39 protein-coding genes and 1 tRNA gene (1 of these 40 running past the window's edge) are annotated in these 57,671 nt (G+C 31.2%); 19 read left to right on the forward strand and 21 right to left on the reverse strand.

Translation table 11 applies throughout. From position 1 onward, the window contains the following. Positions 1-237: 237 nt before the first annotated feature. The 8 genes from AC4FQX_RS05905 to AC4FQX_RS05940 form a co-directional block, all read right to left on the reverse strand. Positions 238-825, reverse strand: a complete 588-nt coding sequence (locus AC4FQX_RS05905) for an OmpH/Skp family outer membrane protein (RefSeq protein WP_491166755.1) — start codon at positions 823-825, stop codon at positions 238-240. A 173-nt stretch (positions 826-998) separates the two neighbouring features. Continuing rightward, positions 999-5,378 carry a type I polyketide synthase gene (locus AC4FQX_RS05910; RefSeq protein WP_491166756.1) on the reverse strand — a complete coding sequence of 1,460 codons (4,380 nt, stop codon included), beginning with the start codon at positions 5,376-5,378 and terminating at the stop codon, positions 999-1,001. A gap of 39 nt (positions 5,379-5,417) precedes the next feature. Beyond that, positions 5,418-12,215 (reverse strand): SDR family NAD(P)-dependent oxidoreductase, encoded by a 6,798-nt coding sequence (locus AC4FQX_RS05915; RefSeq protein WP_491166757.1) that lies wholly within the window; start codon positions 12,213-12,215, stop codon positions 5,418-5,420. Between the two features lie 1,553 nt (positions 12,216-13,768). Continuing rightward, positions 13,769-14,623 carry a class I SAM-dependent methyltransferase gene (locus AC4FQX_RS05920; RefSeq protein ID WP_491166758.1) on the reverse strand — a complete coding sequence of 285 codons (855 nt, stop codon included), beginning with the start codon at positions 14,621-14,623 and terminating at the stop codon, positions 13,769-13,771. After that, positions 14,623-15,135 (reverse strand): hypothetical protein, encoded by a 513-nt coding sequence (locus AC4FQX_RS05925; RefSeq protein WP_491166759.1) that lies wholly within the window; start codon positions 15,133-15,135, stop codon positions 14,623-14,625. Before AC4FQX_RS05925 ends, AC4FQX_RS05920 begins: the two co-directional genes overlap by 1 nt. Before the next feature lie 10 nt (positions 15,136-15,145). Continuing rightward, positions 15,146-17,023 (reverse strand): tRNA uridine-5-carboxymethylaminomethyl(34) synthesis enzyme MnmG, encoded by a 1,878-nt coding sequence (mnmG, locus tag AC4FQX_RS05930; protein WP_491166760.1) that lies wholly within the window; start codon positions 17,021-17,023, stop codon positions 15,146-15,148. A gap of 43 nt (positions 17,024-17,066) precedes the next feature. Continuing rightward, positions 17,067-17,486 carry an rRNA maturation RNase YbeY gene (gene ybeY, locus AC4FQX_RS05935; protein WP_491166761.1) on the reverse strand — a complete coding sequence of 140 codons (420 nt, stop codon included), beginning with the start codon at positions 17,484-17,486 and terminating at the stop codon, positions 17,067-17,069. Beyond that, on the reverse strand, positions 17,479-20,694 hold the full coding sequence (locus tag AC4FQX_RS05940; RefSeq protein ID WP_491166762.1) for a hypothetical protein: 3,216 nt from the start codon (positions 20,692-20,694) through the stop codon (positions 17,479-17,481). The genes ybeY and AC4FQX_RS05940 overlap by 8 nt, the downstream gene beginning before the upstream one ends. Before the next feature lie 1,244 nt (positions 20,695-21,938). On the opposite strand from AC4FQX_RS05940, the gene gltX reads away from it, so the two are divergent. Beyond that, positions 21,939-23,453 (forward strand): glutamate--tRNA ligase, encoded by a 1,515-nt coding sequence (gene gltX, locus AC4FQX_RS05945; protein WP_491166763.1) that lies wholly within the window; start codon positions 21,939-21,941, stop codon positions 23,451-23,453. 128 nt (positions 23,454-23,581) lie between these two features. After that, positions 23,582-24,568 (forward strand): SPFH domain-containing protein, encoded by a 987-nt coding sequence (locus tag AC4FQX_RS05950; RefSeq protein ID WP_491166764.1) that lies wholly within the window; start codon positions 23,582-23,584, stop codon positions 24,566-24,568. Positions 24,569-24,647: 79 nt separating this feature from the next. Here the strand turns inward: AC4FQX_RS05950 and pafA are convergent, their stop codons facing one another. From pafA to AC4FQX_RS05975, 5 genes are all read right to left on the reverse strand, one after another. Further along, on the reverse strand, positions 24,648-26,276 hold the full coding sequence (pafA, locus tag AC4FQX_RS05955; RefSeq protein WP_491166765.1) for an alkaline phosphatase PafA: 1,629 nt from the start codon (positions 26,274-26,276) through the stop codon (positions 24,648-24,650). Positions 26,277-26,415: 139 nt separating this feature from the next. Continuing rightward, positions 26,416-26,655 (reverse strand): DUF6327 family protein, encoded by a 240-nt coding sequence (locus AC4FQX_RS05960; RefSeq protein WP_491166766.1) that lies wholly within the window; start codon positions 26,653-26,655, stop codon positions 26,416-26,418. A gap of 4 nt (positions 26,656-26,659) precedes the next feature. Beyond that, positions 26,660-27,010 (reverse strand): phage holin family protein, encoded by a 351-nt coding sequence (locus tag AC4FQX_RS05965; protein ID WP_491166767.1) that lies wholly within the window; start codon positions 27,008-27,010, stop codon positions 26,660-26,662. A 15-nt stretch (positions 27,011-27,025) separates the two neighbouring features. Continuing rightward, positions 27,026-27,352, reverse strand: coding sequence for a YtxH domain-containing protein (locus tag AC4FQX_RS05970; RefSeq protein WP_491166768.1), 327 nt, complete (start codon positions 27,350-27,352; stop codon positions 27,026-27,028). A gap of 277 nt (positions 27,353-27,629) precedes the next feature. Continuing rightward, on the reverse strand, positions 27,630-29,315 hold the full coding sequence (locus AC4FQX_RS05975; protein WP_491166769.1) for a glutamine--tRNA ligase/YqeY domain fusion protein: 1,686 nt from the start codon (positions 29,313-29,315) through the stop codon (positions 27,630-27,632). A 326-nt stretch (positions 29,316-29,641) separates the two neighbouring features. On the opposite strand from AC4FQX_RS05975, the gene AC4FQX_RS05980 reads away from it, so the two are divergent. Both AC4FQX_RS05980 and folB read left to right on the forward strand, forming a co-directional pair. Continuing rightward, complete coding sequence (locus AC4FQX_RS05980; RefSeq protein WP_491166770.1) at positions 29,642-30,427, forward strand: hypothetical protein; 786 nt, start codon at positions 29,642-29,644, stop codon at positions 30,425-30,427. Positions 30,428-30,566: 139 nt separating this feature from the next. Then, positions 30,567-30,926, forward strand: coding sequence for a dihydroneopterin aldolase (gene folB, locus AC4FQX_RS05985; RefSeq protein ID WP_491166771.1), 360 nt, complete (start codon positions 30,567-30,569; stop codon positions 30,924-30,926). 112 nt (positions 30,927-31,038) lie between these two features. Here the strand turns inward: folB and AC4FQX_RS05990 are convergent, their stop codons facing one another. Continuing rightward, entirely contained in the window at positions 31,039-32,973 is a 1,935-nt protein-coding gene (locus AC4FQX_RS05990) for an LTA synthase family protein (protein ID WP_491166772.1), read from the reverse strand. 138 nt (positions 32,974-33,111) lie between these two features. On the opposite strand from AC4FQX_RS05990, the gene AC4FQX_RS05995 reads away from it, so the two are divergent. Continuing rightward, positions 33,112-33,182 (forward strand) — tRNA-Cys (locus tag AC4FQX_RS05995). A gap of 59 nt (positions 33,183-33,241) precedes the next feature. Here the strand turns inward: AC4FQX_RS05995 and AC4FQX_RS06000 are convergent. The 3 genes from AC4FQX_RS06000 to rnr all read right to left on the reverse strand — a co-directional run bounded on the left by AC4FQX_RS06000 (position 33,242) and on the right by rnr (position 36,875). Next, positions 33,242-33,925: a LysE family translocator gene (locus AC4FQX_RS06000; RefSeq protein WP_491166773.1), complete on the reverse strand. Its 684-nt coding sequence runs from the start codon at positions 33,923-33,925 to the stop codon at positions 33,242-33,244. 77 nt (positions 33,926-34,002) lie between these two features. Continuing rightward, a complete protein-coding gene (locus AC4FQX_RS06005) occupies positions 34,003-34,677 on the reverse strand; it encodes a head GIN domain-containing protein (protein ID WP_491166774.1) in 675 nt (224 codons plus the stop codon). A gap of 20 nt (positions 34,678-34,697) precedes the next feature. After that, a complete protein-coding gene (rnr, locus tag AC4FQX_RS06010) occupies positions 34,698-36,875 on the reverse strand; it encodes a ribonuclease R (protein ID WP_491166775.1) in 2,178 nt (725 codons plus the stop codon). A gap of 288 nt (positions 36,876-37,163) precedes the next feature. Here rnr and AC4FQX_RS06015 point away from each other — a divergent pair, with 288 nt between their 5' ends. From AC4FQX_RS06015 to AC4FQX_RS06025, 3 genes are all read left to right on the forward strand, one after another. Further along, positions 37,164-37,403, forward strand: a complete 240-nt coding sequence (locus AC4FQX_RS06015; RefSeq protein WP_491166776.1) for a putative signal transducing protein — start codon at positions 37,164-37,166, stop codon at positions 37,401-37,403. A 101-nt stretch (positions 37,404-37,504) separates the two neighbouring features. Then, positions 37,505-37,939 (forward strand): ribose 5-phosphate isomerase B, encoded by a 435-nt coding sequence (gene rpiB, locus AC4FQX_RS06020; protein WP_491166777.1) that lies wholly within the window; start codon positions 37,505-37,507, stop codon positions 37,937-37,939. A 119-nt stretch (positions 37,940-38,058) separates the two neighbouring features. Next, positions 38,059-40,182: a Tex family protein gene (locus AC4FQX_RS06025; RefSeq protein WP_491166778.1), complete on the forward strand. Its 2,124-nt coding sequence runs from the start codon at positions 38,059-38,061 to the stop codon at positions 40,180-40,182. A gap of 151 nt (positions 40,183-40,333) precedes the next feature. Here the strand turns inward: AC4FQX_RS06025 and tatA are convergent, their stop codons facing one another. Further along, complete coding sequence (tatA, locus tag AC4FQX_RS06030; protein WP_491166779.1) at positions 40,334-40,534, reverse strand: twin-arginine translocase TatA/TatE family subunit; 201 nt, start codon at positions 40,532-40,534, stop codon at positions 40,334-40,336. Between the two features lie 257 nt (positions 40,535-40,791). Between tatA and AC4FQX_RS06035 the strand changes: the two genes are divergently transcribed. From AC4FQX_RS06035 to purD, 5 genes are all read left to right on the forward strand, one after another. Next, a complete protein-coding gene (locus AC4FQX_RS06035) occupies positions 40,792-41,643 on the forward strand; it encodes a M23 family metallopeptidase (protein WP_491166780.1) in 852 nt (283 codons plus the stop codon). A 6-nt stretch (positions 41,644-41,649) separates the two neighbouring features. Next, on the forward strand, positions 41,650-43,137 hold the full coding sequence (locus tag AC4FQX_RS06040; protein ID WP_491166781.1) for a GH3 family acyl-acid amido synthetase: 1,488 nt from the start codon (positions 41,650-41,652) through the stop codon (positions 43,135-43,137). A 118-nt stretch (positions 43,138-43,255) separates the two neighbouring features. Beyond that, positions 43,256-44,938, forward strand: a complete 1,683-nt coding sequence (locus tag AC4FQX_RS06045; RefSeq protein WP_491166782.1) for a DUF6909 family protein — start codon at positions 43,256-43,258, stop codon at positions 44,936-44,938. A 26-nt stretch (positions 44,939-44,964) separates the two neighbouring features. Continuing rightward, a complete protein-coding gene (locus tag AC4FQX_RS06050) occupies positions 44,965-45,948 on the forward strand; it encodes a UDP-glucuronic acid decarboxylase family protein (protein WP_491166783.1) in 984 nt (327 codons plus the stop codon). A 79-nt stretch (positions 45,949-46,027) separates the two neighbouring features. Continuing rightward, positions 46,028-47,299: a phosphoribosylamine--glycine ligase gene (gene purD, locus AC4FQX_RS06055; protein ID WP_491166784.1), complete on the forward strand. Its 1,272-nt coding sequence runs from the start codon at positions 46,028-46,030 to the stop codon at positions 47,297-47,299. On the opposite strand, the gene AC4FQX_RS06060 is transcribed toward purD, so the two are convergent. Continuing rightward, positions 47,294-47,521, reverse strand: coding sequence for a DUF6341 family protein (locus AC4FQX_RS06060; protein ID WP_491166785.1), 228 nt, complete (start codon positions 47,519-47,521; stop codon positions 47,294-47,296). The genes purD and AC4FQX_RS06060 overlap by 6 nt on opposite strands. Before the next feature lie 48 nt (positions 47,522-47,569). On the opposite strand from AC4FQX_RS06060, the gene AC4FQX_RS06065 reads away from it, so the two are divergent. Further along, positions 47,570-48,517, forward strand: a complete 948-nt coding sequence (locus tag AC4FQX_RS06065) for a DUF6427 family protein (protein ID WP_491166786.1) — start codon at positions 47,570-47,572, stop codon at positions 48,515-48,517. Here the strand turns inward: AC4FQX_RS06065 and upp are convergent. Beyond that, a complete protein-coding gene (upp, locus tag AC4FQX_RS06070; protein WP_491166787.1) occupies positions 48,499-49,152 on the reverse strand; it encodes a uracil phosphoribosyltransferase in 654 nt (217 codons plus the stop codon). The genes AC4FQX_RS06065 and upp overlap by 19 nt on opposite strands. Positions 49,153-49,222: 70 nt before the next feature. Between upp and AC4FQX_RS06075 the strand changes: the two genes are divergently transcribed. After that, on the forward strand, positions 49,223-49,825 hold the full coding sequence (locus AC4FQX_RS06075) for a DUF4254 domain-containing protein (RefSeq protein ID WP_491166788.1): 603 nt from the start codon (positions 49,223-49,225) through the stop codon (positions 49,823-49,825). Between the two features lie 119 nt (positions 49,826-49,944). Further along, complete coding sequence (locus AC4FQX_RS06080) at positions 49,945-50,979, forward strand: glycosyltransferase family 9 protein (protein ID WP_491166789.1); 1,035 nt, start codon at positions 49,945-49,947, stop codon at positions 50,977-50,979. A gap of 82 nt (positions 50,980-51,061) precedes the next feature. On the opposite strand, the gene AC4FQX_RS06085 is transcribed toward AC4FQX_RS06080, so the two are convergent. Next, positions 51,062-52,114, reverse strand: coding sequence for a 2Fe-2S iron-sulfur cluster-binding protein (locus tag AC4FQX_RS06085; RefSeq protein WP_491166790.1), 1,053 nt, complete (start codon positions 52,112-52,114; stop codon positions 51,062-51,064). Positions 52,115-52,346: 232 nt separating this feature from the next. On the opposite strand from AC4FQX_RS06085, the gene AC4FQX_RS06090 reads away from it, so the two are divergent. The 3 genes from AC4FQX_RS06090 to AC4FQX_RS06100 all read left to right on the forward strand — a co-directional run. Further along, positions 52,347-55,112, forward strand: coding sequence for an alpha/beta hydrolase family protein (locus AC4FQX_RS06090; protein WP_491166791.1), 2,766 nt, complete (start codon positions 52,347-52,349; stop codon positions 55,110-55,112). 196 nt (positions 55,113-55,308) lie between these two features. Further along, positions 55,309-56,664 carry a hypothetical protein gene (locus tag AC4FQX_RS06095; protein ID WP_491166792.1) on the forward strand — a complete coding sequence of 452 codons (1,356 nt, stop codon included), beginning with the start codon at positions 55,309-55,311 and terminating at the stop codon, positions 56,662-56,664. Positions 56,665-56,666: 2 nt separating this feature from the next. After that, positions 56,667-57,671 carry the 5' portion of a hypothetical protein gene (locus tag AC4FQX_RS06100; protein WP_491166793.1) on the forward strand. The gene runs 33 nt beyond the window's last position, so only the first 1,005 of its 1,038 coding nucleotides appear in the window; its start codon is at positions 56,667-56,669; its stop codon lies beyond the right edge, outside the window.

Below are 57,671 nucleotides of genomic sequence, written 5' to 3' on the forward strand. Positions count from 1 at the left end.
GGTTGTTGGTTGTTGGTTGTTGGTTGTTGGTTGTTGGTTGTTGGTTGTTGGTTGTTGGTTGTTGGTTGTTGGTTGTTAATTACCGGATATTAATGGTTTGTTACTGAATACTAATTTACTGAATACTGATTACTGATATACTGATTACTAATATACTGAAAACTAAATATACTGAATACTGATGGAAACAAAAATGCCTCCGAATCGGGAGGCATTTTTTATAATATATACAATAAACTATTTCTTCTCTTCTACTGGAGTAGCAGGAGTAATAGTTGGCGTTTCTGTTTTTGAACCTGATTTGTATTTATCATTAAGTGCTTTAACGATTTCTTCTGTAATATTATACTCGTCTTTTGCATACAAAATATTAGCAGATTCACCGGTACCATAGATATAAGAATACCCTTTTTGTTTACCGTAATCTTTAATAAATGATTTTACACTACTTACTAAACTATCCATTTCAACACCACTTTCTTGTTGTAACGTTTGCATTAAAGACTGTTGCTTGTATTGTAATTCCTGTTCTCTTCTTTGTAATTCAGTTCCTCTTTGTTGTGCCCACGCCTGACCTTTTGATTGTGCATTCTTTTGAAAATCAGCAACGTCAGCCTGAAATTTTGCTACTTGAGACTGTAATTCTTTACCCATTTCGTCAGATTTAGTTTTATACTTATTTTCTAAATCTTTTGCTTTAGTATATTCTTTTAAAAGCTTAGCTGTATCGATATAAGCAGTTTTAGATTCTGTTACAGTAGCATTATCTTTATTACATGATAACATTGCAAAAGCAAGTCCGATAACTAAAAATGATTTTTTCATTTGATAAATTGAGTTTTTAATTTTTGGTAAAAATATAAAATTATTACTTGTTTATGTCTTTTTTTTAGAAGACTTAAAAAATAGGAATAAAGCCTGTTTATTAAAATAATAAAACAGGCTCTAAAAATTCTAACTTTTATAAGTATCACAAATTAGGTATCTCATAATAGTATTTAATTTGTCCATCCTACAATATGGTTGGAATCATACTTAATAGTCTTAATTTCAGTATCTGCTATAAATAAACTTTCATTCTCTATACGTTCAACTTCATATTTTTTAGGATTTCCTTTTAATCCGATACCTGTCATTTTACTATACGCTTCTTTAGCAACCCAAAAACGGGTACTCCATTCTGCTGCATCTTTGTCTTTTAACAGATTCAATTCTTTTTCTGTAAAGGATAACTTCCAAAAACTATCATCTCTATCTTCGATTATTTCAATATCTATACCTACGGGTTTGTGAGACGCTATGGCTACTGATTTTAATCCTTTGTGAGACAATGAAACTTCTACCTCATCTAATTTGTCTAATCCATACACACTCGGTTTTCCGTTAGAATCATGATCAATAAAAATTTCAATTGGAAAAATATAATCTTCGTCTTCTTTTCTGATAAAAGTTCTAACTGCATCTTTAAGGACTACACGACTAATCAGGAACTCCTTTTGATGTTCTGGAGACAATGTTTCTAAATACTGTTTTTCCGAATAATTCAGATATCTTTTATTTAAAAATAGTGAAGTAACTATTTTATTATTAGAATCATCATGAAAAAAATATATATTTGGTGCTATTTCTGTAGCCATTTTGTATTTATTCGGTTTTAAGATTATATTCCACATTGTTTTATCCAATTCAAATCGCTGACCTATCCATCCTTTTGCTACAGCCCAAAGTTTCCCGTCGCGTTTTAATACAACATCTCCTTTTTCAAAAATGTCTGAAAGACTTTTTATAATAGTGGTCTGATCAAATATCCCTTCTTGATCGTACATATCCTGATAAAAACAAATTTCTTTAACTCTTACAGGGAAAGATATTGTATTTTTTGTTTCTGTTAAATGTAAAAACAAACCTAATGACTGACCAATATTATCTAATAAAGAGCCTGTTCCTTCCATCTTCTTTACATCGCATAATATACCTCTTTCTGCCACCTTCTTCATACATACATTTGATTGATAGGCTGGTCCGTGGAAGGCATATTTATCGTATACTTCTTCTCTTGTAGGCGTAGGCATAATTTGCTCTCCAATGTCAATACTTCCTTGATATTCTTCCGGAGGAGAAGGGTATTCATCAGCAAATGTAACTTCAACTGTAGCATATCCTTTTATTTCCATAACGACCGTATCTTCTGTTTTCCATGTACCGATAAGCTTTTCATCAAAAGGTTTTTCGACAGACATCCATTTCATAACCATTGCGGGTCCTATTTTCACTATTTTCCTTGAGGGAACCTGACGATGGGCTATTTCTGCAAATAATTCTAACGTCATTGTCATGGGTATAATTGGATTTAAATCCTCTTTGTATTTACAGTTTTCAGGCTGTCCTATTACTGAATGATCTAATAAATAAAGATGATCTTCTAATTTGATATAGAATTGTTCTTCAAATGTGGTTCCTTTTCTTTTTAAAAGAACATTTTGTTCTTGCTTCTTTACTACAACTTCTGTGTTAGTCGCTAAAGACCCCTTTTCTCTAAATAATTTAGTCATTTCGTTCTGAACGGACACCATATCCCTTAAACTTTTATTCATATCTAAAAAATTTCCGTTCATTGCCTGAACTAATGAATTCTCATTATCTCTGACTGACATAATAGATAGCGTTCCTGAATTACAATATTTTTTTACGGCTTCTTTTAGCAAAGGAAATTCTTTAACAATTGAAGATGCTGATGGTAATGTATAGATATTTTTTACTAATTGATTTTCTATTTTAATACCTAAAGCATTTAAAAAATTATAATCGGGTTCTTTTCCATTGATAAACAACAAAGCCAGTACTCTCCTAATTTGTTCAATTCCGGAACGTGTATCACTTGATGAGGAAATCGCTGCATAGTTCTCCCCGTTAAGAATATCATCAACAAACTCGGTCAATCCACCTGCTCCTATCTGAATAAAGATACGTCCACTTTCTTTTTCATATAATTTTTTTACTAAATCATTAAAATAGAGTGGTTTTGTAATGTTATCTATCACTAATTGTTTAAATCCTTCTTTGTCATTTGGATAAAGGTCTAATGAATTAGCAGACCATATAGGAATATTATTTTCTAACATTTCAATATACTCAAAGGATTCATGAATAGAATCTAATGTGTTTTCAAGAAATGGGGTATGAAACCCTGATTTAAAAGGTAATATTCGATAAGTAATCATCCTTTGTTCCAGATGCTCTGCTAAAATATCTCTGGTTTCTGTTGTTCCACATAATAGTACATTATTTGGACAACAATCAATGGCAAGATAAAGTTGATCGATACTATCACAGAATGATTTTATATTTTCATAACTTGTAAATACAGAAATAAAATAGGTGTCTTTTATATATTCTCCTCTGTCCCTGTCTATGTCTATGAATTCCCTCATTCGAAGGATTGAAGCGTCTGTAATAAGTCCGGCAGCTCTAACAGCATACCACTCACCTATACTGAAACCGGCATACATATCAGGAGATACTCCTAACTCTTTTAATGCAACATCATTTAACAGAGAACTATAAAATTGTTTTATTGCTCTGGTTTCCTGTTCTAAAGCTCTGGTGTCTGATTTAGTGCTTTTATTAAATTCTTCATCTATTTGTTGGTAATCTACTTTGGGGAAATTTAAAAATTCACTAATTGAATCTGTTTCTAATTTTGCATCCGGATTAAATCCCGGAAATAAAAACACAACTTTTCCTCCTTTACTTAGTAATGGATCATTTGAAAACCAAATATCCTTAATTCCTCTACAGCTTTTATCTTGTCTGACAATAGATTTAGCTAAATTTATTGTTTCGTCTGTAGGATTAAAAATTATCAAACGGTAATCTCCTTCTGAAATTGTAAAATCATTGGTTTCTATTTTTTGAATCATCTCTTCTTTGGAGGCTGCTGCAAAAACCAGTGTTTTATCTGTATTCAAACTATTTTCAGCAATAGTTTTTTTTTGATTCTCACCTTCATACGCTACCAGAATAGCATGGGAGTTTATTCCTCCAAATCCAAAAGCATTTACTCCGGCAATAAGCGGATATTTACTTTTATCCCAATCAATCAATTCTTGTGCGGGTCGAAATCGAGATTTAAACATCGCTTCCAGAGGCTTTTCACAATGTAATGTAGGCGGGATTTTTCTATGATACAGGGACAAAGCGGTTTTAATTAGTCCTATCATTCCTGCTGCAGGCATAGTATGACCAATATTAGATTTAACGGAGCCTAAAAATGCTCTTGAACAGGAATCATCTCCAAAAAATTCAGTCAGGGTAGAAATTTCTGTTTTATCTCCTATGGGAGTAGCTGTACCATGTGTTTCTATATAACCGATATTTTTAGGATCCATTCCTGCATTTTTCCAGGCCAAATCTAATGCTCTTTTTTGTCCTTGAACGGAAGTTACCATTACATGTGATCCTCCTCCGTCACTACAAACACCTGTACCTTTTATAACGGCATATATTCTGTCGTCATCGGCAATTGCTTTATCTAATGTTTTCAAGACAACCATACCACCACCTTGTCCAATTAACAAACCGTCTGCATCTTCACTAAAAGGTGAAATTTTCTGTTTTCTGGATAAAGCACCCATCATATTAAAAGCACTCCAAAACATAGGACTCTGCCCTGAATGCATCCCTCCTGCAATAGCAATATCACATTCTCCGCTTCTCAATAAATTAATAGAGTGATCTACTGCCAGTAATCCACTTGCACAAGCAGCATCTACGGTATAGGCAGGTCCTTGTAAATCAAACTTATTAGCAACCATTGATGCCACCAAATTAGGCATAGTACCAATAGCGGTATCAGACTGATACCGTCCCAACTGAGCTTGATATTCTTTTTTTATTTTTTGTATTTCCTCTTCCGGTACATCTGGAAGTGCATTTCTTATCAATTGGGATATTTGTGCGGCTGTTCTAATAATTTCGGCAGAACGCAGGGCTATTAACCCTGCAAAATTACCTTTTCCTATAATGACAGATCCTTTCTTTAATGATATATTCTTTTGAAAAACCTGAGCATCAAATAAGGCTCGTTCAACACCTCCTAATGTAAATAAATGTTCGGGGTCCATTCCTTCTGCGGCAATGGGTAAAATACCATATCGTAAAGGGTCTATTTTGACTGTATTTGTAAATCCTCCTCTTCGGCAATAAAACTTATCAATAGATCCATCCGGATTATCAAAATAGGAATGATCTATTACATCGTTAGGTGCATCGATTATTGAATCTACTCCATTGGATAAATTATGCCAAAACTCATTTATATCGTTAGCTCCTGGGCAAAATATAGACATCCCAACTATAGCAATATCTGGTTTTTTCATCTGTTTATACGTATGTTTTTATTATTTGTAGACTCATTATTAATTCTTTATAAGTTGGAGAAAGTTTTGAATACCTGATTCTTCACCACCCATAACTAATACAGATGCTTCTTTTCCATATTTTAACTCATCAACAAAATATTTACCTCCTTCTTTCAACGGAATCATAGCTACTCCTCTTTTGTTAAATTCATTTTCAAGTGAATCTGAAACCATTCCGGCGCCTTTCCATGGTCCCCAGTTAAAAGATAATACTCTTAAATCATCTCTTTTCTGATTAAGTACTAAGGAAGTTAAATCAAATACACTATTAGCAGCTGCATAATCCGCTTGTCCTTTATTACCAAAAGCAGAAGATACACTACTGAAAAGAACCAGAAGCTTAAGGTCGGGAAGTAATTTATCAATAATAACTTGTAATGAATCTGCTTTTGTAGAATAAACCGACTCAAATGATTTCCATGTTTTTTGGTCAAATAACTTATCTTCCAGTATTCCTGCAGCATGTATTACTCCGTCTATTTTACCATGTGTGCTGTTTACTTCCTGAATCCAGGATTCAAAGTCTTCAGTATTTTGAATATCAATTGATTTATAGATTACTTTTCCTCCTGTAGATTCTATTTTAGCTATAGATTCGGCAATTTGGTTCGATTTGAAAATGACCTGTGTTTTTTGTTCAATTTCTGAAGGTTTTTTCATTTCTTCAATACTAATCAGGTACTTACGAATTTCATCTTTTGTTTTTAGCAAACTATATTTACCTTCCTCATCTGCAATTTGAGAAGAACGTCCTGCTAAAATATAATTACATGGATATTCACTTGCCAATTGTGAAACAAGTTCCGGCGTGATTCCCTGCGCACCTCCTAATACCAGAATAACACTTTCTTTATCTAAATCTAATGTTGACATTTCCTGGTTATGCTGAATATCCAATTTTTCTAATCTGGCTTCAAAATGTAAACGTTCTGCATCTCTGTAAATAATCTCAGGTAAAAGTTCTTTTACAGATAATTCATCTGATACTATTTTTGGCAAAGTATCCATTGTAAATTCAGTATGAGATTTTACAATTCTAAAATTAATATCAGAATATTCATGCGCCAGCGTTTTAATTAATCCCGGAAATCCTTCTATATCGTTTAATTTCTCTATGCCTTCATTGTTTAAAATATGACCTATAACATCACTAAATATATAAATCGATTTGAATTGTTTCATATTGGCACTTTTCATCAAATGAAACAAATCTTTCATTGTATAACTATTGGAAGAAGAAGAAATGTTTAAAAGAATTAATCCGTCATATTCTGCTAAATCATCTGTCCCGGAAATAATAGTAACAATAGATCCTTTTGATTCTAATTCTTTTTTTATAGCTATTGAATACTCTCCTCCGTCATCAGTTATTGCTAAACGTTGTCCTTCAATAGAAATAACTTTTTCCAGGTTAACAGAGTGTGGAACAAGATCTAAACACATTCTTGATAATTCGACAACCTGACTAGATTTTGCATCATTTTTTACAGTCACTTTACTTTCTGCTTTTTCTTCTTTGACAGACTCAGAATCTCCTATTTCTTTAATCCACTGAGTAAGAGAATTAAGGGTTTTAATAGAAGCCATTTTTTCAAATAATTCTTCTGATATATCTATATCTAATGAGAAGTTCATCTTTTCTTTTAATCCGGCTATAATCTCCATACGTTTAATAGAATCTATACTTAAATCTGCTTCTAAATCAAGTTCCATTCCCAACATATCGATAGGATAACCAGTTTTATCACTTACAATACTTAAAATAATTGCGGATATATCTTCTGGAGATAAAGAGGCTACATCTGGAAGGTTTGATGATGATAATGATGCTGTTGTTTCTTCTACGGATTGTACCTCCTGAATATCAAGAATTTCAGATTTTTGAACAGCGGGTATAATCCTATTTTGCATTGGAATTCTGGGTGCTATCTCAAATTGTCCAAGGTAACCTAACATTACATCCCGTTCATTTTGAATTAACTCTTGTTGATTTTGAATCAATAGTTTCATGTTATCAAAATATTCTAACATGATTCTTTCTGTGTCTACACTACCGTTATTCGTAATTTTATTATTCATATTTTTAATTAAAATTATAGGATTTAGTATTGGTAAGGCTCCGTCTTTAGGCAATTCTCCTACTACAGGAACAGCATTATGCCCATTGATATGCCAGATCGTTGCACTTTTTTTATATTTTTCAGGAGTATCAATAGCAATCAGGGAAACATTCCTTTCTTCAAATAATTTTTTGAAATTTATAGTTCTTCCTGTAGCAACATATTTTGCTATTGCATGCAGTATAAAGCTGATTCCGTCAGGTATTGTTCCCTCAGTTTGTATAGCTGTTATTTCAGTTCCTAAAGTTGTTTTTACAAGATTAGCTAAAACACTTCCCGGTCCTGTTTCAATAAATATTCGGGCACCATCGGCATACATATTTTCGACTTGTTTCTTAAATAATACCGGTTGTATAAGCTGTTCTGCTAAACGTTCTTTTATTTCTGTAGTATTGTCAGGATAAACGATTGCTGTAGTATTTGACCATACCTGTATTTTTGGTGTATGAAAAACAATATCTTTTAATGTGTTTGCATAGAGTTCTTTTGCTTTATGAAGTAAAGGGCTATGAAAAGCACATGCTACATTTAGTTCTTTACAAGCAATGCCTCTTTCATTCATCTTCTCTAAAAAAGAAACTATTCCAACGGATGTTCCTGCCAGAACTATTTGTTTTGCCGAATTGAAATTTACAGCCCAAACTTCTGTTTCATCCTTAAGCAATTCTTTCAGATCATCTTCTGAAACATTACTTATAGCAACCATTTTACCTTTATCGTTTTCTATTGCCTCTAGTATAGATAGTGCTCTGCTATGGCTCAGAGAAGTTAAATTTTCTGGAGAAAAAACGCCTGAAAAACATAAAGCAACTACTTCTCCATAACTATGACCTGCAACCATATCCGGAACAATATCAAGTGAACGCAGAAAATCAGCTATAGCAAAATCTACCATTCCTAATAATGGTTGAGCATTACGCGTATCCGTAATTGCTTCTTTTTGTCTATTTTTTGATTCTTCATCAAAGACAGCTTCCGGAAAAATGATTTTTTGGTATTCATTATTCTGATGCAATAAATATCTCATGGATGGAAATCCAACAAACAGATCTCTAGCCATATTAACCCGTTGGCTGCCTTGTCCTGAAAATAAAAAGGCAACTTTACCTTCTTTCTTATCAGTATAATAAATTCCTGTTTCATTTTTACCTAATAAAACAAGGTCTAATTTCGTTTTTAGCTGTTCGATGTTTTGAACAACTATAGAAACATAAACCTCTTTAGTACTGTAAACAGCCAAAGTATAAGCAATATCTTTTAATGAAATGGCATCATTAATCTCTAATAAATCTTTTACTTTTTTAATCTGTTCATTAGCTTCATCTATAGAACTTCCCCTGAAAATTAATAACTCAGAAGGCAATGCTTCTAAACCTGTCGTTTGAGGAATGACCGCCTTATAGTTTTCAATTACCGCATGAAAATTAGTACCTCCAAATCCAAAAGCACTAATTCCGGCAATTCGTTTTTCAGCATTCCATAAACTTGCTTTTGCATTGAATAAAAACGGACTTGTTTTAGAGTCATATATACCAAGAGGTTTATCTAAATGGATAGTAGCAGGAAGAACTCCATGATATACTGAAAGAGCTGCTTTTATAATTCCTGCTAATCCTGCAGCACATTTTGTGTGACCTATTTGTGTTTTAACAGAACCCAGATATGTCTGACGAACTATTGCTCCAGACTCTAAAAATAAATCTGTTAAAGCCGCAAGTTCAGCTCTGTCCCCGACGGATGTTCCTGTTCCATGAGCTTCAATTAAACCTACATCTAAAGGCGTAACTCCTGCATTTTGATAAGCTCTTTCTAATGCTTTAAACTGCCCTTTGCGACTGGGAGCTGTCATTCCTAAATTTTTACCATCGCTGCTCCCCCCTATACCTTTAATCACAGCATATATTTTGTTTCCATCACGTTCTGCATCATCTAATCTTTTAAGTACAAGTACTCCAATACCTTCACCAAGTGCTATACCATCTGAATCTGAATCAAAAGTGGCACAATATCCTTTTTTAGATAAAGCATACGTACTACCAAACATTAAAAAATCATTGAGTCCATTATGAAAATCAGCTCCTCCTAAAACCACCATATCCGAACGATTAGTTACTAATTCCTGACAACCAATATCTAAGGCAGCAATAGATGAAGCACAAGCTGCATCCACTGAAAAATTGCGTCCGCCTAAATTTAAACGGTTTGTAATTCTTCCGGCAATAACATTTGAAAGCACACCGGCAAATGAATGTGAATTGAAACGAGGCAATGCTTCTTTCACATTATCCGGTAATTCACCAAATAATTGTTTTATTCCTGATCTAAGATTATAAGATGTTGCCAGTTCAGTAGCACCTTGAGCACCAAAAATTACTGAAGTATAATCACTTTCTATTTCTGAAAGATCCGAATAACCGGCATCCTCTAATGCCCGTTTAGCAACTAAAAGACTTAATAATTGTACAGGTTCAATAGACGCTATTGATTGTGGAGTCATACCAAATTCCAACGGATCAAAATCTATATCAGGTATAAATCCACCCCATTTTGAGACAATGTCATCAGAATCCTGAGATTCTGGTTTATAGAATAAATTCTTATTCCATCTTGAATCAGGAACTTCTGAAATACAATCCTTATTTAATAAAATATTTCTCCAGTATTCATCCAGATTTTTTGCACCAGGAAAAACGCATTCCATACCTACAATAGCTATATCTATAGGTTTTACAGAAGACACCGGTTTTGGTAAATTATTAAGTTTATCTATTAATTCATTCGAATCAACTGCAACTTCCATATGAAGTTTATCTAAAGTAGTGACTTTATTCTTTAATGCAGTTACTGCACCTGCTTGAAAACAACCTTTATTTAATTGTCCTTCTACACCTATTTGAACTAATTTATCCTCTTGTCTTTCAATACCTTTTGCAGCAATTCTTAATCGACCGACATTCAAACTCTCCAGCTTCATTAATACTTCTGTAGTATCTAATCCGAGAGATAATAATCGTTCTTTTTCTTCTGCAAAATATTGGGTAAAAGGAGATTTTAAAGAACGTGTTACTTGTCCGGGCGCAGACTCTAATAGTACCGTTCCTTTTTGTTCCAATAATTGCTTCTGATATTCTTCCTGTATTGATCGGGTTTTTATAGCCTCTTCAGTATATAAATAAGACGTTCCCATCAAAACGCCAATCTTAACTCCTTTTGCAGCTAATGAAACACTCATTATGGATACAAAAGCAGAAGAAATAGCATCATGAATTCCACCTGCAAAAAAGACACTTTGTGAACATTTATCTTCTTCTAGTAATCTGACAATTTGTTTTTCCCAAAGAACTAAACTTGAAAGTGGTCCCACATGACCTCCACTTTCACGACCTTCAAATATAAAATTTTCACATCCTTCTTTCAAAAATACATCCAATAAAGAAGTAGAAGGAACATGTAAGAATACTTTTATACCCTCTTTTTCAAAAGGTTTTGCTAATCTCGGACTTCCTCCGGCAATTAATACTATCGGTGGTTTTACTTTTAATATATATTCTGTCTGTACTTCACGCAATTTAGAAGGAACAAATCCAAGTATACCAATACCCCAGGATTTATTTTCCAGAAGCTTAGAAGTTTCATTCAGAAGATCTTCAGCAGATTTACCTAACATAACACTTAAAGCAAAAAAAGGTAATGCTCCAGAATCAGCTACATTATTTATAAATTCAGGAACATCACTAACCCGAGCCATAGGACCCTGAGCAATTGGATACTTAATACCCAAATCTTTTGCTAAGCTACTTTCCGGCGAAATTACATGCAGTTTCTTAGCCTGCAACAAATGTCCATAAACCGTTTCGTAAAAATAATTTACCAGATTACTTATTTTTTTATACCTCTCCACTAAATCTATTGCCAATGCAATATCCTGTCCCATAGGGAGATAATTTTCAGATAAGTCATAACCATCTAAATAAGGTAATAAATCAGCATACTTTGCATTATGAGGTAAATCAGGAGAATTTTTTCGGCGTAATACTCTAAAATCATCAATTACAACCGTCTCACTTCCACTAAGTTTCCTGCAGGTATCTTTGACTATTTTAGGTACGCTACACTCAGAAAATAATACTACCTGAGAGTCAAAAATAATACCCTTAGCTCCTAACCCAAGAAATGCAGATGAAGAATGAAGACCGGCACCTCCCTGTATAAATATATTCGTATCACAATTAGGATATTTTTTTATTATTCCCTGAAAAAGAATAAAAGAAGATTCTTTAGCAACTTTACCTGCTCCTTCATTACCTTTTATAACAATTGAATATAATTTATTTTTTATAATATGTTCAGCTTCTTCAAAAGAATGTACCTGATATAAAATTTCTATATTTTTTTTGCTCAAAGATTCATTATTAGAAATATCTATTCCAAAAGGCAACAAAACTTTTGTTACATTCTCTGGAAAAATTAAATCTTTCATCGTCTCAGAAGTAATACATACTCCAAAAAACTGATCGGTCTTCGAACTAAGATTTACTAATTCTTTTTTTGCTAATTCTATATCTCTGCCTAGATGAAGTATAGGAAAAGCCCCTGCTTTAATAGTTTCTAAAGCTAATTTTACATCTGTCCTTTCTAAAGGAGAAAGGATTAATAATTCTTTTTTTTGTTTCATGCGCTTAATAAATTATATAATTATTGAAATATCATTTCTTTATAAAAATCAATACTTCTCTAATATTCTATTACTATAAAGACTATAAGGGTCTTTTATTCTTATTATTAAAAAGAAAATAGATGATTTTTAATTAAAATAGCATGTTAATAAATATAGAATATCTATAGAAATTACCAATATTTATAAAAAGAAAATAACTGTTTTTGTAATTACAATTACCTGAAAAAGAAGTAAATAAATACTCAATTTAAAATTATAAAAGTCTATTTAACTAAATTTTATCTATGTATATATCTTAATTTAGATAAAAATAAACTTAGAATATCTAGAAAACGCTAAAATAGTAGTAATTATTTAAAAACAAAATAATAGTATAAAAAATAATATAATATATTACTTTTATTATATTATTTACAATAATTAGAGAGTTTTATTGATATTTTATCTATAAATATTATACTATTTTATTTTATTTTTAATTATAGAAATACAAAAAAGTTCTTGTTAAACGATTATCATATAATCAAAATTATCATAAAAAATCAAGTAAGTTATCTGTTTTCTTATACTGCAAATCAGGTTAAAATGTAGTATAAAATATAATTTTAATATTTAAAAATATAGATATAAAATATAGATAAAAGGATACTACTAAAAGTAAAATAAAGATTTCACATATTTTAAAATGTATGAGATCTCATTTTCTTCTTAATAAGAATAAATTATTAAAATTCTATTTTTAATAGTTAATTACTATAAAAACAAGTCCTTTTAATTTCATTTTAAAAGGACTTTTATTTTATTTGATGGAATTATATATTCAGATCTATAAAAGACGTTTAAAGCGCTTTATTTTAAGTTTTACTGTTATTTATTGTATAGATGAAAGGAAATAATATTTATTTTCTAATTAAAATACATCCAATAGCAAAAATTTAAATTTTTATGTAATAAAATTTATTTCAAATTATAATAGATTTACGATCACTTTACTTTTATTATTTTTATAAAAACAAAAATCCCACAGATTATAAAACCTGCAGGATTAAATTTTATCCATCTATAATACATAATTACTGTTACTATAAACTCATTTAATTACACTTTAAAATACTTCTCTTTTCTTTAATAAACTTTATATTTTTAATATACAACAAGCTTTAAAAAAATATTTAGTTTTAATAATACTATTTAGTTTATTTTTTATACGACCTTCTGAATCTACAGTACTTAACAAACTTCGTTCCACGTGAAACGTTTTATTTATTTATTTATATTTTTAAAATACTGTTCTAATAAAAATAGTATTAAATTAATATTATCCTAAAAAAATATAAATGACTATTTTTATAAAAAAACAAAAATCTCACAGGTTTTAAAAACCTGTGAGATTACATTCTGTCTATCATAATAAAATTTTATAATAATACTATTATCAATAGCTAATTACTATAAAAACAGGGTCTTTTAGATCCTTTTTAAAGGAGTTTTTTCTTTCTTTTATATCTATTTATATTAATACATACAAAAGTCTTTTAAAACGCTTTATTTTAAGTTTTACTGTTATTTATCACGTAAATATGGGAAGAATACTCTTTATTTCTCTTTGCCTTTCGATTTGAGGTCCATCCAATATAAAAAGCTTTATAATAATTCATTTTTCCTGTTTTATATTTTTCAGAAAGTAAACTCACATAAAATGAATCCCACTTCATAGGAAGTACTTTTATCACATTTAAACTTTCTCTAGAAAAAAGAACTTTAATTGCTTTTTTAGAAAAATGCCATAGATGTCTGGGTACGTCAAAAGCTGCCCAGAATTTTCCATAATAATCAGCATCAAAAGAATTAAAATTAGGAACAGCAATAATAATTGTTCCGGAAGGTTTTAGTATTCTTTTTAATTCTGTTATCTGCTCTTCTAAATTAGGAATATGTTCCAGAACATGCCACATCGTAATCACATCAAAAGAATGATCTTCCAGTTCTTTTATAGAGGAAACAAAATGAACTCCTTTATCAATTGCAATTTGTTTTGCTTTTTCACTGGGTTCAATTCCAATTGTATTCCAGTTATTCTTTTTTGCTAAAACCAGAAAATCACCTGTTCCTGCTCCAATATCTAAAAGCCTACCCTGCTTAGGTTGTTCCTTATTTATTAATTTCAGTTTGTTTTTTAAAGCTATATTTTTAACAAAATGATATGCTTTTTCAAATAAAGATCTTTTTCCATCTGTATGAGAAATATAATCTTCGCTTTCATAATAACGAGGCAGATCTTTTTCTTCTGGTTTTGGAGTAGTAATTAATAAATCAATTTGTTCATCAATACACAATTCAAAAGTTTCACCAGATACAGAATAATCTTTTACTGTAATAAAATGTTTAGTTTTAGAAATATCCATTAGTAATTATAATATTCGTCTTTTAATTTTTTTAAATAATTTATGACTATATTCTGATAAAGAGAATCATCTGCCAGGCAATCTTCGTTATAAGCATCAATAACAGATATTGCAATAAATTCACTTTGTCCTTCTATTCGTACTGTATCTGGTTCAATATTTTTTAAACTGAAAGCAGATAAATCAAAATATTTTTCTGTTTCATTTTTATCATACACCATGATAAAAAATTTAGTTCCTTCTATAGTTACCCAAAACTCTCTGGTCTTATAATTATCAAATTTATATTTTTCATTTAAAAACTGTTCAATAGAAAGATTCTTTAGATTGTTTTCAAAAAGAAATGCAGTAAGATTTTCACGTCCTATTACATTCTTACCATTTGAAGGAATCAAAATATAATCTGAAATAACAGTTGTTACTCTACTTATTCCACAACCATAAATAACAAAAAAAAGAAACAATATAGTTATTGTTCCTTTTATACTGTGCTTTCGCAAACTTCGTTCCACGTGAAACATTTTATCTTCCCATATAAATTAATAATACTGAAACATCACTTGGAGATACTCCGCTTATTCTTGAAGCTTGTGAAATAGTAACCGGTCTGATCTTTTTAAATTTTTCTTTAGCCTCATAGGACAAAGATTTTATTTTATCATAATCGAAATTCTCAGGAATTTTAATATCCTCTAATCTATTCAGTTTATCTGCATTATTTTTCTCCTTCTCAATATAGCCTGAATATTTAACTTCAATTTCAGCTTGCTCTACTACTTCCATATCTAATTCGTTTTCTGAAATGTAATTAGCTACTTTTTCAAATTTTAAAATATCTTCAATTTCAATCTGAGGTCTTGAAAATATTTTAAACATTTTATCCGGTTGATTAATTGGAGATGAACCTTTTTCTTCTAATATAGGATTCGTTTCAGAAACTGTTACACTTGTTTCTTTAAAAAATTTTACAAACAATTCAGATTCAGTTTTCTTTTTTTCCATCTTTCTCAAGCGTTCTTCAGAAGCTAATCCTATTTCATGGGACATTGGTGTCAATCTAAAATCAGCATTATCCTGTCTAAGCAAAGTTCTGTATTCCGCTCTTGAAGTAAACATCCTATAAGGTTCCTCTGTTCCTTTTGTAATCAAATCATCAATAAGTACTCCAATATAAGCTTCGTTTCTTTTTAATATAAATGGTGCTTTATCATGTACTTTTAAATGCGCATTAATTCCTGCCATCAAACCTTGTGAAGCTGCTTCTTCATATCCGGTTGTTCCATTAATCTGACCAGCAAAATATAATCCTTCCACCAATTTTGTTTCCAGAGTATGTTTTAACTGAGTAGGCGGAAAATAATCATATTCGATTGCATAACCAGGACGAAAGAATTTTACCTTTTCAAATCCTACTACAGAACGTAATGCTTTCATTTGAATATCTTCTGGAAGAGAAGTAGAAAATCCATTTACATAAACCTCCACAGTATTCCATCCTTCCGGTTCTATAAATAACTGATGTCTTTCTTTATCTGCAAAACGATTTATTTTATCTTCAATAGACGGACAATATCTTGGTCCTATACTCTTTATTGTTCCATTAAACATTGGTGAACGATCAAAACCTTCTCTCAATATACTGTGAACTTCTAATGAAGTATATGACATCCAACATGATTTTTGAACTTCTAAAGGTTTTGTCAGATCTGAATAAGAAAATTTACCCGGAACTAAATCACCCGGTTGTTCTAACATTTTAGAATAATCTAAAGAACGCCCATCCACTCTTGGAGGCGTTCCTGTTTTCATTCTTCCGGAATCAAAGCCTAATTGTACTAAATCTTCGGTAATTCCAAATGCAGCACTTTCTCCTGCTCTTCCTCCTCCAAATTGTTTTTCACCAATATGAATTAGTCCATTCAGAAAAGTACCATTTGTAAGAACAACTGATTTTGCTTTAATCTCTATTCCTAGTGCAGTTCGTATTCCTGTTATTTTACCATTCTCTGTAAGTATACCTTTTACCATTTCCTGATAAAAATCTACATTCGGAGTACGCTCTAACATTAGTCTCCATTCTTCTGCAAAACGCATACGGTCACTCTGAACACGAGGACTCCACATTGCAGGTCCTTTTGATTTATTCAACATCTTAAACTGAATAGCAGTTCTATCCGAAATGATTCCAGAATATCCTCCCAGTGCATCAATCTCTCTTACAATTTGTCCTTTTGCAATTCCTCCCATAGCGGGGTTACAGGACATTTGTGCAATGTTTTGCAAACTCATGGTTACCAACAGAACTTTCGATCCCATATTGGCAGCAGCAGCAGCAGCTTCGGAACCGGCATGACCGGCTCCAACTACGATTACATCGTATGTGTCTTGAAATAAACTCATTGTTTCACGTGGAACATTTAATTAAAATAGTAATGAAAGATAATTATTGTTTCACGTGGAACATATTTATCTTCTCATCTTCTTTACTTCTCATCAATAGAGAATCTTCTTCTGACTTATCTTTATATCCACAATAATGTAAGATACCATGAGCCAGAACACGTTTCAATTCTTCATCAAAGGAAACCTCAAAATCCTTAGCATTATCCTCTACCCTTTCAACGGATACAAAAATATCACCATGTAATTCATTTCCTACTGAATAATCAAAACTAATAATATCAGTTAAAGTATCATGATCTAGATATTCTACATTAATAGTATGTAAATAATCATCATCACAAAAGATATAATTGATATCTCCTTCTTTCTTATTTTCTGATAAAATAACTGAAGACAACCAGTCAGTATATACTGATTCATTGTCTAATATAAAATCGGTTTCGTAATTAAAACTAATCATCCTTTTTAAAATACTGTTGAACTTTCTGATTGAAATTAGGGCGCAAAGGTAAGCTTTGTCTATTTAATATTTCTATACTGTTTAAATATTCTTGTAATTCAATCGGTAAAGTTTTGTTAAGATTATTGTATTCTTTATCATTTGTTTTAGACTGACGCTTACGATCTTCTCCCTGTTCACGCATCGCATTATCCAGTTTCAAAAGCTCATGATTTAGATTAATCATCTTCTGAATGGTTTCATTTTTAAATCCTTTGTTAAGCAGATCCTTTTCAATTTCTTTCATCTTATCCAAAGCCTGCTTTCCATTCCTTCCTAAACCTTCCTTTTCTAAAGCCTTTTGTAATGCCTCTTTTAAACGCTGTTGCTCTTTATAAATTTCAAATAAAGCCTTAGCCTCTCCTTCTCCTTTCTCACCATCTTTACCATCTTTACCTTTTCCTTCAGACTGACCATCCCCTTTTTCTTTACCTTTCTGCATTTGATCCTTCATTTTTTCACCCAGTCCCTGTTGTTTTTTAATAATATCTGGTAATTGCATTCCTTCCTTATCACCAGGTTTAGGATTCATTTGCATCTGCATCTGATCCTGCATATTACTAAGTATAGAACTTAAAAAATCAGCAAGTTTATTTGCTGATGAAGTTGTATATTGCTGATGTGATACTCCTTTTAAAATCATTGCATCTGCTAAAGTTTCAATCGATTTATCCAGATTATAATGTACATCACCCACTTCTTTAGTAATCATTTCATCAATAGAAGGATTACGTAATGACATTGCAAAAAGACTATCATCGACATGTTTAAACTGTTGTTTTAGATTTTGCTGTACTTTTAAATTCTTATTATAAGAAGGTGAACCTCTCTTCATCCCTTTAAACTGAACCATAAGATCCTCCTGAGAGAAAGAAAATGCTAAAAGATTATCCAATATCTGACGTAACATTTTTACATCTTCTTCTAATTTTTCACTTTCAGCTGCTTCCATTTCCTCTTTCATTTCCTTTCCTAACTCCTTCATTTTTTTAGCAGCACTTTTCTGCTTCGGTTTAGCAGCTTCCTTTTTATCTTCTTTTAAATTATCCAATGCTTTCTGAACATCATCTTCAATACTTTTTTCCTTATTTTTATCAGAAGAAATATCCATTGGTTTCTTTAATCCTTCATTTTCTTTTTTCAGATCTTTCAGATCTTCCTGAAGTTTATTGAATTCTTTATTAATCTCCTCCTGCTTCTGAGCCGTATTTTCCTTTTCACTATTCGATAATTCTTCCTGTTTCTTTGCTAAATTATCAAATTTATTAGCCAGTTGTTCTGCTTTTTTCTGAACATAATAACGCTTCGTCAGTTCTACTAACTGCTCTAAATTTTTAGTCTGGTTCTTACTGTTCTGCTTAAACTTTTCTATTTTATCAAATAATTCTTCTTCTTTAATCTTATTCGTCAGATCCTGCAACTCATCTAAAAGCTTATTATTTTTCTCAATTTCTTTATCTGCATTCTTTAAACGATCTTTTAATTTTTCTTTCAGTTCATCCTTTTCTTCTGATTTGAATTGATCCAGATTTTCTTCCATCTTTTTTGAAAAAGATTTCATCATTTCGTCCTGTATCTTCTGACGTTTTATAAACTCATTGATCTTTTGCTGATCCTTAAATTCAAGATTATTTTTCTCTTTCCCTAACTTTTGTAGTTTATCAAGATCATTCAACTGCTTGTCCTGCTCTTTAATAGATTGTGATAAGCTATTAATGTTATTATTTTGATCCTGTAATATTTGGTCTTCACGCTCCTCATCTGTCGCTTCGCGATGTGAAAAAATAGAAGACTTTGTACTTTTAAAATTATGAAGTGCATCATTATCAAAAACTTCAAAATAATAATCATAAGAAACACCCTGCTCTACTTTAAGATCACCTGGAAACACATAATAAAATTGGTCAAAAACAGAAGTTTTTATAGGTATTATACCTTTCATAATTACTTCAGGTCTATTCTTAGCATAATAAACTACCTGAAGTTTCGTCAATCCATAATCATCAGAAACCTGTCCTAGTACAATGTTTCTATTAAGACTCAAACTATCAGGTGCATCAGCCACCGTAATAGAAGGAAACTGATCTTTTATAATATTGATCTGATAGTTTAATTTTTCATAATTTTTTACTTCATTATTAGAAGTAAGTATTTGATAATCCGTATTTTGAAAGATATTTTTAGTAAAAGAAAAAATAGTATTCTCTTTAATAAAAGGTACATTTTTAGTATAATCAGACCATTCTACTTGTTTTGTAGCAATCGTTGCCACTTTCCATTTCACTAATGTACCTTCCGGAACAACAGCATTACCGTTTCCTCTAATAATTTCTCTTTTTTTATTCAAATATTTAGGAAAAATAAGTTCCATCTCAAAATTAGCAATAGTAGGAACTTCTACTACAGATAATTCATATTCAGGAGAATAAACTTTATTTGCTTCTAAATGAAAAACAACAGATGTAGCAGGTCTAGTAAAATGAAATTCAAAAATACCGGGCTTTGTATTCTCAAGATAATAACTTTCCTTACCAATGTAAATTATTACATTTTCAGGTATAACCTTACCTTCCGTTTTTACCTGTAATACAAAATCTTTATTTTGTTCCGTTTGCAGTTTTTTATTCAGAACAATAAATTCAAATGGAGCCGGTGGAGAAAACTGTTTATTATAATTTACTACTCTTCCAAAACTTTCAGTTATCATTCCGCTGTTACCCGATATAAGGAAAAACATAAAAAATAATATAGGTACAATTAACCAAGGTAAATATTTTATATTTCCTTTAAAATTTATAGCACTGCTAAAAGGTATCGGTTGCAAAGAATTAGCTTTCTGTTCAATAGCTTTTACTACTAATTCAGATGAATTAGTAGTACCGGAAAGTTGTAAAAAATTAGTAAGCTTATCACTTACTTCAGAAAAATGATTTCCAATAATAGCAGAAGCTTCTTTATAGTCTATCCCATTTTGTAATTTTAATAATTTGAAAAGAGGAAAAAGTATAAAACGAAATAAAAGCAATACTTCAACCAAAACAAATACCCAAAACAAAATAGTTCTTCCTAATGGAGAAAGCCATAAAAAATATTCTACAAGCAATGTAAATAAAAAATAAAGCAATCCTAAACCAATAAAGAAGATTAATCCCTTTATCAATTTATTCATATAATACTTTCTTATAAAGCTTTCCAGCTTTTCATATATCAAATTAGTCTTTTCCACTACTTACAAAATCTATTATAACGGATAAAATTACAACTAAAATTTTTAAATCGTTTTTTAAATTTTAAATGACGATTATAAACCCACTAAAATAGGAATAATTGATAGCTTCCAGTTGATAATTGATAATTCTAAAATCAGAAAAACAAAGTCCCTGAGATTTCAATAAATAAAAATAAACGGACACTACTACAAAATATTGAAGTATTCAATATAGTTGATAATTTATAATTACAGTTTATAGTTGTAAAATGTTTTTTGTAAAATGTGAAATGAGACATCTAATTTCAAAATTATATTAAAAACTGAAAACTTAATATTTTAAATAATATTCTTTCCTCATTAAGATATCGTATATCTTTTAAAAAAACATGTTAGAATAACCATATATGAAAATATCGTAAATAGTAACGTTAAAACGCATCTCTACTGGTATATCTCTTTCTTCTTGCCTCTTGATTCTTTGCTCTAAAATATCATAAAGCAATTTTGTAAACTGTAAACTGTAAACTGTAACTGAATACTTTTTTACAAGTTGTCAACATATATTAAATACAACAATAAAAAAAGAATTTTAAATTTAATTAAATGGTTGTTATTATAGCTTGTTAATAGTGGCTATAACTTTATCTATTATAGGATAGAATTGTGGTTATAGTTTGTTATGCACAGTAATTAACAATATCTTTTTACTGTAAATGCATTAGAATCAATCCTTTTTAAAAGGTTATTAACAACGGTTGATAAGCTATTTTATATTGAAATTATTAATAAGTACTCTTGTTAATTTCTGTTAATAAACTATTTTTTTATATTGATAACTATTCGAGAAAAAGTCCAAACTAAATTTGTTTAATTCAATCTGATTTTGGATTAGTGAAAATTAAGATACAATACAAAAACAGTTATGCTAATCTATCCAAAGTTATCAACAGTCTATGTTAACTCATAATTAGCTTACTGTCAAGTAATTGTAAAATTGAATTAACATTGATTCTTTTTGTTGGTTTACAAGCAGTTACAGATAAGATAGTATCAATTTACAGTATTCATCATCTCACATTTTACAAAAAACATTTCACTTCTAAAGTATTAACTGTAAACAAAATAATATCCTTTTAAATAGGTCAAATATATAGAACAATGCCACATGGAATTGTATCTTTGCACTTTATTTTTAAACTATTATGACAAAGAAAGTACGTGTGCGTTTTGCACCCAGTCCAACAGGACCATTACATATTGGTGGAGTAAGAACTGCTTTATTTAATTATTTATTTGCTAAAAAACATGGAGGTACCTTTTATATACGTATAGAAGATACAGATCAGAATCGTTATGTTGCCGGAGCAGAAAGTTATATCATGGAAGCATTGGAATGGTTAGGAATTTCTCCGGATGAAACAATAGGTAAAAATGAAAAATTCGGACCCTATCGTCAAAGTGATCGTAAACCTTTATATAAAGAATATGCAGATCAGCTGATTCATTCCGGTTGGGCATATTATGCTTTTGATACAGCGGAGGATTTAGATCAATTAAGAAAAAACGCAGAAGAACAAGGTAAAACATTTATTTATAATCATACCGTTCGTGAACAGCTTGATAATTCTCTTACTAATACTGCTGCTAAAGTAGCAGAACGTATTACAAATGGAGAAGAACATGTAATTCGTTTTAAAACTCCGGTTGGAGAAACTTTACATTTAAAAGATATAATTCGTGGTGATATTAAGTTTGAAACGGATTTACTGGATGATAAAGTATTATTTAAAGGAGATGGAATGCCAACGTATCATCTGGCAAATATAGTAGACGATCATTTAATGGAAACCTCCCACGTAATCCGTGGAGAAGAATGGTTGCCTTCCCTCCCGCTGCATGAATTGTTATACAAAGCATTTGGATGGGAAGCTCCTGAGTTTGCCCATTTACCGTTGATATTAAAACCGATTGGTAATGGTAAACTATCTAAACGTGACGGAGATAAATTAGGATTTCCCGTATTTCCATTAGATTGGATTGATCCGGTAACAGGTGAAAAATCATCAGGATACAGAGAAAAAGGATTTTTTCCGGAAGCAGTTGTTAATTTTCTTGCCTTATTAGGATGGAATGACGGAACAGAAAAAGAATTATTTTCTCTGGAAGAACTGGTACAGGGGTTTGATCTGAACAGAGTACATAAAGCAGGTGCTAAATTTGATCCGGAAAAAAATAAATGGTTCAATCATCAATATCTGATAAAACAAAATGATGTTGTATTAGCTGCTGAATTTCTACCGGTTCTTACTGAAAAAGGATTTTCTGTTTCACAGGACTATGTTTCCAGAGTAGTTTCTTTAGTAAAAGAACGTGCTTCATTTGCAAGTGATTTATGGGAATTAAGTGACTTCTTTTTTGAAGCTCCAACTTCTTATGATGAAAAAGCAGCGAAAAACTGGAAGCCGGAAACAGCCCAATTAATGGAACAGCTAATTCAGGTACTGGATCCTATTACAGATTTCAGTTCTCCTAATATAGAAACAGTTGTCAAAGAATGGTTAACAAAAAATGAAATTGGAATGGGTAAAGTAATGCAACCTTTTCGATTGAGTTTAGTAGGAGCTTTAAAAGGTCCTCATCTGTTTGATATCATTGAAATGATAGGAAAACAAGAAACAATAAAAAGAGTAAAAAATGCTGTTATTGCTTTAAAATAGAATATTTTTATAAATAATAGTATTATATATCAGTATAAAACCGGTTTTAATTCGTTAAACTGGTTTTTTTTATTGAAAAAAATAGTTGTACCTTGACAGAATAAACAAATTATTTAAATATTTAAATTATGAATATACCTTTATTTGTAATCCTGTTTTTTGGATTATTTCTTTTTCTGTCATCCTTTTTTACGGTAAAACAACAGACTACTGCTATTATAGAGCGTTTTGGAAAATTTCACAGTATCCGTCATTCCGGATTACAGTTAAAAATTCCTGTAGTAGATAAAATTGCAGGAAAAATAAATCTTAAAATTCAGCAATTGGATGTTATCATTGAAACCAAAACGAAAGACAACGTATTTGTTAAAATGAAAGTATCCGTTCAGTTCATGGTAATAAAAGATAAAGCTTATGATGCTTTTTATAGATTAGAATATGCACACGATCAGATTACTTCTTACGTTTTTGACGTAGTTCGTGCAGAAGTTCCTAAATTAAAACTGGATGATGTTTTTGAAAGAAAAGACGATGTTGCTATTGCTGTAAAACGTGAATTGAACGAAGCAATGACGACTTACGGTTATGATATTATTAATACACTGATTACAGATATTGATCCGGATATTCAGGTAAAAAATGCAATGAACAGAATTAATGCTGCCGACAGAGAGAAAACAGCGGCTGAATATGAAGCAGAAGCAAGCCGTATTCGTATTGTTGCAAAAGCAAAAGCAGAAGCAGAAAGTAAACGTTTACAAGGACAGGGTATTGCCGATCAGAGACGTGAGATTGCACGTGGTCTGGTAGAAAGTGTTGATGTACTGAATAAAGTGGGTATTAACTCTCAGGAAGCCTCTGCATTAATTGTTGTAACACAACATTATGATACATTACAGGCAATCGGAGCAGATAATAATTCTAACCTTATTTTACTTCCCAACTCTCCACAGGCAGGAAGTGATATGTTAAACAACATGGTGGCTTCGTTCACAGCTTCTAATCAAGTAGGAGAAGCAATGAAAAGAGGATCAAAAAAGAAACTAGATTCAAAAAAAGAAGAAGGTTATGATTATAAACCTCTCGATGAAGAAAATACTACTGAAGATATTTAATATCAAAATAGAAAATAAAAAAAGGGTCCGTCTAAAATGTTTTAGACGGACCCTTTTTTTATAAATATAATTTTTATTTCTAATTCAGAACTTCTGTCAAAACTTCAGCAGAAGTCGAGTTAGGAAAAGTAATACTTATTTTTTGAGAAATAGTAGGTGCTATTTCAGTAATATATGTTTTTTTATGACTAATTCCTTTAGTAATTTTCCATCCATAGAATATTCCCGGTACATGGGTATCATACGTATAACTAGAGCCATGTGTAGTTCCTTCTTTCATAAAATACATATAAGCTGGTTTTAGAAGTACATAAATTTGTCCGTTTTGAGTTTTATCATACCCTCTAAAGATCATAGAAGCATGTTCGTCCGTTGGAGAAGTATTTAGTATCTGTTCTTCAGTATAAGCTCTTTTTACAGAAGGAAAACTTTCTATATAATTTACCAGTTTTGTAATTATTTCAGATCTGTTTTTACCTGATTTTTGTATAGCTTCTTCTTTTAAATATACATTTTGGGTAGAATAGGTTTCTATGAAATCTTCTCCAAAAGTCTGAACTGAAAAATCTTTCAGTTGTTTTTCTGTTTCTCTTCCTTTTAATGAAGAGACATCATAACCTTTATCATTTAAATACAGAGGATTTTCAGCTCCTGAATGATCTGCAGTTAAGAATACTAGATAATTATCTTTACCTACTTTCTGATCCAGGAAAGAAAGTAAATCAGCAAGAGTCTGATCTAATCTCAGGTAGGTATCCTGTGTTTCCATAGAACGAGGAGAAGTGCTGTGAGACACAGCGTCTGTAGCAGAAAAGCTAATTGCTAAAAAGTCAGTATCTTCATCCTGTCCTAAATTTTCTTTTACTACTAACTCTTTTGCAAAATCAGCAACAATATCACTGGTAAAAGGAGTTGATTTTACAATTTTGAAACCATCCTTTTTATAGGCTGTTTTCAAATCATAAGGAAAAATGGCTTTTTTATCCTTGTTAAAAGACATTGTTTCATACGGATTATCATCTTTTAGACTTTCTTTGTAGAAGGATTCATCTTTATATAATTTCCAGCCCTGATTGATATATTTCATATACTTTTTATCCTTATTATAATTGGTTACCCATTGTGGGAAATCCTTTCCGTAAAAAGTACTTGAAATAAAATTACCGTTATCAGAAAGCCAATACGCTCTGTTGGCAAAATGTCCTGCCGGAAGAATAGCACCTCTGTCTTTCATACTGACACTATACACTTTTCCTCTGAAATTAGTGGCAAGTTTTAGTTCATCCGTTACCGTAGTCGCTTGTAAGTTTTTAGGCGACATTATACCTTCTTCTTCTTTATCAGGATTTCCTAATGAAGTTACATTGATATCATCTGTACAGTACATTTTTTTATTAGTACTTCTGTTAAACCATGAATTACCCATTATTCCGTGATTTACCGGAGTAGTTCCCGTATAGATAGAAGCATGTCCCGGGGCAGTATGCGTAGGTACATAATTGTAATGCATATTAGTATATACAAAACCTTCATTCATTAATTTTTTAAATCCGTTTTCGGTAAAATAAGGATTATATCGGTAAAGATATTCCATTCGCATTTGGTCTACTATTATACCGACAACCAGTTTTGGTCTTTCTACCTGCGCTTGTGAGAGTAAAGTAAAAGGTAGAAATACCGCTAAAAATGTTTTTTTAAATTTGTGCATGAGTTTAGTTTATTTATATAAGAATTTTTTTATAAAGGATAAAATTATAAAATAGGTATCATTAGATTCTTCTTTTTTTAAAATAAAAAGAGAGATGATTCATTTAGAATTATCTCTCTTTTATACACTATCTCTGTTTTTATTTAAAAAATCTTTTTAAAAGAACAGAAAGAGCAACATTTTTTATTGGACCGGATAACCTTCCTAAAAGGCTCAAAGCAGCTTTTGGAACGGCTCCCAGTAAATTTTTAGGTTCAAGACTTTCTTTAGTATCCTGAACACTTTGTACTATTTTTTGGTAACTGATTTCCTGTTCCAGTTTTAAGATTTCCAAATCCCGATCGATCTGGCTGTAGGATCTGTATTTTTGTTTTCCCATATTTTTAATCATTAAAAAAGAAGTCAGAAAATTTTTCAAGTAATGGTCCTTCAACAATCTTATCTTTAATAAAATAGATAATAATACAAATGAGAAGATAGAAAAGACCTACTATAAGAAAACCAAGTGCAAAATTACGAAGACCATATCCAATTGCCAGAGCTGCAGCAATTGAAAAGAATATCATAGCCATAGCCAACAGAACACTTAACAAAAATATTTTAAGTAGTAATGTTGTCGATTTCATGATTACTTTAAAAGACCATAATTTATAATACGAAATGGTATTATCTATATACTCTTTAGTGTGATCTTGTAAATCCTGGGCATTTTCTTTTATTTTTTCAAAAGCCATAAATTAGCTATTTTATTATTGAATTTTTGAGCTTTGTTTTTTAAGCTCATCTAACTTTTTTTCTAAAGTTAAAATAACATCTTCGGTTTTATTATCAACATTAGTTACCAAATCGTTGAAAGTAGCTTCCAGATCTTTTTTAGCTTTAGCAGCTTTTGATTTTAAAGTATCTGTTAAATCACCAAATTTATCTTTTACTTTATCTGCAGAATCATCAATACCATGTTTTATTTTTTTTCTGGTTTTTGAACCTTTATCCGGTGCGAACAAAATTCCTACGGTTGCTCCGATCGCCGCTCCTGCTAAAATTGCTAATACTGTGTTTACTGATTTATTTGACATGCTATTATAGTTTTTAGTTTATAGTATTAAAGGTACAATTTTTTATCAACAAAATAACGTTAACAACCAGTTAAAGTGTTTTGTTTTTATTTTAATAATTATTTTAAGGTATCTTATTTAATGAAATAAAAATAGAATGAACAACTAATATATTATTTTATTTTTTTAGCCTTAAAACGACTTATTTTAATCTAATTTTAATAGTTAAAACAAATGTAAAATTATTTAAAATAGATTAAATCTATAATTATTAAAAGCCTCAATAGAGGCTTTTAATTTATTTTTTATTTTCTGTTTTGGACCAGGAATCTTTTAATCCTACCGTTTTATTAAAAACCAGCTTTTCTGTAGCAGAATCATTATCGACACAGAAATAACCTAAGCGCTGAAACTGGAAACGTTCTCCCGGTTTTGCTTCTTTTAAACTTGGTTCTAAATAACCGGTAGTGATTTCTAAAGAATTTGGATTTAAAAAAGTTTTAAAATCTATTTCTTTATCACTGTCAGGATTTTCATTAGAAAATAAACGATCATAAACACGAACCTCTGCCGGAATTGCATGAGCAATAGAAACCCAATGCAAAGTTCCTTTTACTTTTCTCTGACTTGCTTCCGTTCCGCTTCCGCTTCGACTGTCCGGATCATACGTACAGTGAATTTCTGTAATATTGCCTTCAGTATCTTTTATAACACTTTCTCCTTTAATAATATAAGCATTCTTTAAACGAACTTCTTTCCCTAAAGTTAATCGAAAGAATTTGTTATTTGCTTCTTCCTTAAAGTCTTCTTTTTCAATATAGATTTCTCTGGAAAAAGGTACTTTTCTGAATCCGGCGCTTTCATCTTCCTGATTGTTTTCTGCTTCCAGCCATTCTTCCTTTCCTTCCGGATAATTCGTAATCACTACTTTTACAGGATCCAAAACCGCCATGATACGAGGCGCTGTTTTATTCAGATCTTCACGGATACAGAATTCTAGTAAAGAAACATCAATTACGTTTTCGCGTTTTGCTATTCCAATTGTTTCCGAAAATTTTCGGATAGAAGCCGGCGTATATCCTCGTCTTCTCAGACCGGAAATAGTTGGCATTCTCGGATCATCCCAGCCTTTTACAATACCTTCCTGAACGATTTGTAGCAATTTACGTTTGCTCATTACCGTATAATTTAGGTTCAGACGAGCAAATTCTCTTTGTTTTGGTCTGACTTTGTTGGTATTATAAATCTGATCCAGAAACCAGTCATATAATTCTCTGTGCATCACGAATTCCAGTGTACATACAGAGTGAGATATTTGTTCTAAATAATCACTTTCGCCATGCGTCCAGTCATACATCGGATAGATTTTCCAGTCTGTACCCGTTCTGTGGTGTGCACGGTGTAATACACGATAAATGATAGGATCACGCATCAGCATATTAGTAGATTTCATATCTATTCTAGCACGTAAAACGTGTTCTCCTTCCGGAAAATCACCGTTTTTCATTGCTTCAAATAATGCCAGATTTTCTGCTACAGAACGATTTCTGAAAGGGCTGTCCGTTCCCGGTTGTGTAGGAGTTCCCTTTTGTTTTGCCATATCCTCAGAAGACTGACTGTCTACATAAGCTTTCCCTTTATGAATCAACTCAATTGCCCAATCATATAATTGCTGAAAATAATCAGAAGCATAACATTCCTGTTCCCATTCAAAACCTAACCACTGGATATCCTGTTTAATAGCATCTACATACTCCTGTTCTTCCTTTGCAGGATTCGTATCGTCAAAACGTAAGTTTACAGGTGCATTATAGCGCAATCCTAAACCAAAATTCAGACAAATGGATTTGGCATGACCAATATGTAAGTAACCATTGGGTTCCGGAGGAAATCGAAAGCGTAACTTTTCTTTTGAAAAGCCGTTTTTGATATCTTCTTCAATGATTTGTTCAATGAAATTAAGTGATTTTTCTTCTGTTGACATGATCTTAAATTAAGGGCGTAAAGTTACCAAAAAAATAACAGCTTTAAAGTAGAAAATAAAGAACAGGAAAGAAGTCTTTTACATTTAAAAATGTTTTAGAAAAATGAAAACAATTAATAAATAAAAACAAAAAGATATTTATATAAACCAGTAGTCTAATTATATTTTTAATCTATTGGTTTTAATTATTTATAAATAATACTATTTTGTACTGTTTCTAAATTAGTCTTTTACTGTTATTTAATACCTTCTTTTTTCTGGATAAGAATAATTTTAAGTTTTATTTAAGTATTTTCGCACAAATTATTAATATTTAAATTAAAAAAATGAAAATTTTTTTATGCCTTTTTACTGTATTGACTTTAGTGTTAGGTTCCTGTTCTTCTAGTGATGATTCTTCATCAGATTTATTAGTTTCTGATTCAAAAGATGATTCTCCCTCAACTCCTTTAATTCCTTCAACTGGTGTGGTATTATTGAAAAAGATTGTTACAACTGATTCAAAAGGAAAAACAAAAACAACAAAATACGAATACAATGGAAATAAATTAGTGAGTATTGATCATGATAATGGGCCAATTTATTATACATATACAGGGGATTTAATTAGCAAAACGGAATATATGTATACTGATGGTACATTAGATCAACAGGATACATACGAATATGATGCTGATAAAAGGCTTATTACTTTTATAAGTATAAAACCAGGTTATAAAGATTACGGTTCTAAAGAAGTTTATACTTATAATACAGATGGTTCAATTTCAGTAGCAATATTTAGTGGAGATGATGAAACGCAAACGGAGGCTGAGGGAACAGAAATGATAACTTTTGTTGATGGAGAAATTACAGAAATTACTTCAACGTATGGAGTAAATATTATTTATACTTACGATACTAAAAATAATCCAATGAAAAATGTTTTAGGATTAGATAAAATTGCCTTTATTCAAGGAGAAACTGAGGGTATAGCACATAATATAATTTCCGAAAAATGGGAGGATAAAGTAACTGTTGTTTCTACATTTGAATATAATTCAGATGGATATCCTGTTAAAAGTATTGATACAGAAGAAGGAGACACCACTATCTCTGAGTATTTCTATTAGTATTTTAAAATAATATTGAAGAGCCAATACATTCCTAATAAAGAAAGTATTGGCTTTTTTTATTAAAATGAACGAGTGTTTATTTTAAAATTGATTGCGAATTATGTTATCTTAGTATCAAAATAAGAAACAAATCATTATGGGAATAATAATACTAAAAAACATTCGGACCTTTTCATATCACGGATGTTTAATAGAAGAAGGTAAGATAGGATCAAATTATTCTGTTGATCTTGAGGTAAAAACCAATTTTAAAAAATCAACCAAAACAGATGACTTATACGATACCGTAAGTTATGTTGATCTAAATAAAATAGTAGAAGAAGAAATGGCAATTCGTTCTAAATTATTGGAACACGTAGCTCAGAGAATTATTGACCGAATATTCAGAGAATTACCGGCAATTAAAAAAATTATTCTATCCGTTTCAAAACTCAATCCTCCCATTGGTGGCGATGTAGAATTAGTTACCGTTCAATTAAAAGAGAAGAGAAAATAAAAAGAGAGGTAGTTTAAAATGAAACTGCCTCTCTTTTTTATTATTAGATGATTTGACATTCAACAGAAATCTCTTTCTTCTTGATTCTTTCCTCTTTTATCTAAGTTGAATATTATTTTTTCTCCAGTAATCTGTATTTTCTTTCTTTATATAAGTAAGAAGCAGATGTAACATGTCCCAGTGCATCTTTTGCTAATTCAGGATCTAATTTTACCGGGGTTAATATAGTATCGTTTTGAATGTGAAATTGTAAAGGCTCCTTATTTGGTTGCATGATAACAACCTGATCCCCTACTCTGAATGCATTAATATCATGAAACTGCATAATGGCTCTTCCTTCTGTTGTTTCCGGAAGTTGAGAAAGATTTCTTCCCGGCATAGGAGTATTTACCTTCATACCGATCATATTAAGCAGCGTAGGCGGTATATCGATCTGACTGCTTAGTTTATCATATTTAGCTCCTTTTGGAACCGTAGGACCTATTATTAATGCAGGAATATGGAATTTATGAATAGGCACCAGATGTTTTCCGTAAGTACGCGTGTTATGATCTGCAATTACAATAAAAATAGTGTTTTTAAAGTAGTCTTCTTTTTTTGCCAGTTCAAAGAATTTCCCAATAGAGAAATCGGCATATTTCATTGCATTATTAACTGTGTTTTTTTGTTTGTCATATAATTCTATTCTTCCGTCAGGGAACTCAAAAGGTTCGTGATTAGAAGTAGAGAACATCATGGAAAAGAAAGGTTTATCCCCTTTTGCTTTGAAATAATTATTTGCTTTAACCACAAGATCTTCATCAGAATAACCCCATGTACCGTGAAAGGCAGTTTTATCTCCTTTAAAATCTTCTTCATCTACAATATCTTCAAAACCATTTCCATTGAAGAAAGAAGCCATATTATCAAAGTTTGCCATACCACCATAGATAAAACTGGTTTCATAGCCCTGTCTTTTTAAAAGATCAGCTAAGGTGAAAAATCCGGTTTGAGAATTGCTCAACTTCACTACACTTTCTGAAGGAGAAGGTAAAAATCCTGTAACGACTGCTTCTATTCCTCTAACACTTCTTGTACCGGTACAATATAAATTTGTAAACAGAAGCCCTTCTTTCGTTAGTTTGTCAAATTCAGGTGTTAACGGTAAACCACCTAAACTACCTACATACTCTGCTCCTAAACTTTCCTGTAAAAAGATCACAAGATTATAGGGTCTTTTCTGTAAGCTGTCTGGATTTTGCGTATGTAATAAAGGAAGTTCCGGATCAGTAAAGTCAGCTTCCTTAGCAGTCATATATTTTTTAACTCTTGTTATTGCTTCTTCAGGGTCCATTTTACCGTACATTTTACCGGCATCTCCTTCATTTTTCAGAGAATAAGCAGCAAAACCTACAGTATACAAAGAATTTAGGCCTAATGAATTCGTTAGCTGATCCATTGAGAAAACAGCATTACTTGCGTTAATAGGACGTTTTGAAGTTAAACTGGAACGCGCTCCAAAAAACAGAAGAAAAGCAGCAACAGGAAATAAAAGCAGTTTAGTTCTGTAAGGAGCAAAAGAAGGATAAAACAACTTTGGAGCCTTTTTAAAGGCAAAAAACAAAGCAGCAGCCAATATAACACAGGTAATAATTATAGAGGGTAAATAACTCTTAAAAAGTGTACCTGCAACTTCCTTCGGATAAATAAGATAATCTAAGAATAAACGATTCGGTCTGGTATCATACTGGTTGATAAAGTCAAGTGTTGATAATTCCATTAACAACATTAAGAACAGAAACAATATGAAATAAAAACTAAAAAACTTTTTAATGTATTGTAAAAATTTATCAGGAATTAAAAAAATTAGTACTGTGGGAAGAAAAGCTAAATAAGACAGTAAAATAATATCCATTCTTAAACCAATCGGAAAGATATACCAGTAATCAGGGGTTTCCGTTATTCTTTCTTTGAACATAAAGAAAAGAAAAATTCTGCTTAATGTGGTAATTAGTAAACCAATGGCAAAAAAATTAAAAATGGGTTTTAAAAACGTTAACTTCTTCATTTTTCTATAGATAAATTAAATATTGGTCAAATATAAACTTAATCGTTTAATCGTTTGTCTTTTTTAAACTAAAATTTACTTTCTGTTTTTCTTGTAAAATAGGAATAATTATGTAAATTTGCCATCCATTACAATGATGGCGTCGTGGCCGAGTGGCTAGGCTGGGCTCTGCAAAAGCTCCTACAGCGGTTCGAATCCGCTCGATGCCTCAAAAAAAAGCATCCGTATTATACGGATGCTTTTTTGTTTTTATGAATATATCTGAAAATTATTTTTCTTTCTCAATTTTCTTCAAAGCGGATTTTACCAGTTCTTTTTCTTTAGGGATAAATCCCTGTGAAATAAGGACAATTCCAAAGATCATTAAGATTATACTGATTACTTTTTTTACTTTTATAATATTTGAAAAAGTTAATTTACTTTTTAATTGTTTTGCCAATAGTATTTTTCCAATATCAACTATTAGATAAGTAATAATTACCGAAACAAAAAAAGTAATCATTCTTGAAGTTTCTAAATTCAGCTTAGGTCCTATTGTAATTATAATTGCTAACCAGAAGCCTAATACTCCTATGTTTATAAAATTGAGTAAAAAACCTTTAGCAAATAGACTCAGATAATTTTTTTTGATGATTTCGATTTCAGCTTCTTCTTCTATATTTTTACTTACTTTTCTTAATTTAATAAATGTTATTATACCATAAACAAGCATAATAATACCTCCAAAAATAAATAAAGCAGGTTCATCTTTTATACTTTGTATTAACCGATAGCTACTGAAATAAGCAACAGCAATAAAAAACACATCTCCAAGTATAACACCAATATCAAAGACCAGAGCAGCTCTGAATCCTTTAGTAACACTTGTTTCCAGCAGTATAAAGAATACCGGACCTATCATGAAGCTCAGTAAAAAGCCAAATGGTATTCCGGTTAGGATATCGTCAATCATTTTAAATAATAGTAATTTTCTAAATTATAAATGTAAAATATATAAGGTATTTTACAAATATAACTTAAAATAGGGAATTAATTAGCTTCTTTAATTGTTCCGCCAAGTACTGTTTTCTTATTTATTTGTTTTGGATCGCCATAAATAACAACAGTTCCCCCTGCTCTTGTTTTAGCATCTACCAGATCACTGGCATTTACATCTGCATTTCCTCCTGCATTTACACTTACCGCAGTTTGAGTTGTTTCCAGTTTTTTTCCATTAACAATACCTCCCGAAGTGACTACAATATCCTGTGTTTTTGCCTTTCCTGAAAGAGTAACAATACCTCCGGAATTAGCTCTGACATTTACTTTATTCACATTTAGATTGATATCGATCTGAGCTCCCTCTTTGGCATTTACATCAAAAGAAATGCTTTTGAAAGTATGATCGGAGCTAACCGAAGAACCTTCACTTGCTTCGATATTATCAATAGATTTAAAGTATAGTTTTGCACTTAGTTCTTCTCCTTTCAGTAATTTCTGTAAAGGCATTCTGATTTTCAGATCACCGTTTTTGTTTACTAATTCTACTTCCTGACTTCTGTCACCTGAAATTTCAATTTTATTTTCGTTGGAATGAATTAATGTTACTGAAATTCTGTCAAAAACTTTTACTTTATCAAAGTCTCCCAGATTTTTAGTAACCGTTCCCTGAGCAGAAATAAACTGTGTAGTAATTGCAAATACTACTAAAATTACTTTTTTCATAATGGTAAATATTTTTTTAATTAATCATTTTTTTTAATGAAATGAAAATCCAGTTGTTTTTTTATTAAATCGGCATTTTTTACTTTAACAAATACCTCATCTCCTAATTGTAGTGTCTTACCGGTAACTTCTCCAACAAGAGCATATTGCTTTTCATCAAATGTGTAATAGTCATCTTTGATTTCTCTGATTCTGACCATTCCTTCACATTTATTATCTACAATTTCAACATAGATTCCCCATTCTGTCACACCCGAAATAACTCCCAGAAATTCTTCGGTTTGATGATCCTGCATATATTTGACCTGCATGTATTTAATAGAATCACGTTCCGCACTGGTTGCTAAATTTTCCATATTTGAAGTATGAACGCATTTCTCTTCATATAATTCTGCATTCACTGACTGACCTCCATCTAAGTAGTATTGTAACAAACGGTGTACCATAATATCCGGATAACGGCGAATAGGAGAAGTAAAATGAGAATAGTAATCAAAAGCCAGTCCGTAATGACCGATATTGTCAGTTGAATATTTAGCCTTACTCATGGTTCTGATCGTTAAGGTGTCTACTAGATTTTGTTCTTTTTTACCCTGAACATCATTTAACAGATTATTTAGTGATTTAGAAATATCACCTTTTGTTTTCAGGTTAATGCTATAGCCGAATTTAGCTATTACTGTTTGTAAATTGAATAATTTATCTTCATTCGGTTCATCATGAATACGATATACAAATGTTTTTTTCTGTTTTCCTATAAACTCAGCTACTTTTCTGTTCGCAAGAAGCATGAATTCTTCAATCAGATGGTTTGCATCCTTAGACACTTTAAAGAATACTCCCATAGGTTCTGCCCTTTCGTTTAGGTCGAATTTTACTTCAACTTTATCAAAAGAAATAGCACCTTCCTGCATTCTTTTTCCTCTCAGAATTTTTGCCAGCTCGTCCAGTTTTAAAGTAGCTTCAACAATGTCATCATTTACAACATAAGAAGAACCTGTAATGGAAGTAGCTTCCGGAATGGTATTGTCTTTTGTTTCAATGATATATTGTGCTTCTTCATAAGCAAAACGCTGGTTTGAATGAATAACAGTTCTTCCAAACCATTTATTCAGTATGACTGCTTTTTCGCTGATTTCAAATATTGCTGAGAAAGTATATTTTTCTTCATTGGGACGTAATGAACAGGCAAAGTTAGAAAGTACTTCTGGAAGCATTGGCACGACTCTGTCTACCAGATAAACGGATGTTCCTCTGTTATAAGCTTCTTCATCAAGGATACTTCCCTCCTGAATATAATAAGAAACATCGGCAATATGAATACCGATTTCATAATTACCATTCTCTAGTTTTTTGAAAGATAAAGCATCATCAAAATCTTTAGCATCTTTTGGGTCAATCGTAAAGGTTAGCGTGTCCCGCATATCTCTTCGATTTGCGATTTCACTTTCCTGAATACTGGTATCCAGTTTTTGGGCATAAGCTTCTACATCTACCGGGAAATCATATGGTAAACCATATTCGGCCAGAATAGCATGAATTTCCGTATCATGTTCTCCGGGACGACCGAGTACTTTGATTACTGCTCCAAAAGGAGAATCTGCTTTTTGAGGCCAGTCTTCTATTTTCACTAGAACGACATCACCGTTTTCAGCATTTCCAAGTTTTTCTTTTGGAATAAAAATATCAGTATACATTTTTGGATTAGCAGTGGAAACGAAAGCAAAATTTTTCTGGATATCAATAACCCCTACAAATTCTATTTTCTTTCTTTCAATGATCTCTACAACCTCCCCTTCTGGTTTTCTGCCTTTTCTACGGTTATAAACATATATTTTTACAATATCACCATCTAATGCTTTGTTCAGGTTACTGGTTGGTATAAAGACATCATCTTCAAATTCTTCTGATACGAAATAAGCTGTTTTTCTGCTGGTCATATCAATGACTCCTTCATAATAATCCTGACCGGCAATCACTCTGTATTTTCCTTTTTCTGTTTCTTCTATTTTTTGTTGTGCTGCTAAGACTTTCAGGTCTTTAATAATCTGGTTTCTGCTTTGTGTATCATTTAATTCCAGTTTCGCTGCTATCTGTTTATAGTTGAATGTTTTATTACTGTCTGTAGATACAATTTTTAAAATTTTAGAAGTGAAATTTTTTTCACTTTTACTAAATCTTTTTGGTTTCTTACTCATAAATCTTTTCTTATAAAGTTGAAAATTACGAATTAGTAATGAGATATAGTAAAAGTAGCGGAAAATTTAATTAAAATATAACTTTCAAAAGGTAGAAATTAAGGAGTTTAGTGTTTTTTTATAGTAAAATATAAGTTGAACCGGATTCGTTCGTTTTCTTTCTGAAATGAATATTTTATTTATCTGTTTTAGAGTTAATAATTTTAAATATGAGCTTAGCGAACGTATCAAGTAATCTAATAAGAAAATTATACAGTATCTTTACATAAAGACATTATAACAGAAGAAATGGAAGAATTTATAGTGATTGCTGTTTTTAGTTATCCCCATGAAATAATGGTTTTAAAACATTTACTGGACGAGGAAGAAATTCAGTATTTTTTTGAAAATGAAACAATAACTTCAATTGCTCCATTTTATTCTCAGGCATTGGGAGGTATAAAACTCAAAGTTCATCCAAATGATGTTGAGGCAGTAAATAAGATTCTTAAAAAACTAAATGACGGGGGCAATTTAAAAATAGTATAATCGTTTTACTGTTTTGTCTGATAATTGATAATTAACCAAATCTTTTTGGTAGTTGAAATTCGTTGCGGTAAATTTGTCGTTACAATTTAAACAACAGGAAAATGAAAATTTCTATAGGAAATGACCATGCCGGTCCAGAATACAAACAAGCTATTATAAAGATGCTTCAGGATAGAGGAATTGAAGTGATTAATCATGGTACAGATTCTTTTGATAGTGTAGATTATCCAGACTTTATACATCCTGTTGCAAAAGATGTTGAAGAAAATAAAGTTGATTTTGGAATTATTATCTGTGGAAGCGGAAACGGTGCAGCAATGTCAGCTAATAAACATCCAAAAGTAAGAGCAGCATTATGCTGGACAAAAGAGATCACTGCACTGGCACGTCAGCATAACGATGCTAATATCCTGAGTATTCCGGCAAGATATACTTCCATTCCACAGGTACTGGAGATGGTGGATACATTTATAAATACCGCTTTTGAAGGAGGCAGACATCAGAACAGAATTGATAAAATACCAATGTGTAGTTAAAAACATTTTAAATTATGAATTTTAAAACACTCCGACTATTTGTTTTTCAGGTTTTGGATTAGAATTTAAAGTAATTTTCAAAACAATCAAATAACCCAAAATCTAAGAATCGAATAGTAATGACTACCATAGAATTTATTTCCAAACAAGTGGCTACATCTGCCATAAATATTCAAAACACGTTACAATTATTAAATGAAGATTGCACAATTCCGTTCATTGCCCGTTACCGAAAAGATAAGACCGGTAATCTGGATGAGGTTATTATTGAACAAATAGCGAAACTTCAGAAAGAGTATGATGTAATTGTAAAAAGGAAAGAAGCAATATTAAAAAGCATTACGGAACAAGAAGCACTTACTCCTGAACTGGAAAAAAAGATTAGTTTAAGTTTTGATTTAAATGAGTTAGAAGATTTCTATTTACCCTATAAAAAGAAAAAGAAAACAAAAGCGGATGTTGCTCGTGAGAAAGGATTAGAACCACTGGCTAAGATCATTATGGCACAAAATAGTGATAATATTGATTTCATTGCGTCAAAATATCTAAATGAACAGGTTATAAATGAAGATGAAGCATTACAGGGAGCCCGTGATATTATTGCAGAATGGATCAATGAAAATATTTATATCAGAAAGCAGCTACGACGTTTATTTCAGCGTAAAGCAACAATAACAACGAAAGTAGTCAAAACCCAAAAAGAAGAAGAAAAAGCACAAAAATTTGAACAATATTTCGATTGGTCGGAAATAATTAATAAAGCTCCCTCTCACCGTTTATTAGCTATGTTGCGTGCAGAAAATGAAGGATTTGTAAAGATTAAAGTTGAAATTGAAAAAGAGGAAGCAATTGAATTAATAGGGCATTCATTACTCAAAGATAATGAAGACACAATAGTTCATATGGAAAAAGCAATTGATGACAGTTATAAAAGATTGTTGGCTCCGGCAATTTCCAATGAAACATTACAGGAAGCTAAACTAAAAGCAGATGCAACAGCTATAAATGTTTTTGCAAATAATTTAGGGCAGTTATTATTAGCACCTCCTTTAGGTGAAAAGAGGATATTAGCAATAGATCCGGGTTTTAGAACTGGATGTAAAGTAGTCTGTCTGGATGAAAAAGGAGATTTATTATATAATGAAACTATTTTCCCTCATGCACCGCAACATGAAACGGCTATTGCGATGAAAAAGATCCGTTCTATGGTCAATGCTTATAAAATTGACGCCATATCCATAGGAAACGGAACCGCTTCAAGAGAAACAGAATTTTTTATTAAAAAGATAGCATTTGACAAACCCGTACAGGTTTTTGTAGTAAGTGAAGCAGGAGCCTCTATTTATTCTGCATCAAAAATTGCAAGAGAAGAGTTTCCGGATTATGATGTAACAGTCAGAGGAGCCGTTTCTATTGGAAGACGATTATCAGACCCATTAGCTGAACTGGTTAAAATTGAGGCAAAATCTATCGGAGTAGGACAATATCAGCATGATGTCGATCAGAATTTATTAAAAGAAGAATTGGATCAAGTTGTTATACGATGTGTAAACAGTGTTGGTATTAATATTAATACTGCCAGTAAATCATTGTTGAGCTATGTTTCCGGTATTGGTGAAAAAATGGCAGAAAATATTGTTCAATTTCGATCTGAGAACGGTCCTTTTGTTGAAAGAAAACAATTGAAAAAAGTTCCCCGTTTAGGAGAAAAAGCATTTCAGCAGGCTGCTGCATTTATCAGAATAGCAAATGCCGAAAATCCTTTGGATAATTCTGCGGTACACCCGGAATCGTATAAAATTGTAGAAAAAATGGCAAAAGATCTGAAAGTTTCTGTTCATGACCTGATTGCCAATAAAGAAAAAACAACACAGATCAAAGTAGAAAATTATATTACAGATCAGGTTGGAATATTAGGATTAAAAGATATTATAAAGGAACTTGAAAAACCGGGATTAGACCCAAGGAAATCCGCTAAAGTTTTTGAATTTGACAGTAATGTAAAAACAATCAAAGATCTGAGATCAGGAATGATATTACCGGGTATAGTGAATAATATTACTAATTTTGGATGTTTTGTTGATGTTGGGATTAAAGAAAGCGGACTAGTTCATATTTCTCAGCTGAAAGAAGGATTTGTAAGCGATGTAAATGAAGTAGTGAAATTACATCAGCATGTACAGGTAAAAGTAGTAGAGATAGATGAAGCAAAGAAAAGGATTCAGTTAAGCATGATACTATAAAAAACAGAAAGCCTCACTTAATTATGGAGAGGCTTTTTGCCAGAAAAAAGTCGGTATTATATATCTTAAAACTTAAGATATATAATACCGACCAGCTTCCTCTTTAAAATTCTAAAGAAGAAATATTTAAAACAAACTTTTTAGTAAAATACTATAGTTTATTCTCTTCTTTTTTTTCAGCAGTCTGAGGTTGGTCTTCTTTAGTAGCGCTTTTGAATTCCTTAATTCCATTACCCAGACCACGCATTAATTCCGGAATTTTTTTACCTCCAAAAAGTAACACGATTACCACAACAATCAAAATCCATTCTGATCCGCCAATGATTCCTAAAAATACGTTTAGTGCATTCATAATTTTCATTTTAATTAGACTGCAAAGATAAATCAAAAATACAGGACTATGTATTATATACTCAATAATTTATGTGTTTATAACGTTAAAATTTCCGTAAAATTATAATTTTAAAGTAGGTTAAAGTCTGATAACTAGTGTTCTGGTAAAATAAAGCAGTTTGTTTTTCAGAATTCTATATCTGAAATAAGACATAAAAGAGTCTATAAATGATTATATTTGGATTTTTAAACTGAAATATACCTAAGAGAAAATTAATGAGAAAAAGATTGTCCAGAAAACTACTCAATAAGAACCGCTTGGTTATATTGAATGAAGATACATTTGAAGAGATTTTTTCATTAAAATTAAATTTGATGAATGTGTTTGTTTTGCTAACAATATCTTCAATATTTTTAATAGCTATAACAACTTATATTATTGCCTTTACTCCTTTAAGAGAATATATTCCCGGATATGCTTCATCAAAATTAAAAAAAGACGCAACTTATCTTGCTATCAAATCAGATTCGATTGATTATGTTTTAAAACAAAACAAAGCTTATATTGAATCTATAAAAAAAGTTTTGTTAGGTGAAGTAGAGTATACTAAATTTAATAAAGACTCTATTATTGCAGCAGAGCTGCCTGACGCATCACAGATTCATTTTTCTCCATCAAAAGAAGACTCGATACTTAGAAATACGGTGGCGCTAGAAGATAAATATAATCTTTTTGAAAAAGCAGAGAGAAAAGTCAATATCGTTTTATTTCCTCCGGCAAATGGATTGATAACCGAAAAATATAACCCTAAAACCAAGCATTTTGCTATAGATATTGCGCTTTCCGCTAATGCGTCTATAAAGTCTGTTGCAAATGGAACTGTTATATTTTCTGAATGGACTCCGACAAATGGTAATACTATTATTATAGAACATACAGAGGGAATAATATCTGTTTATAAACATTGTGCCTCAGTTACAAAATCGCAGGGAGATAAAGTTCGTGTAGGAGAAGTTGTTGGAATAGCAGGATCTACAGGAGAACAGTCTACAGCAATACATTTACATTTTGAATTATGGAAAGATGGAAATCCTGTTGACCCGACAAGTTTTATTGATTTTGAATAAATTGATATGATATTAAAATCTGTTTTAGCAAAAGTATTTGCCAAAAGTATTTATAAAAAGACCCGGAATTGGTCAGAAAAACCAGTTGAAACCCAGCATAAAGTTTTTTTGGATCTGATTAATCAGGCAAGAACAACTCAGTTTGGAAGAGATCATAGTTTTCATACTATAAAATCTCATTCTGATTTTGTTAAAAATGTCCCTATTCGGGATTATGAAGCACTAAAGCCTTATATAGAAAGAGTAGTTGCAGGAGAAAAAGATGTTTTATGGAAAGGAAAACCAATTTACTTTGCCAAAACATCAGGAACAACATCAGGAGCAAAATATATACCTCTTACAGCAGCATCAATGCCTTTTCATATCGAAGCGGCACGTAATGCTATTTTACTTTATATTCATGAAACAGGAAAAGCAGATTTTGTAAACGGTAAAATGATTTTTTTACAAGGAACCCCTGTCTTAGAAGAAAAGAACGGAATCAAATTCGGTCGACTATCAGGAATAGTAGCTCATTTTGTACCAAAATATTTACAAAAAAACAGAATGCCCAGTTTGGAAACAAATTGTATAGAAGACTGGGAAACTAAAGTAGATGCTATTGTTGAAGAAACCATTAATCAGAATATGACCGTTATTTCAGGGATTCCTTCCTGGGTACAAATGTATTTTGAAAAATTAGAACAGAAAGCGAATAAAAAAATAGGAGAAATATTTAGAAATTTTGATCTTTTTATTTACGGAGGAGTTAATTATGAACCTTATCGAGCAAAATTTGAACAGCTAATAGGAAGAAAAGTAGATAGCATAGAGCTATTTCCTGCTTCCGAAGGATTCTTTGCTTATCAGGATTCTCAAAAAGAAAAAGGAATGTTACTGCTCTTAAATTCAGGTATTTTTTATGAATTTATAAAAGCAGATGAGTTTCTCAATCAGAATCCTAAACGATATACAATAGGTGAGGTTGTGATGGGAATTAATTATGTTCTGATAATTTCGACTAATGCAGGATTGTGGGGCTATAATATTGGAGATACTGTTCAGTTTACCTCTTTAAGTCCTTATCGTGTTATTGTGTCAGGAAGGATAAAACATTATATATCTGCTTTTGGAGAACATGTTATAGGAAAGGAAGTAGAAGAAGCTTTACAGGAGGCTATGACAAGTACAGAAATAAGTATAAATGAGTTTACAGTAGCACCACAAACAACACCTCAACAAGGATTACCCTATCATGAATGGTTTATTGAATTTGAAAAAGAACCGGATAATATGGACATCTTTGCTGAGAAAATAGACAAGGCAATGTGCAGACAGAATGTTTATTATGATGATCTTATAAAAGGGAAAGTGTTGCAAAGACTAATAATTACAACTGTTAAAAAACGAGGATTTCAGGAATATATGAAATCAGTAGGAAAGTTAGGAGGACAAAATAAAATTCCGAGATTATCCAATGATAGAGATATTGCAGATCAACTTTCGAGAAAATAAAATGTATTTTTGTAGGAAATAAAGGCGTTAAAAACAACAGGATCACAATTAGAGTTATTTTAATGTGAGTTTGTGTTATAGTTTGATGGAATATTTATAATAGTAGAAAAACGATAAAATGAAAAATATAGTACGATCAAGAGCACAGGAATCGTCATCAGCGATAGAAAAATTATATATCACGATGCGCCATTTATTTAACAGAGGGTTTTATAAGCCAATGGGTGTTTCAGGAGATACATTAAGAGAAGCATTACTGTTATTGCGTCCAGAGATATATGGAGCAATTGATGGTGAAAAAGTAGAACTAAATGGTTTACTGTATGTGATCGAACGGCTTCCTATTGGAATTGAAGAATGTCGCTTTATTAACCTGACTTCCGACGAAGGTTATTCAAAATCCCATTTCAAAGCAATTGTTCCTCCAAAAAGAAAAAGAAACTGTTATCGTATTGACGAAGAGCAGATGAATGTTGAAATCACTCGTGGAAGATCTGATATTTATGATATTTTGACACATCTGACCTTTATTTTTATTGAATCCTATAAGATTAAAGATCGTGTTCTGATTGATGAAAGTGGAGATGTTACACGTGACTGGCAGAAACTGGAACAGGTAGTTTTGCAAAACAAAAAATTATCTCTTGTTGAAAAAGAAAAAGCAATTTCACATACCTCTAATGTTTTAGGAAGAACATTTGCAGATGTGCTTGAGATTTATGATGATTTTGCGACGACAGAAAAACCGGATCGATTTTTACATGTTGTATATTGGTTGGGTAAACTAGCAATAGAAGAAGTGGTTGATAATAATAAACGCACCATTACTTTCAGTCCTATTTTAAGAGAAAGACTAGGACATCATATTCACGGTGAAATCTGGGCAACAAATATCAAAGAGGTTTTAAAAGAAAATAATCTTTTGAACAGACCAATTCATATTATCAGTGCGAATATGCACAGTGTTATGAATTCTATTTTTGCCACTCCAATTTTGAAGACAAACTTTAAAGATAAATCAGATTTCTTTATTTATGAAGAATTGAGTAAATCGGGGAGTAATGAAGTAAGAAGTAAAGTAGAAGAGGTTGCCTTAAGACAAGGAATGATTTCTCTTCCGGATACTTCCGGAACTAACATTGACGTACAAATATTTGATACAGCAAAAATTGATTTTAAAAATTCTGCTTTTCCAACAGCCATTTTAGGCAAAGAAAAGCCGGTAATCATTGTTATGGATTACGCTTTTGGAGAACAGGCATTTGAAACAATAGATGAATTATTAAAACCATATCAGGAAACAAAAGAGAACAAGACATTATTAAATGTAGAGTCTGTTTCTATTATGGGTAAAGCAGGTATTCTTGAAGGAGGCAAAGGAGATATTATGATCCCTTCAGCTCATATTAACGAAGGAACAGCAGATAATTATCCTTTTGAGAATGAATTGACAGCAGAAATGTTTAAAGGAAATGACATTGCTGTTTTTGCAGGACCAATGGTCACTGTTTTAGGAACATCATTACAGAATAAAGACCTTCTGAAATTTTTCTATGATTCTACCTGGAACGTGATTGGATTAGAGATGGAAGGAGCATATTATCAGAAAGCAATTCAGTCTGCTTCAAAAATCAGAAAAAGCATTCCAAATGATGTAAAAGTAAGATATGCTTATTATGCGTCAGATAATCCACTGGAAACAGGAAGCACATTAGCTTCAGGAGGGTTAGGAACCACAGGGGTAAAACCTACCTATTTGATTACAATCAAGATATTAGAACAAATATTTAATGTAAAATAATATTCTGATTTATCAGAATTCCAAAAATGAAGAGAATATTAATAACAGGAGCTGCCGGATTTTTAGGATCTCATCTTTGTGATAAATTCATAAAGGAGGGTTATTTCGTAATTGGAATGGATAATCTTATTACAGGAGATTTAAAAAACATTGAGCACTTGTTCAAACACGCTTATTTTGAGTTTTATCACCATGATATTACTAAATTTGTTCATGTCCCGGGTAATCTGGACTATATTCTTCATTTTGCCTCCCCGGCAAGCCCCATAGATTATTTAAAGATACCAATCCAGACATTAAAAGTAGGATCATTAGGGACTCATAATCTTTTAGGTCTCGCCAGAGTGAAAAAAGCAAGAATCTTAATAGCTTCCACATCAGAAGTTTATGGAGATCCGTTAGTACACCCACAAACGGAAGAGTATTATGGAAATGTAAATACAATTGGTCCGAGAGGGGTATATGATGAAGCGAAACGTTTTCAGGAATCATTGACAATGGCCTATCATACTTTTCATGGCTTAGAAATAAGAATTGTCAGGATATTTAATACATACGGACCAAGGATGAGGTTAAATGACGGACGTGTTATACCGGCATTTATAGGACAAGCATTAAGAGGAGAAGATTTAACCGTTTTTGGAGATGGTATGCAGACCCGATCTTTTTGTTATGTTGATGATCAGATAGAAGGAATATACAAATTATTACATTCGGATTATTCAGGACCTGTAAATATTGGAAACCCCGCAGAGATAACAATTAAAGACTTTGCTGAAGAAATTATTAAATTGACAGGCACAAATCAAAAGATTATTTATTGTCCATTGCCTGTAAATGATCCATTACAACGTCAACCGGATATTTCAAAAGCAAAAACAATTTTAGGATGGGAGCCAAAAGTTTCAAGAGCAGAAGGAATGAAAATTACATATGATTATTTTAAAAAGCTGTCTCCAGAAGAATTAAAAAATGAACATAATAAAGATTTCTCTAAGTTTATAAATTAAATATTTTTCATTAGAATAATTATTTTTTGTGTTTAAAAGCGCTTATTTTTGATAATTAATAAAAACAAACAATACACTCATGATAATTTTACTACTTGGTTCAGGAGGAAGAGAACACGCCTTGGCTTGGAAAATGTTACAAAGTCCAAAATGTACAAAACTATTTGTTGCTCCCGGGAATGCCGGAACGGAAAGTATTGCTGTAAATGTAAATATAAGTTCTACAGATTTTGGAGCGATCAGAGATCTTGTTATCAGAGAAAATATTGAAATGGTAGTAGTAGGACCGGAAGACCCATTAGTTCTCGGAATTCATGATTTTTTTCTGGCAGACGATCTTTTAAAACACGTACCGGTTATTGGACCGTCAAAAGCAGGCGCTTTATTAGAAGGAAGTAAAGAATTTGCAAAGGAGTTTTTGATAAAGCATAGAATTCCAACAGCTGCTTATCACAGTTTTACTAAAGAAACCATTGAGAAAGGTTATCATTTTCTGGAAAAATTACATCCGCCATATGTTTTAAAAGCAGATGGTTTGGCAGCAGGTAAAGGAGTATTAATTCTTAATGATCTGAAAGAGGCTAAAGAGGAACTGACCAATATGTTAGTAAATGAAAAATTTGGAGAAGCAAGCTCAAAAGTAGTAATTGAAGAGTTCTTGGATGGGATAGAACTAAGTTGTTTTGTTTTAACAGATGGTAAACATTACAAAATATTACCTACAGCAAAAGATTATAAAAGAATTGGAGAAGGTGATACAGGATTAAATACAGGTGGTATGGGAGCAGTATCTCCAGTACCGTTTGCAGATGCTGGGTTATTGGAAAAAATAGAAACACGTATTGTTAAGCCTACAATTGAAGGATTACATCATGATGGTATTCTTTATAAAGGTTTTGTATTTATAGGGATTATTAACGTTAAAAACGACCCTTACGTGATCGAATACAATGTTAGAATGGGTGATCCTGAAACGGAAGTTGTTATTCCAAGGCTGAAGACAGATTTAGTAGAGTTGTTTTCTGCTGTGGCAGATCAGACACTTGATAAAGTGAATCTCGAAATTGATAAAAGAAGCGCAACAACAATTATGGTTGTTTCCGGAGGATACCCCGAAGATTATGAAAAAGGACAAATAATAAGTGGATTAGATACTATTGAAGATTCTCTTGTATTCCATGCAGGAACAAAATTAGTAGATAATAAAGTAGTAACTAATGGAGGTAGGGTGATTGCAGTAACTTCTTTTGGAAATGATTTCAAAGAAGCCATACAAAAATCTTATCAAAATATAGACAAACTACATTTTGATAAGATGTATTTCAGAAAAGATATTGGTTTCGATTTATAAGAATGAATGGGCGTTGGTATCTTGGTCCTCTTCATTATTTTTTTTGTGAACACCTAATTGTTTTACCCAGTAAACAATTGCAGCAGCACAAATTATTATGAAAATCCAACTAATAGTATTAGCTACCCACCAATTTCTTAGTTCTAAACTTCTTAAGAAGTCTAATGGAGCGAATAATATATTTTCGAATAAGTACTGTATTCCATTAAAAAAAGCTTTCATCTTTAAACAAGTATTATATTTACAATCACAAAAGTATAAAATATCCAGATGATAACAAGTGTTTTTAGTAAATCAAAACCAATAAATTTTATTTTATTAGCTTTCGTGCTCGTTTTGTGCTTTTTTTTGTTTCAGTTGAAGGATTTAAACTGGATAAATTCTATTTTTGGAATTTTAGAAAAAATAGTAGTATTAGTAATCTTAGTAGCATCTGCTTTTATCACTAATTTCATTACTAAAAGAAACGGACTGAGTAAAGATAACTGTTTTGCTTTTTTAATCTTTCTGGTTTTATTAATATTGTTTCCGTCAATATTTGTGAATACAAATATTGTAATATCGAATTTCTTTATTCTGTTAGCTTTAAGAAGACTGATTTCTTTACAATCACTAGTAGCACCAAAAGAGAAAATATTTGATGCTTCTTTTTGGGTATTTATTGCTACTCTGTTCTATTTCTGGAGTATTCTCTTTATATTATTAGTATTTATATCTGTTATTTTTCTTACTTTTCGCGATTACAGGAACTGGATCATTCCGTTTATAGCTTTATTTACAGTTGCTATTATCTCTGTTTTAGCAGCCTTATTAATAGACAAATCGATTATTCTTAATGTTTTGGACCAAGTTGTTATTGATTTTAATTTCAACTATTTTAAAAATGGATTTCAGAATGTAGCATTAATTTTTTTTACAATTATATCATTGTTCTTTCTAATAAACCAGTTATTTTCATTTTCTAAGAAACCGATCAATCTTCATTCTGCTTATAAAAAAGTTATTTTTGCTTTTTTTATAGGAGTATTGATTTTCTTAATATCTAGAGATAAAAATAATGGTTATCTGATCTATACATTTGCTCCACTCGCAATAATGGGAGCAAATTATATAGAGAATTTAGAAGGTCTCTGGACAAAAGATATGGTTTTATATCTTCTTATAGGAGTAAGTATTATTGTGTTTTTATCGCAGTTAAGTTATAATTTACTTCCGTAAGCAAGATCACCTGCGTCACCAAGACCAGGAATGATATAATTTTTATCATTTAGTCTTTCATCAAGGGTAGCAATCCACAAATGACAGTTATCCGGTAAATGTTCTTCTAGATAAGCTATTCCTTCCGGCGCTGCAATTACAATGGCAATATGTATTTCTTTTGGAGTTTCCTGAGTCATCAGTTTATTGAAAACGGCAACTAATGACTGACCTGTGGCTAACATAGGATCAATTAGGATCAGATTTTTATTTTCAAAGGAAGGAGCAGCTTGATATTCTACCAGTATTTCAAATTCAGCATCATTATTGGGATGATGTCTGTAAGCAGAAACAAAACCATTCTCAGCATCATCAAAAAAGTTCATAAATCCGGTATGTAAAGCTAACCCGGCTCTTAAAATAGAACATAGTACAACATTGTCTTCCAGAGCAGTTGTTTTTTTGATACCAAGAGGGGTTTGAACTTCAATATTTTTATAAGTAAGGGTTTTACTTAGCTCATATGCCATGATTTCTCCGATTCTTTCAATGTTTTTTCGGAACCGCATGCTGTCATTTTGTACATTAACGTCACGAATTTGTGCTAGAAAGTGATTAAGAATACTATTTTTTTCAGAGATGTAATGAAGATGCATAAACGAATTTAATTTGTATTAGTAAGATAAAGGTATAAAAAGTATATTTGTAATTCAAAAATGTAAAGATATGTTTTCTAAATTAGCTTATTCAATATTTGAAGAAAGTATTAATGATTATCATAAATTTGATAGCGTAGATCAGCCAATAAGTAATCCTTATCCAAAAGATAAAATAGAACATTTATTATATCTTAAAAACTGGATAGATACTGTACAATGGCATTTTGAGGATATTATAAGAGATCCGAAAATTGATCCGGTTGCAGCTTTAAAGTTAAAGAGAAGAATTGATGCTTCTAATCAGGAACGTACGGATATGGTTGAATATATTGACAGTTATTTTCTTCAGCAATATAAAGATGTAGCGGTAAAAGCCGGTGCTAAGATCAATTCAGAAAGTCCGGCATGGGCAATTGACCGGTTATCTATACTGGCCCTGAAAATTTATCATATGAATGAAGAAGCAACTCGTAAAGAAGCTTCACAGGATCATAGAGATAAATGTCAGGTGAAACTAGACGTTTTATTAGAACAACGATCAGACCTTTCTACAGCTATAGATGATTTATTAACAGATATTCAGAATGGTGATAAATTTATGAAAGTCTATAAACAAATGAAAATGTATAATGATGAGGAGTTAAATCCGATATTATATCAGAATAAATAATAAGAACTGAAATTATTTTAGTTCCGGTTTATAAATAAACATGAATAAAAAGACTTTTAGTAATACATTTTACTGAAAGTCTTTTTTGGTTAATTCATGTAGATAAATAGCTTTAAAAAATGTCAAAAATAAATCATATTGTAGTAATGCGACTTTCAGCAATGGGAGATGTAGCAATGACAGTTCCGGTCATAAGAGCTCTGACACAACAAAATCCGGAAGTAAAAATAACGGTTGTTTCAAGACCTTTTTTTAAACCGTTCTTTGAGGATATCCCAAACGTAAGTTTTTTTAGTATTGATCTAAAAAAACGACATAAAGGATTTTTTGGGTTATTCAGGTTGTTTTCAGATTTGAATAAGTTGAATGTAGATGCCTTTGCAGATTTACACAATGTATTACGTTCAAAAGTCGTGAGAACTTTATTCAGTATAAAAGGAATTCCTATTGCTTCAGTAGATAAAGGCAGAACAGAAAAAAAAGAACTAACCCGAAGTGAAAACAAGGTATTTAAACCCTTAACAACAATGATTGAAAGACATGTAAAAGTTTTTGAATCTTTGGGAATTACAGTTGATATAAAAAGTCCTGTTTTTCCTCCTGTACAGGAAATAGATAAAAAAACGACAGCTATTGTTGGGGTTAAAGATAAAAAATGGATAGGTATCGCTCCTTTTGCCCAATATACTTCAAAAGTATATCCTTTAGATTTGATGGAAAAAGTAATTGCTCTTTTAGCAGAAAACAAGAATTATAAATTATTTCTTTTTGGAGGAGGAGGAAAAGAGATAGAGCTTTTAGATATCCTTTCTGCAAATAGAGAAAACGTGATTAATATAGCAGGTAAGATCCCATTTAAAGAGGAATTAGAACTGATAAGCAATTTAGATGTTATGCTTAGTATGGATTCCGGAAATGCTCATATTGCAGCAATGTTGGGAATTAAGGTAATAACAGTTTGGGGAGCCACACATCCTTTTGCCGGTTTTGCTCCATTTAATCAACCGGAAGAAAATACTATAACAGCTGACAGAGAAAAATATCCTATGCTGCCAACTTCTATTTACGGAAATAAAGAAGTTCCGGGATATGAAGAAGTGATGAGAACAATAACACCCGAACGTATAGTGACTGCAATTCAATTTCAGTTATAGAAAAAACCGTTAGCTGTTTTGAAGCTAACGGTTTCTTATAATTTTTCTTTCTTCTTGGTTCTTTGCTCTTTTTTCTTAGTAATTATACATCATCATAATCTATATAAATACTATCAGATGTTGGATGAGCCTGGCAGGTAAGAATTAATCCGTCAGCAATCTCCCCATCTGTAAGAATTGAATTTTTCTTCATTTCTGCAGTACCTGCAGTAATTCTGGCGAGACAACTGCTGCAAATTCCTCCCTGACAAGAATAAGGAGCATCAAGACCTTGTTTTAATGCTGCTTCAAGAATAGTCATTTGTTGGGACATTACAAAAGTAGTTTCTTCATCGTCAACGAGAACAGAAACTTTAGTCTGTCCGTCTAAAGGCTTTTCAATGATATGCTCTTCAGAAGAACTGGTGAAAAGTTCAAATCGTATCTTATTTTCTTTAACATTATTTTCTTTAAGAACATCACTGACAATATTGATCATGCTCTCAGGACCACAAAGATAAAATTTACTGAATTTCAGCTCTTTATGTTTATTTTTTAAAATAAAATTTACTGTAGAACGTTCGATTCTTCCAAAGAGATTATCCTCAATTTTTGCCTGACTGTAAATGGAGTACAAAAAAAATCTGCCTGTATATTGTAATTGCAGATCATGTAATTGATGATGAAAAATAGTGTCTTCAGGAGTTTTATTACCATATACTAATATAAAAGAACTTAAAGGTTCATTTTTTAAAGCAGTAGTGATAATGGACAGAATTGGAGTTATTCCACTTCCGGCAGCAAAAGCTACATAATTTTTATGATGAGAGGTTTCCGGTTCAAAAGTAAACTTACCTTCAGGAGTTCCCACCTCAATAGATTCTCCTTCTTTCAGAATTTCATTAGCATATTTAGAAAAAACACCATCAGAAACCGCTTTTACAGCAACTCGTAATTCGTTAGAATTACTTGGAGAACAGATAGAATATGCTCTGCGTATTTCTTTTCCATTTATTATTGTTTTTAAATTGACATACTGACCGGCAATAAAATTGTAATCAATTTGTAAATCTGACGGAACATCAAAAAGAATAGAAACTGCTTTTTCAGTCTCACGTTTAATTTCTTTAATTTTTAGAGAATGGAAATTTGACATGATATGTTTTTTTACAAAAATAGCAAAAAGATTAAGAAGAGAGAATGTGTTATTCAAGCTTCAGGTTCAATAATTATTTAAAGTTATTTTAAAAAACAAAATTTTGAAATACAGATTATGCTAAGGATGATATATTTAACATTGGACATTTGTTAAATATACATCATTCATGTAGTTTTACAAAGAATAGTTGAATAATTGAATCAGAATTTCCCCTAACAAAAATAGAATTATGAAGTTTAAAATGTATTTATTTGTTTCTTTGTTTTTTATTGTCGTTGTTGCATCCGCACAAAAAAAATCACTCACTGTAGATGATTTTGATAGTTGGAAACAAATAGAAAAAGCTCAGTTATCTGAGAATGGGAAGTATCTTATACATGAATATAATCCCGGAAATGGTGATGGTATGCTTGTTATTGTTAACACTAAAACGAAAGAGTCAGACACAATATCCAGAGGTTATGATGCTCAGATTAATGGTAAAAGCACATTTGTATCCTTTAAGATAAAGCCTGAAATAGAACTTCGAAGAAAAGCTGAAACAAAGAAACTAAAAAAAGAAAAACTTCCTGTTGATTCTTTGGGAATCTATGTGTTTAAAACCAAAGAGATAAAAAAACGCCCAAATCTAAAAAGTTTTAGTCTGCCTGTCGAAGGAGGTGAATGGCTTGTCTATAAAACAATACAGAAAGTAGTAAAAGAAAAGGATTCAACAGAGGTAGATAAAAAACAAAAAGTAAAGAATGATACTATTGTAGTAGTTTATAATCCCATACAGAAAGATAGTATAGCATTTTTAAATATAAAAAGTTTCAGCTGGTCTAAGAAAGCAGATAAATTATTACTTCATTCAGAAAAAAAGACAGATTCTCTGATTACTTCAGCATTATTGTATTTTGATGCGGATAGTAAAAAGACAGATACGATTTTCAATTCTAAAGGAACAATAACAAAGATTGCAATAGAAGATAAGGGAGACAGATTAGGGTTTCTATTTTCATCAGATACAACAAAAATCAAAAAATATCAGTTGTATAAAGGAACAAAATCACAATTGACAGAATTAAAAATAAACAGAATTAAAAACATTCCTAAGAATTGGAATTATTCAGATAAAGGAGATTTATTCTTTTCAGAGAATGGTAAAAGATTGTTTTTCGGTAATACTTTATTCGAAAGAGAAAAACAGAAGGATACCTTATTAAATAAAGAACGAGCGATATTAGATATTTGGTCATGGACAGATAAAGAATTACAGCCACAACAAATTGCAAATAGTAAAAAAGAAGAAAACAGAACGTATCTTGCAGTATATGATTTTAGTTTAGATAAAGCAGTACAGTTAGCAGATACTATAGTTTATGATATTACTGTGTTAAATAACGGAGATGGAAATTTTGTTTTAGGAGCAGATGGAGAACCCTATAAAAGAGCTTCTTCATGGACAGCACTATTTGTAAAAGATTTTTATAAAATCAATTTAAATACAGGAGAACGAAAATTATTAATTAAAGAACAGAACCAGGTTTGGTTTGGAGCTTCCCAGAAATATGCTGTTTATTACAATAGAAAAGACAGTATTTATTATTCCGTTAATTTAAAGACAAATCAGCAAAAACCATTAACAAAAGGATTAAATGTCGTTTGGTATGATGAAAAAAACGACCAGCCTAATGAACCTTTGCCTTATGGTGTTGCCGGTTGGAATGAAGAAGATAAATCGGTTTATATATATGATCGTTATGATATTTGGAAATTTGATCCTGAATCAAAAATACAACCAAAACGAATAACGAAAAATGGAAGGGAAACGAATAAAATATACAGATATCTTCAGATTGATAGTGAGGAGAAATTTATAGATACTAAAAAACAAGTTTTGTTATCTGTTTTTGAAGAGAACACTAAAAAAGCAGGATATGTATTTTCTGATTTTAACAAAGAAAACACACCTGCTGTTATAATAGAAGGAGATTATTTTTTCATGACACCTAAAAAATCAAAAAACAGTAATTCTCTCTTTTATACTAAACAAACCTATCAGGAATATCCCGATATCTGGTTTACGACAACTAATTTTGAGTCTCCGGTACAATTAACTAAAGCAAATCCACAGCAGAAAAATTATAAATGGGGAACTGTAAGTTTAGTAGAATGGAAAAACAATGATGAAATCTCTTTACAAGGATTATTATATAAACCGGAGAATTTCGATCCCAATAAAAAATATCCTATGGTGGTGTATTTTTATGAACTGAACTCTGATACCTATCATCGTCATTATACTCCTCAACCAAGTAGATCTATAATTAATAAAACGTTATATACCAGTAATGATTATTTTGTTTTTGTTCCCGATATTATTTATAAAGAAGGTTTTCCGGGGAAGAGTGCTTATAACTGTATTGTTAGTGGTGTAGAGAATATGATAAAACAATATCCGTCCATTGATAAAAAACACATTGCTCTTCAGGGACAAAGCTGGGGAGGATATCAAACCGCATATTTAATTACTCAAACTAATATGTTTGCGGCGGCTATGGCAGGAGCTCCGGTTAGTAATATGACCAGTGCTTACGGAGGTATTCGATGGGAATCCGGTATGAGCAGAATGTTCCAGTATGAACATACACAAAGCAGAATAGGAGAAACAATTTGGGATAATTTAGATTTGTACCTAAAAAATTCACCTTTGTTTTATGCCGATAAAGTACAAACCCCTTTATTAATGATGCACAATGATAACGACGGAGCAGTGCCATGGTATCAGGGAATTGAGTATTTTGTAGCGTTGCGTCGTTTAGATAAACCGGTATGGATGTTAAATTATAATGGAGAACCGCACAATCTTAAAGCTGAAAGTTGGGGTAACAGAAAAGACTTATCAACACGAATGAAACAATTTTTTGATCATTATCTAAAAGAGGAAAAAGCTCCGGAATGGATGATCAAAGGACGATCTAATCTTGAAAAAGAAACCAATAAAGCGTATTAAAAAGATGAGGTGTAGGGACATACTGTAATATAAAGCGTAAGTAAACTATTTAATGTTAAAAACCTCTTAAGTTAATTGAATTAGCTCCATATTTGTAGAATTCATTAAATTATCATAAATTCTATTTTATTTCTATTGATGTAATTAGTTTTTTATATATTTTACTCCTTTTAAGAATAAAACACTCCAATAAGTTATGATTATAAGATTTCTATTTTTATTATTTCCTATGACGGTTCTAGCACAATTTGGCATACCGACTATTGTTACTCCTCAACCTGTAATGCCATTTAATAATTATAATCAGACTAATTATGCTTCTAATCCACCGAATTCCAATAATATCATGAATGCTTTTTTCGCAAAAGAGCAATCAAGACAACAACAACAAAATGAAAGCATACTGAGAGATATTGAGAAACATAAGCGGCAACGTAGAGAAGAAATTGACTTTATCAGAAAAGAAATTGAATCTGAGTTTACAGATATAAACTATGCACTACCTTCTTTATCCAATCTTTCAGGAACAGAATTCTATAAAGAGGTTTTTGATAAAATGAATACTATAGATATAGAAAATTACTCTTTGAGAGATATTAATTTTCAGATTGAAAATGCATATTACAATAACAAAAAAAACAAAGTCACTTTTGATAAAATCATCAAGAATACAGGAGAATTTCTAATCGCAAAAATGAAAGAACTGAATTATGATTTACAAAGTAATTCAGCTAAAAACTATATGCTTTTTCAATTCTTTTCAGAACCCTTACAATTAAAGGCTACAAAACAAAAACACCTTCCTTTTCAGTATGATTTTGAAGATAACTGGGGAAGAGAGAATTATTCTAAAATGTTCGTTTCAAAATTACTTGCTACAAGTTCAGGGCAATGTCATTCAATGCCTCTGTTATATCTTATTTTAGCAGAAGAAATTCAGGCAGAAGCATTTTTATCCTTTGCGCCTAATCATTCCTATATTAAATTCAGGGATGATTTCAATAAGAATAAATGGTACAATATTGAATTAACCAACAGAATGCTTACTGCCAGTTCCTTTGTTCTTAATTCCGGTTATATAAAAGCAGAAGCATTACAAAACGAAATTTATATGCAAAATTTATCCAAACAGCAATTGTTATCTCAGATGTACATAGATTTAGCAAATGGATATATTCATAAATTCGGTTATGATGATTTTGTAGAACAGATTGCAAACAGAGCGTTGGAACTCTATCCTAATAATATTCACGCACAAATGATAAAAGCGAATTATACCAGCATTCTTTTTGAATATGTAGCCAGTCAGATTGGTGTCAATCCCAGAAATAAAGAAGATTTACAAAATATAAAGTATTTTCCAAAGGCGGTTGCTTTACTGCAACAAACCAATCAAGGTTATCAGGATATTGATAATTTAGGGTTTGAACAGATGCCGGATGAAGTTTATCAACAATGGTTAGGTTCATTGAATGAAGCTAAAAATAAACAGAACAATGAAAATTTAGTCAAACAGATTAAGGGATCTATTATCAAAACAATAAAAAATTAATAATGCGAAAAACACTATTTATATTACTATTCTTTTCAAAATTTTGTGTAATTGCCCAAAGTACTGAACAACAACAAGAATTATTTGAACAGAGTTATGTACTGCTTAAAAATATGCTTATTGGCGAAAATAAGTATAGTTTTAAAGAAGCTGTTTTCTCTGTCGAAAATGCTTATTTAGAAGGTAAATTAGATAGAGACTCAATGGAGAAACAAATTAATTTAATGAAAAGGTTAAGTCTTTCATTGATTGAAAATCGCTTTATATATTATCCAGAAAAAGATAAAGAAACCATTAATAAATGGGCTTCTGTTTTTCAGGTATTATCCGATACGATCCCTATAAATATTAATAATGAGATTCATGAATACTTACCTTTTCAATATGATTTCAATGATGTTTTCGGACATACAACAAGGGTAAGTCTCTTTGTATCCAAACTGATTGGTACAAGAAAAGGGAATTGTCATTCCTTACCTTATTTATATAAGATATTAGCAGAAGAATTAGATGTTGAAGCACGTTTAGCACTTGCTCCGAATCATGTTTATATCAAACATAAAAGTTTAAAATACGGTTGGTACAATACAGAGTTAACAAGCCGTATTTTCCCTATGGATTCCTGGTTAATGGCTTCGGGATATATTCATATTGATGCTATTAAAAACGGTGTTTATATGAAAGCTTTAAATAATGAAGAAAGCATCGCTTTGGTTTTAATTGATTTAGCACAGAATTATGAAAATAAGTTTCCTGATAATGACGGTACTTTTATTTTAAAGTGCTGTGAAACAGCTTTACAAGCTTACCCTCAGTTTGTAACAGCTTTAATTTTAAAGGCAGAAACCCATAAAACACAGATTGAAAAAGAAATGAATATTGAACTCGCAAATTCCCGTTTTACTGCTTTAGAAAAAGAATATGCCTATATCCACGAAATAGGATACCGAAATATGCCTGAGAATATGTATTTAGAATGGCTGATTTCTTTAAGAACAGAACGTGAT

This window comes from Flavobacterium sp. AK-301 (genome assembly GCF_058310215.1).

Bases quoted from the DNA above. Each gene is read 5' to 3' on its own strand.
- AC4FQX_RS06025 (WP_491166778.1), top strand. From the start codon at position 38,059: ATGACTACCATAGAATTTATTTCCAAACAAGTGGCTACATCTGCCATA.
- AC4FQX_RS05965 (WP_491166767.1), bottom strand. From the start codon at position 27,010: ATGGCTTTTGAAAAAATAAAAGAAAATGCCCAGGATTTACAAGATCAC.
- mnmG (WP_491166760.1), bottom strand. From the start codon at position 17,023: ATGAGTTTATTTCAAGACACATACGATGTAATCGTAGTTGGAGCCGGT.
- AC4FQX_RS05940 (WP_491166762.1), bottom strand. From the start codon at position 20,694: ATGAATAAATTGATAAAGGGATTAATCTTCTTTATTGGTTTAGGATTG.
- AC4FQX_RS06005 (WP_491166774.1), bottom strand. From the start codon at position 34,677: ATGAAAAAAGTAATTTTAGTAGTATTTGCAATTACTACACAGTTTATT.
- gltX (WP_491166763.1), top strand. From the start codon at position 21,939: ATGACAAAGAAAGTACGTGTGCGTTTTGCACCCAGTCCAACAGGACCA.
- AC4FQX_RS05910 (WP_491166756.1), bottom strand. From the start codon at position 5,378: ATGAAAAAACCAGATATTGCTATAGTTGGGATGTCTATATTTTGCCCA.
- AC4FQX_RS05960 (WP_491166766.1), bottom strand. From the start codon at position 26,655: ATGGGAAAACAAAAATACAGATCCTACAGCCAGATCGATCGGGATTTG.
- AC4FQX_RS06050 (WP_491166783.1), top strand. From the start codon at position 44,965: ATGAAGAGAATATTAATAACAGGAGCTGCCGGATTTTTAGGATCTCAT.
- AC4FQX_RS05905 (WP_491166755.1), bottom strand. From the start codon at position 825: ATGAAAAAATCATTTTTAGTTATCGGACTTGCTTTTGCAATGTTATCA.
- AC4FQX_RS05975 (WP_491166769.1), bottom strand. From the start codon at position 29,315: ATGTCAACAGAAGAAAAATCACTTAATTTCATTGAACAAATCATTGAA.
- AC4FQX_RS05980 (WP_491166770.1), top strand. From the start codon at position 29,642: ATGAAAATTTTTTTATGCCTTTTTACTGTATTGACTTTAGTGTTAGGT.
- AC4FQX_RS05970 (WP_491166768.1), bottom strand. From the start codon at position 27,352: ATGTCAAATAAATCAGTAAACACAGTATTAGCAATTTTAGCAGGAGCG.
- AC4FQX_RS06075 (WP_491166788.1), top strand. From the start codon at position 49,223: ATGTTTTCTAAATTAGCTTATTCAATATTTGAAGAAAGTATTAATGAT.
- rnr (WP_491166775.1), bottom strand. From the start codon at position 36,875: ATGAGTAAGAAACCAAAAAGATTTAGTAAAAGTGAAAAAAATTTCACT.
- AC4FQX_RS06060 (WP_491166785.1), bottom strand. From the start codon at position 47,521: ATGAAAGCTTTTTTTAATGGAATACAGTACTTATTCGAAAATATATTA.
- rpiB (WP_491166777.1), top strand. From the start codon at position 37,505: ATGAAAATTTCTATAGGAAATGACCATGCCGGTCCAGAATACAAACAA.
- AC4FQX_RS06090 (WP_491166791.1), top strand. From the start codon at position 52,347: ATGAAGTTTAAAATGTATTTATTTGTTTCTTTGTTTTTTATTGTCGTT.
- folB (WP_491166771.1), top strand. From the start codon at position 30,567: ATGGGAATAATAATACTAAAAAACATTCGGACCTTTTCATATCACGGA.
- ybeY (WP_491166761.1), bottom strand. From the start codon at position 17,486: ATGATTAGTTTTAATTACGAAACCGATTTTATATTAGACAATGAATCA.
- AC4FQX_RS06085 (WP_491166790.1), bottom strand. From the start codon at position 52,114: ATGTCAAATTTCCATTCTCTAAAAATTAAAGAAATTAAACGTGAGACT.
- AC4FQX_RS06045 (WP_491166782.1), top strand. From the start codon at position 43,256: ATGAAAAATATAGTACGATCAAGAGCACAGGAATCGTCATCAGCGATA.
- AC4FQX_RS05920 (WP_491166758.1), bottom strand. From the start codon at position 14,623: ATGGATATTTCTAAAACTAAACATTTTATTACAGTAAAAGATTATTCT.
- AC4FQX_RS06015 (WP_491166776.1), top strand. From the start codon at position 37,164: ATGGAAGAATTTATAGTGATTGCTGTTTTTAGTTATCCCCATGAAATA.
- AC4FQX_RS06095 (WP_491166792.1), top strand. From the start codon at position 55,309: ATGATTATAAGATTTCTATTTTTATTATTTCCTATGACGGTTCTAGCA.
- AC4FQX_RS05990 (WP_491166772.1), bottom strand. From the start codon at position 32,973: ATGAAGAAGTTAACGTTTTTAAAACCCATTTTTAATTTTTTTGCCATT.
- AC4FQX_RS05915 (WP_491166757.1), bottom strand. From the start codon at position 12,215: ATGAAACAAAAAAAAGAATTATTAATCCTTTCTCCTTTAGAAAGGACA.
- tatA (WP_491166779.1), bottom strand. From the start codon at position 40,534: ATGAATGCACTAAACGTATTTTTAGGAATCATTGGCGGATCAGAATGG.
- pafA (WP_491166765.1), bottom strand. From the start codon at position 26,276: ATGCACAAATTTAAAAAAACATTTTTAGCGGTATTTCTACCTTTTACT.
- AC4FQX_RS06000 (WP_491166773.1), bottom strand. From the start codon at position 33,925: ATGATTGACGATATCCTAACCGGAATACCATTTGGCTTTTTACTGAGC.
- AC4FQX_RS06080 (WP_491166789.1), top strand. From the start codon at position 49,945: ATGTCAAAAATAAATCATATTGTAGTAATGCGACTTTCAGCAATGGGA.
- AC4FQX_RS06040 (WP_491166781.1), top strand. From the start codon at position 41,650: ATGATATTAAAATCTGTTTTAGCAAAAGTATTTGCCAAAAGTATTTAT.
- purD (WP_491166784.1), top strand. From the start codon at position 46,028: ATGATAATTTTACTACTTGGTTCAGGAGGAAGAGAACACGCCTTGGCT.
- AC4FQX_RS05950 (WP_491166764.1), top strand. From the start codon at position 23,582: ATGAATATACCTTTATTTGTAATCCTGTTTTTTGGATTATTTCTTTTT.
- AC4FQX_RS06065 (WP_491166786.1), top strand. From the start codon at position 47,570: ATGATAACAAGTGTTTTTAGTAAATCAAAACCAATAAATTTTATTTTA.
- AC4FQX_RS06035 (WP_491166780.1), top strand. From the start codon at position 40,792: ATGAGAAAAAGATTGTCCAGAAAACTACTCAATAAGAACCGCTTGGTT.
- upp (WP_491166787.1), bottom strand. From the start codon at position 49,152: ATGCATCTTCATTACATCTCTGAAAAAAATAGTATTCTTAATCACTTT.